The sequence below is a fragment of the Alphaproteobacteria bacterium LSUCC0684 genome, from assembly GCA_041228335.1.
Taxonomy (GTDB): domain Bacteria; phylum Pseudomonadota; class Alphaproteobacteria; order Puniceispirillales; family UBA1172.
Genome location: CP166130.1, coordinates 689592 through 745282, shown reverse-complemented (window position 1 = coordinate 745282; position 55691 = coordinate 689592). Strand labels below are relative to the sequence as shown.

General features: G+C 53.8%; 67 protein-coding genes and 1 tRNA gene (1 of these 68 only partly in view). 14 read left to right on the top strand and 54 right to left on the bottom strand.

Annotation, left to right across the window (positions count from 1 at the left end; all coding sequences use genetic code 11):
• Window positions 1-65: 65 nt before the first annotated feature.
• Both AB8880_03560 and eutB read right to left on the bottom strand, forming a co-directional pair.
• Window positions 66-1037: a cyclodeaminase gene (locus AB8880_03560; GenBank protein XDZ66483.1), complete on the bottom strand. Its 972-nt coding sequence runs from the start codon at window positions 1035-1037 to the stop codon at window positions 66-68.
• A complete protein-coding gene (gene eutB, locus AB8880_03555; protein XDZ66482.1) occupies window positions 1030-2046 on the bottom strand; it encodes a hydroxyectoine utilization dehydratase EutB in 1017 nt (338 codons plus the stop codon). Before eutB ends, AB8880_03560 begins: the two co-directional genes overlap by 8 nt.
• Before the next feature lie 163 nt (window positions 2047-2209).
• Here eutB and AB8880_03550 point away from each other — a divergent pair, with 163 nt between their 5' ends.
• Window positions 2210-3253, top strand: a complete 1044-nt coding sequence (locus AB8880_03550) for an asparaginase (protein XDZ66481.1) — start codon at window positions 2210-2212, stop codon at window positions 3251-3253.
• Between the two features lie 9 nt (window positions 3254-3262).
• Here the strand turns inward: AB8880_03550 and AB8880_03545 are convergent, their stop codons facing one another.
• From AB8880_03545 to AB8880_03515, 7 genes are all read right to left on the bottom strand, one after another.
• Window positions 3263-3634 carry a c-type cytochrome gene (locus AB8880_03545; GenBank protein XDZ66480.1) on the bottom strand — a complete coding sequence of 124 codons (372 nt, stop codon included), beginning with the start codon at window positions 3632-3634 and terminating at the stop codon, window positions 3263-3265.
• Between the two features lie 144 nt (window positions 3635-3778).
• Window positions 3779-5485 (bottom strand): hydantoinase B/oxoprolinase family protein, encoded by a 1707-nt coding sequence (locus tag AB8880_03540; GenBank protein XDZ66479.1) that lies wholly within the window; start codon window positions 5483-5485, stop codon window positions 3779-3781.
• Entirely contained in the window at window positions 5482-7563 is a 2082-nt protein-coding gene (locus AB8880_03535) for a hydantoinase/oxoprolinase family protein (protein ID XDZ66478.1), read from the bottom strand. Before AB8880_03535 ends, AB8880_03540 begins: the two co-directional genes overlap by 4 nt.
• Window positions 7564-7616: 53 nt before the next feature.
• Window positions 7617-8198: a peroxidase-related enzyme gene (locus AB8880_03530; GenBank protein ID XDZ66477.1), complete on the bottom strand. Its 582-nt coding sequence runs from the start codon at window positions 8196-8198 to the stop codon at window positions 7617-7619.
• Window positions 8199-8294: 96 nt separating this feature from the next.
• The gene (locus AB8880_03525; protein XDZ66476.1) at window positions 8295-9680 is read right to left on the bottom strand and encodes a multicopper oxidase family protein; all 1386 of its coding nucleotides are present in this window, start codon (window positions 9678-9680) and stop codon (window positions 8295-8297) included.
• A gap of 55 nt (window positions 9681-9735) precedes the next feature.
• Window positions 9736-10218: a cytochrome c gene (locus AB8880_03520; GenBank protein XDZ66475.1), complete on the bottom strand. Its 483-nt coding sequence runs from the start codon at window positions 10216-10218 to the stop codon at window positions 9736-9738.
• A gap of 17 nt (window positions 10219-10235) precedes the next feature.
• A complete protein-coding gene (locus tag AB8880_03515) occupies window positions 10236-10682 on the bottom strand; it encodes a DUF4396 domain-containing protein (protein ID XDZ66474.1) in 447 nt (148 codons plus the stop codon).
• A gap of 62 nt (window positions 10683-10744) precedes the next feature.
• Here AB8880_03515 and cueR point away from each other — a divergent pair, with 62 nt between their 5' ends.
• The gene (cueR, locus tag AB8880_03510; GenBank protein ID XDZ66473.1) at window positions 10745-11149 is read left to right on the top strand and encodes a Cu(I)-responsive transcriptional regulator; all 405 of its coding nucleotides are present in this window, start codon (window positions 10745-10747) and stop codon (window positions 11147-11149) included.
• A gap of 5 nt (window positions 11150-11154) precedes the next feature.
• On the opposite strand, the gene AB8880_03505 is transcribed toward cueR, so the two are convergent.
• The 12 genes from AB8880_03505 to AB8880_03450 all read right to left on the bottom strand — a co-directional run bounded on the left by AB8880_03505 (window position 11155) and on the right by AB8880_03450 (window position 22903).
• Window positions 11155-12825 (bottom strand): sulfatase-like hydrolase/transferase, encoded by a 1671-nt coding sequence (locus AB8880_03505; protein ID XDZ66472.1) that lies wholly within the window; start codon window positions 12823-12825, stop codon window positions 11155-11157.
• Between the two features lie 154 nt (window positions 12826-12979).
• Complete coding sequence (gene ureG / locus AB8880_03500) at window positions 12980-13594, bottom strand: urease accessory protein UreG (protein ID XDZ67011.1); 615 nt, start codon at window positions 13592-13594, stop codon at window positions 12980-12982.
• Between the two features lie 8 nt (window positions 13595-13602).
• Window positions 13603-14238 (bottom strand): urease accessory protein UreF, encoded by a 636-nt coding sequence (locus AB8880_03495; protein XDZ66471.1) that lies wholly within the window; start codon window positions 14236-14238, stop codon window positions 13603-13605.
• Window positions 14235-14693 carry an urease accessory protein UreE gene (locus tag AB8880_03490; protein ID XDZ66470.1) on the bottom strand — a complete coding sequence of 153 codons (459 nt, stop codon included), beginning with the start codon at window positions 14691-14693 and terminating at the stop codon, window positions 14235-14237. Before AB8880_03490 ends, AB8880_03495 begins: the two co-directional genes overlap by 4 nt.
• A 19-nt stretch (window positions 14694-14712) precedes the next feature.
• Entirely contained in the window at window positions 14713-16422 is a 1710-nt protein-coding gene (gene ureC, locus AB8880_03485) for an urease subunit alpha (protein XDZ66469.1), read from the bottom strand.
• A complete protein-coding gene (locus tag AB8880_03480) occupies window positions 16422-16727 on the bottom strand; it encodes an urease subunit beta (protein ID XDZ66468.1) in 306 nt (101 codons plus the stop codon). Before AB8880_03480 ends, ureC begins: the two co-directional genes overlap by 1 nt.
• A gap of 14 nt (window positions 16728-16741) precedes the next feature.
• Window positions 16742-17047, bottom strand: a complete 306-nt coding sequence (locus AB8880_03475; GenBank protein ID XDZ66467.1) for an urease subunit gamma — start codon at window positions 17045-17047, stop codon at window positions 16742-16744.
• Window positions 17048-17061: 14 nt separating this feature from the next.
• A complete protein-coding gene (locus tag AB8880_03470; GenBank protein XDZ66466.1) occupies window positions 17062-17892 on the bottom strand; it encodes an urease accessory protein UreD in 831 nt (276 codons plus the stop codon).
• 144 nt (window positions 17893-18036) lie between these two features.
• Window positions 18037-19917, bottom strand: a complete 1881-nt coding sequence (locus AB8880_03465) for a hypothetical protein (GenBank protein ID XDZ66465.1) — start codon at window positions 19915-19917, stop codon at window positions 18037-18039.
• A gap of 16 nt (window positions 19918-19933) precedes the next feature.
• Entirely contained in the window at window positions 19934-20596 is a 663-nt protein-coding gene (locus AB8880_03460) for a type IV pilin protein (GenBank protein ID XDZ66464.1), read from the bottom strand.
• 189 nt (window positions 20597-20785) lie between these two features.
• Complete coding sequence (locus AB8880_03455; protein XDZ66463.1) at window positions 20786-21655, bottom strand: SDR family NAD(P)-dependent oxidoreductase; 870 nt, start codon at window positions 21653-21655, stop codon at window positions 20786-20788.
• Between the two features lie 327 nt (window positions 21656-21982).
• On the bottom strand, window positions 21983-22903 hold the full coding sequence (locus AB8880_03450) for a DMT family transporter (GenBank protein XDZ66462.1): 921 nt from the start codon (window positions 22901-22903) through the stop codon (window positions 21983-21985).
• A 240-nt stretch (window positions 22904-23143) separates the two neighbouring features.
• Between AB8880_03450 and AB8880_03445 the strand changes: the two genes are divergently transcribed.
• The 11 genes from AB8880_03445 (at window position 23144) to AB8880_03395 (ending at window position 33409) form a co-directional block, all read left to right on the top strand.
• The gene (locus AB8880_03445) at window positions 23144-23602 is read left to right on the top strand and encodes a hypothetical protein (GenBank protein XDZ66461.1); all 459 of its coding nucleotides are present in this window, start codon (window positions 23144-23146) and stop codon (window positions 23600-23602) included.
• Window positions 23603-23740: 138 nt separating this feature from the next.
• A complete protein-coding gene (locus AB8880_03440) occupies window positions 23741-24616 on the top strand; it encodes a DMT family transporter (GenBank protein ID XDZ66460.1) in 876 nt (291 codons plus the stop codon).
• A 248-nt stretch (window positions 24617-24864) separates the two neighbouring features.
• The gene (locus AB8880_03435) at window positions 24865-26292 is read left to right on the top strand and encodes a hypothetical protein (protein ID XDZ66459.1); all 1428 of its coding nucleotides are present in this window, start codon (window positions 24865-24867) and stop codon (window positions 26290-26292) included.
• Window positions 26293-27074: 782 nt separating this feature from the next.
• Window positions 27075-27782 carry a hypothetical protein gene (locus AB8880_03430; protein ID XDZ66458.1) on the top strand — a complete coding sequence of 236 codons (708 nt, stop codon included), beginning with the start codon at window positions 27075-27077 and terminating at the stop codon, window positions 27780-27782.
• Between the two features lie 2 nt (window positions 27783-27784).
• Window positions 27785-28393 carry a DUF3800 domain-containing protein gene (locus tag AB8880_03425; protein XDZ66457.1) on the top strand — a complete coding sequence of 203 codons (609 nt, stop codon included), beginning with the start codon at window positions 27785-27787 and terminating at the stop codon, window positions 28391-28393.
• A gap of 357 nt (window positions 28394-28750) precedes the next feature.
• Window positions 28751-29401, top strand: coding sequence for an IS1595 family transposase (locus AB8880_03420; protein XDZ66456.1), 651 nt, complete (start codon window positions 28751-28753; stop codon window positions 29399-29401).
• A gap of 115 nt (window positions 29402-29516) precedes the next feature.
• Window positions 29517-30977 carry an alginate lyase family protein gene (locus AB8880_03415; protein ID XDZ66455.1) on the top strand — a complete coding sequence of 487 codons (1461 nt, stop codon included), beginning with the start codon at window positions 29517-29519 and terminating at the stop codon, window positions 30975-30977.
• A 401-nt stretch (window positions 30978-31378) separates the two neighbouring features.
• Entirely contained in the window at window positions 31379-31669 is a 291-nt protein-coding gene (locus AB8880_03410; GenBank protein XDZ66454.1) for a DUF1330 domain-containing protein, read from the top strand.
• Window positions 31670-31741: 72 nt separating this feature from the next.
• Window positions 31742-32392, top strand: a complete 651-nt coding sequence (locus tag AB8880_03405; protein ID XDZ66453.1) for an IS1595 family transposase — start codon at window positions 31742-31744, stop codon at window positions 32390-32392.
• 50 nt (window positions 32393-32442) lie between these two features.
• A complete protein-coding gene (locus AB8880_03400) occupies window positions 32443-32772 on the top strand; it encodes a nuclear transport factor 2 family protein (GenBank protein ID XDZ66452.1) in 330 nt (109 codons plus the stop codon).
• A 49-nt stretch (window positions 32773-32821) separates the two neighbouring features.
• Window positions 32822-33409, top strand: a complete 588-nt coding sequence (locus AB8880_03395; protein ID XDZ66451.1) for a hypothetical protein — start codon at window positions 32822-32824, stop codon at window positions 33407-33409.
• Between the two features lie 664 nt (window positions 33410-34073).
• Here AB8880_03395 and AB8880_03390 read toward each other — a convergent pair.
• Window positions 34074-34508 carry a GFA family protein gene (locus AB8880_03390; GenBank protein XDZ66450.1) on the bottom strand — a complete coding sequence of 145 codons (435 nt, stop codon included), beginning with the start codon at window positions 34506-34508 and terminating at the stop codon, window positions 34074-34076.
• Window positions 34509-34583: 75 nt separating this feature from the next.
• Window positions 34584-34670, bottom strand: a tRNA-Leu gene (locus AB8880_03385).
• A gap of 397 nt (window positions 34671-35067) precedes the next feature.
• Between AB8880_03385 and lipB the strand changes: the two genes are divergently transcribed.
• Window positions 35068-35754 (top strand): lipoyl(octanoyl) transferase LipB, encoded by a 687-nt coding sequence (gene lipB / locus AB8880_03380; protein XDZ66449.1) that lies wholly within the window; start codon window positions 35068-35070, stop codon window positions 35752-35754.
• 56 nt (window positions 35755-35810) lie between these two features.
• On the opposite strand, the gene AB8880_03375 is transcribed toward lipB, so the two are convergent.
• The 31 genes from AB8880_03375 to rplB form a co-directional block, all read right to left on the bottom strand.
• On the bottom strand, window positions 35811-36185 hold the full coding sequence (locus AB8880_03375) for a hypothetical protein (protein ID XDZ66448.1): 375 nt from the start codon (window positions 36183-36185) through the stop codon (window positions 35811-35813).
• Between the two features lie 5 nt (window positions 36186-36190).
• On the bottom strand, window positions 36191-38164 hold the full coding sequence (locus tag AB8880_03370) for an acetyl-CoA carboxylase biotin carboxylase subunit (protein ID XDZ67010.1): 1974 nt from the start codon (window positions 38162-38164) through the stop codon (window positions 36191-36193).
• A 12-nt stretch (window positions 38165-38176) separates the two neighbouring features.
• Window positions 38177-39709 (bottom strand): acyl-CoA carboxylase subunit beta, encoded by a 1533-nt coding sequence (locus tag AB8880_03365; GenBank protein ID XDZ66447.1) that lies wholly within the window; start codon window positions 39707-39709, stop codon window positions 38177-38179.
• An 18-nt stretch (window positions 39710-39727) separates the two neighbouring features.
• The gene (locus AB8880_03360; protein XDZ66446.1) at window positions 39728-40432 is read right to left on the bottom strand and encodes an ATP12 family chaperone protein; all 705 of its coding nucleotides are present in this window, start codon (window positions 40430-40432) and stop codon (window positions 39728-39730) included.
• Window positions 40433-41407: an RluA family pseudouridine synthase gene (locus AB8880_03355; GenBank protein XDZ66445.1), complete on the bottom strand. Its 975-nt coding sequence runs from the start codon at window positions 41405-41407 to the stop codon at window positions 40433-40435. It lies immediately after the preceding gene.
• 1 nt (window position 41408) lies between these two features.
• Window positions 41409-41801: a CrcB family protein gene (locus AB8880_03350; protein XDZ66444.1), complete on the bottom strand. Its 393-nt coding sequence runs from the start codon at window positions 41799-41801 to the stop codon at window positions 41409-41411.
• Window positions 41798-42727 carry a hypothetical protein gene (locus tag AB8880_03345; protein ID XDZ66443.1) on the bottom strand — a complete coding sequence of 310 codons (930 nt, stop codon included), beginning with the start codon at window positions 42725-42727 and terminating at the stop codon, window positions 41798-41800. The genes AB8880_03350 and AB8880_03345 overlap by 4 nt, the downstream gene beginning before the upstream one ends.
• Entirely contained in the window at window positions 42727-44049 is a 1323-nt protein-coding gene (locus AB8880_03340; GenBank protein ID XDZ66442.1) for a replication-associated recombination protein A, read from the bottom strand. Before AB8880_03340 ends, AB8880_03345 begins: the two co-directional genes overlap by 1 nt.
• A gap of 118 nt (window positions 44050-44167) precedes the next feature.
• Window positions 44168-44596 (bottom strand): 50S ribosomal protein L17, encoded by a 429-nt coding sequence (gene rplQ, locus AB8880_03335; GenBank protein XDZ66441.1) that lies wholly within the window; start codon window positions 44594-44596, stop codon window positions 44168-44170.
• Window positions 44597-44619: 23 nt separating this feature from the next.
• Complete coding sequence (locus tag AB8880_03330; GenBank protein XDZ66440.1) at window positions 44620-45636, bottom strand: DNA-directed RNA polymerase subunit alpha; 1017 nt, start codon at window positions 45634-45636, stop codon at window positions 44620-44622.
• Between the two features lie 74 nt (window positions 45637-45710).
• A complete protein-coding gene (gene rpsK / locus AB8880_03325) occupies window positions 45711-46106 on the bottom strand; it encodes a 30S ribosomal protein S11 (GenBank protein ID XDZ66439.1) in 396 nt (131 codons plus the stop codon).
• A gap of 24 nt (window positions 46107-46130) precedes the next feature.
• Window positions 46131-46499 (bottom strand): 30S ribosomal protein S13, encoded by a 369-nt coding sequence (rpsM, locus tag AB8880_03320; protein XDZ66438.1) that lies wholly within the window; start codon window positions 46497-46499, stop codon window positions 46131-46133.
• 106 nt (window positions 46500-46605) lie between these two features.
• Window positions 46606-47184: an adenylate kinase gene (locus tag AB8880_03315; protein XDZ66437.1), complete on the bottom strand. Its 579-nt coding sequence runs from the start codon at window positions 47182-47184 to the stop codon at window positions 46606-46608.
• Window positions 47181-48518, bottom strand: coding sequence for a preprotein translocase subunit SecY (secY, locus tag AB8880_03310; protein ID XDZ66436.1), 1338 nt, complete (start codon window positions 48516-48518; stop codon window positions 47181-47183). Before secY ends, AB8880_03315 begins: the two co-directional genes overlap by 4 nt.
• 2 nt (window positions 48519-48520) lie before the next feature.
• Complete coding sequence (gene rplO, locus AB8880_03305; protein ID XDZ66435.1) at window positions 48521-49009, bottom strand: 50S ribosomal protein L15; 489 nt, start codon at window positions 49007-49009, stop codon at window positions 48521-48523.
• An 18-nt stretch (window positions 49010-49027) separates the two neighbouring features.
• Window positions 49028-49219, bottom strand: coding sequence for a 50S ribosomal protein L30 (gene rpmD, locus AB8880_03300; protein ID XDZ66434.1), 192 nt, complete (start codon window positions 49217-49219; stop codon window positions 49028-49030).
• Between the two features lie 12 nt (window positions 49220-49231).
• Entirely contained in the window at window positions 49232-49813 is a 582-nt protein-coding gene (gene rpsE / locus AB8880_03295; GenBank protein XDZ66433.1) for a 30S ribosomal protein S5, read from the bottom strand.
• Window positions 49814-49822: 9 nt separating this feature from the next.
• Complete coding sequence (gene rplR / locus AB8880_03290; GenBank protein ID XDZ66432.1) at window positions 49823-50185, bottom strand: 50S ribosomal protein L18; 363 nt, start codon at window positions 50183-50185, stop codon at window positions 49823-49825.
• An 8-nt stretch (window positions 50186-50193) separates the two neighbouring features.
• Complete coding sequence (gene rplF / locus AB8880_03285) at window positions 50194-50727, bottom strand: 50S ribosomal protein L6 (GenBank protein XDZ66431.1); 534 nt, start codon at window positions 50725-50727, stop codon at window positions 50194-50196.
• Between the two features lie 10 nt (window positions 50728-50737).
• Entirely contained in the window at window positions 50738-51136 is a 399-nt protein-coding gene (gene rpsH / locus AB8880_03280; protein ID XDZ66430.1) for a 30S ribosomal protein S8, read from the bottom strand.
• Between the two features lie 15 nt (window positions 51137-51151).
• A complete protein-coding gene (gene rpsN / locus AB8880_03275; GenBank protein XDZ66429.1) occupies window positions 51152-51457 on the bottom strand; it encodes a 30S ribosomal protein S14 in 306 nt (101 codons plus the stop codon).
• Window positions 51458-51471: 14 nt separating this feature from the next.
• Complete coding sequence (rplE, locus tag AB8880_03270) at window positions 51472-52014, bottom strand: 50S ribosomal protein L5 (GenBank protein XDZ66428.1); 543 nt, start codon at window positions 52012-52014, stop codon at window positions 51472-51474.
• 16 nt (window positions 52015-52030) lie between these two features.
• The gene (gene rplX, locus AB8880_03265) at window positions 52031-52348 is read right to left on the bottom strand and encodes a 50S ribosomal protein L24 (GenBank protein ID XDZ66427.1); all 318 of its coding nucleotides are present in this window, start codon (window positions 52346-52348) and stop codon (window positions 52031-52033) included.
• Window positions 52348-52716 (bottom strand): 50S ribosomal protein L14, encoded by a 369-nt coding sequence (rplN, locus tag AB8880_03260; GenBank protein ID XDZ66426.1) that lies wholly within the window; start codon window positions 52714-52716, stop codon window positions 52348-52350. Before rplN ends, rplX begins: the two co-directional genes overlap by 1 nt.
• 19 nt (window positions 52717-52735) lie before the next feature.
• Window positions 52736-52990 carry a 30S ribosomal protein S17 gene (gene rpsQ, locus AB8880_03255; GenBank protein XDZ66425.1) on the bottom strand — a complete coding sequence of 85 codons (255 nt, stop codon included), beginning with the start codon at window positions 52988-52990 and terminating at the stop codon, window positions 52736-52738.
• An 11-nt stretch (window positions 52991-53001) separates the two neighbouring features.
• On the bottom strand, window positions 53002-53211 hold the full coding sequence (rpmC, locus tag AB8880_03250) for a 50S ribosomal protein L29 (GenBank protein XDZ66424.1): 210 nt from the start codon (window positions 53209-53211) through the stop codon (window positions 53002-53004).
• A 9-nt stretch (window positions 53212-53220) separates the two neighbouring features.
• Entirely contained in the window at window positions 53221-53634 is a 414-nt protein-coding gene (gene rplP / locus AB8880_03245) for a 50S ribosomal protein L16 (GenBank protein XDZ66423.1), read from the bottom strand.
• Window positions 53635-53649: 15 nt separating this feature from the next.
• Entirely contained in the window at window positions 53650-54345 is a 696-nt protein-coding gene (rpsC, locus tag AB8880_03240) for a 30S ribosomal protein S3 (protein XDZ66422.1), read from the bottom strand.
• Window positions 54345-54722 carry a 50S ribosomal protein L22 gene (gene rplV / locus AB8880_03235; protein ID XDZ66421.1) on the bottom strand — a complete coding sequence of 126 codons (378 nt, stop codon included), beginning with the start codon at window positions 54720-54722 and terminating at the stop codon, window positions 54345-54347. The genes rpsC and rplV overlap by 1 nt, the downstream gene beginning before the upstream one ends.
• 9 nt (window positions 54723-54731) lie before the next feature.
• Window positions 54732-55007 (bottom strand): 30S ribosomal protein S19, encoded by a 276-nt coding sequence (gene rpsS, locus AB8880_03230; protein XDZ66420.1) that lies wholly within the window; start codon window positions 55005-55007, stop codon window positions 54732-54734.
• A gap of 12 nt (window positions 55008-55019) precedes the next feature.
• On the bottom strand, window positions 55020-55691 hold the 3' portion of the coding sequence (rplB, locus tag AB8880_03225; protein ID XDZ66419.1) for a 50S ribosomal protein L2. 153 nt of this gene lie beyond the right edge of the window; the window shows 672 of its 825 coding nt (coding positions 154-825); the start codon falls outside the window, past its right edge; the stop codon is at window positions 55020-55022.

The window sequence follows — 55691 nt, the reverse complement described above, 5'->3', positions numbered from 1 at the left end:
GGAATTTAGCGAAATCAGTGCGGATTTTGTCCCAATTCTGAGAAAATTCCGACATCTTTGGCGCCTCAGCCATTGAAGAGGCGGAAGGCATGGGTGGCGATGGCCGTATCCTGGGCACCCGTGCCGGTCAGATCCGCCACCGTGATTGACGCATCATCCTTGCGGCCTGGTGCATCACCGGCGATCACGGCACCCAGTTCCACCGCAATGCTCTCATCACATATGCCGGCTTCAAGTGCCGGGCGCAACTCCCCGAGCAACCGGGCCTGGGCAATGACATCGCAGCAATAGCAATCCACCTGCCCCAAAATCATCGGGTCCAGTTCATTCTTCTCATGCTGATCTGATCCCATCGCCGTGATATGAAGCCCGGGGTGAAGCCATTCCGCCTTGATCAGCGGTGAAGATGATGGCGTGGTCGTGATGACAAACTGGCTTTCCCTGACCAGTTCTTCGGCCTCGTCGACCACCTTGACCTTGACGCCTTTATCCTTGAAGTCATCCGCCAAATCACTGGCGCAGGTTTCGGCCCGCTCACGTGATCTTCCATGGATGAGAAGATGGACAAAGGGACGTTCAAGAAAAGCTGCCCGGGCCTGGAGTCGTGCCTGAACGCCGGTGCCGATCACGCCAGCTGTTGTCACGGATGACGGCGCCAGATGACGCGCCGCCACTGCCCCGGCGGCCGCGGTGCGGATATCCGTCAGATAGCCATTATCCAGGATGACCGCCTTGACCAGCCCCGTATCTGCCGCGAAATAAACCACCAGCCCGTTCAGGCTGGGCAGACCAAGGGAGGGGTTGTTGAAAAACCCGGGCGAGATTTTGATGGCGAACCCGTCGAGCCCTGGGATATAGGCTGTCTTGACATCGACCTCGCCATTGACCTCGGGCAAGGCCATGGAAAGGATCGGTGGCTGGATAACCTTGCCGGCGGCGAGTTGCTCAAACGCGCCTTCGATGAGATCAACCATCTTGCGGTCAAGCGAGATCTTCCGGCGCAATTGCTCTTCACTGATGATCAGTACATCACGCATATGCTTTCCCCCTGATCACCTTCTCGCCGAGAACAACATCACGCCCCTCGATGATATCGGCAAAGATTTTCATGTTGAGATTGCGGCCCGTAATGATAGCTGCAGCAGGAGTTTTGAGCCCCGGGAGTTTGCCTGAAAGAAGCGCGGCAAGCCCCACAACACAGGCCCCTTCGGCCACGATCCGGTCTTCATAGAATAGCGCCTGCATGGCGTGATAGATTTCCTCTTCGCTTACCAGCAAGAGCTCATCCACATATCGCTGGCAGAGATCAAGCGTGTAGCGGTTGTCGGCCCCGATACCTCCACCCAGACTGTCCGCAAGGCTTGCGACTTCGTCCACATCCACCGGCTTTCCGGCAGCAAGACTTGCGTGCATGGCCGCCCCGCGATCCATGCTCACCCCGATGACGCTAATCGAAGGTTTGATGGTCTTGGCCGCAAGAGCAATGCCGCCGATGAGCCCGCCACCTGAAACCGGCACAATCAGTGTTTCCAGATCCGGCCGGCTTTCGAGAATTTCAAGCCCGATTGTTCCCTGCCCGGCTATGACATGCGGATCATCGAAAGGTGATATTTCAACGAGGCCCTCTTCTCTGGCAAGCTGTTCCGACAAGGCCCAGGCATCATCCTGGCTTTCCCCGATGATGCGGACATCCGCCCCAAGCGCTTTTATTCCTTCAACCTTGACTTCGGGCACCAGCGACGACATGCAGATCACTGCCGGCAGGCCGCGCATTCGGGCGGCATAGGCAACGCCGCGGCCATGATTGCCGGTTGAACAGCAGATCACGCCCCTGGCATCGGCTGGCAGAGCATTGACCGCGGTCATGGCACCCCTGATCTTGAACGCCCCTATGGGCTGCATATTTTCCAGCTTGAGAAGGAAATCCCCTCCGGCCCGGCCGGAAAAAAACGGCGACGGGATGAGCGGTGTCTGGTCAGCCACCCCGGAAATGGCCTTTCGAGCTTTCAGAATATCGCTCAGGTCCGGCTGATTGTTCAACGTCATGGCACTTCCCCTCCCATCGGGGATATCCTAGTTTGGTTAAGGCATGGGCACAACCCATCCCGGCTGGCACGATCGGGCAAGGCGCAAATCAATTTTCACCATGGACATGCGAGGCAGGCAGGTTACATACTCAGGCATTGAACAGCACCTCACCTGAACCATCATGCGCAATCCACGAATTGAACTCCCCCTGATTTCACCCGATCCGCTCCGAATTGTCGTGACCCGTGGCGATGCCGAAGAAAGCGTGCACGATGTCGATATCGCCCTTGTAGATGGCGATGGCCATGTTCTTCTCGGTCTCGGAGATATTGAACGTCCGGTTTTCCCGCGTTCGGCCATGAAACCGCTTCAGAGCATTGCTCTTGCCGAAACGGTGATGGAAAGCGCCGGCCATCATCATCTATCCGCGGAAGAGATAGCACTGATCACCGCAAGCCATAACGCCGAACCGCGCCACGTCGAGGCGGCAGCAAATCTGCTTGATCGGTTTGGCATCGACCCGGCCGCTCTTGTCTGCGGCGCCCACTGGTCACTGGATCAGCCCACGGCGATTGCCCAGGCAAGGATGATGGAGACCCCGACGAGGCTTCATAACAACTGCAGCGGCAAACATGCGGGCATGCTGGTGCTTGCCCGCATCATGGGTGCCTCGCTTGAAGGGTATAACGCGCTGAGCCACCCGGTGCAGCAGCGTATCCTAGGCATCCTTGAGGCCATGACCGGCACAGACCTTGCCGCCCATCCACATGGAATTGATGGCTGCGGTGCCCCTGCATTGAGCGGCCCGCTCGGTAACTGGGCCCGGGCCTTCGCTCTCTTTGCCGGTGGCGGCGTCATCCCTGAAAGACGGGAGAAGGCCTGCGCCCTTATCCGCGACAGCATCGCCGCTGCGCCTGAGATGATTGCCGGCACCGGACGCGCCTGCACGGCGATTTCCCGGAGCTATGGCGCAGCAATCACCGCCAAGACAGGTGCCGAAGGCGTGTTTGCGGCGGCGTTCCATGAACTTGGGCTGGGCCTGATGGTCAAGACAAGAGACGGAAACAAACGCGGGGCTGAAGTCGCCATCGGCGCGGTGATCCATGCCCTTGGCTATGATCACCCCGATGAGGTTAGGCCCTTCTTCCGTCCGGGCCTCAAGAACTGGGCCGGAGAAGACGTCGGCAGTATTTATGCAAAAGACCCGCTACGCCTTGACGCCTGAAGCCGCTATCTACTGGCTGAACTGCTTGAGATAGGCGATCACGTTGGCGCGATCTTCGTCCTTCTTCAGGCCGGCAAAAGCCATCCGCGTGCCCTTGATATATTTTTTCGGCGCCGCCAGATACGCATCCAGCGTGGTTTCATCCCAGACAATCCCGCTTTCCTTCATGGCGTCGGAATATTTCTTGTAGCCTTCGGCGGAACCCGCGGCTCGGCCCATGATATTGACCAGATGCGGGCCGGTCTTGTGTTTTTCACTATCAACCACATGGCAAGCCTTGCATTTCTTGAAAACTTTCTCGCCTGCGCCGGGATCTCCGGCGATGGCTGGCGCGGCAAAAACAACAAGAGACGCTGACAAGATCAGGGCAGAAATACGCATATCAAAAACTCCGGTCCGGTAAAAAATTAACCTGCGTATTCTTGCGGGCCATGGCCGCAACGTCAACCACCATGAGCAGAAAGATTTGCCTGAACGGTCTGATCAAAGACATTTTTCTGAAATTTCAGGTATTTAAGCCGATGCTCAAAAGATTTCGCCGTTGCGGGATCGCGCAAGCACTTTCTCGCATTCGGCCTCGGTCAGGCCATGATATCTTTGGGCATATTCAGGGGTGATATAGCCAAGTGCAAGGTCACGTTCCACCAGTTCCCGCGCACGTTCCCCCGGCTCGCCATAGCCTGCCCCGCCCGGGAAAGCCATTCGGACAATATGCCCATGGGGGACAAACTGCCTGCCCTTGCCCTTCATGACAAGACCATCGTTGCGGGTAATGCTCGTCGGCGCCCCGTTGCCGCCACCAGCGCGTCCACGGGCCGGGTGATCAATCCGGTCAAACATGGCCTGAAGGTCAAATTCATGACCTTCCCGGACGCCGACATCCATGAACTGTCCAAGTCCGCCGCGATACTTGCCCGCCCCGCCGCTGTCCTCCCGGAGCTCCTTGCGCCAGATCAGCACCGGCCCGACATTCTCGGTCGCCTCCACCGGCATCGTCATCACCCCCGATGGAAAAGCCGTCGCGTTCATCCCGTCGAGATCAGGCCTTGCGCCGGAGCCGCCTGAATTGAAGGTCAGCACCTCGGCCCGGATGGCATCTTGCGGGGGAGAGGTATCAGATCGTGGCCGGATCGATACCTGAAAATTGCACAGGCAGCCCGCCCCTTCGGCAGGAACCGTCCCGGGGATAAGCTGATCAAGCGCCGCATAGATGGCATCAGGGATCATATGGCCGATGATATGCCTCAAGGCCACCGGCGCCGGATGGACGGCATTGACAATCGATCCTTCCGGGGCGGTGATATGAAATGGCTCAAGCGATGCCGCATTATTCGGAATTTCAGGTGCAATCGCACATTTCAGGGCATAACAGGCATAGGCCTTGGTATAGACAAGCGGAACATTGATCCCCTTTTTATCCACCCCGGATGTGCCGGTAAAATCACAGGAGATATGGTCCCCCTCAAGACGGAGTCTGACCTTGAGATCGATCGGGGTGCTGTAGCCATCGATCCGCATGGCGCCTTCTGCCTCGGCCTTGCCAAGGGCTGCAATCCGCTCAAGCGTGGCTTTTCTTGAAGATGAGAAAATAAACTTCGCAACACCTTCAAGATCTTCAAGATCAAACTCATCCATCATGTCGACAAGCCGCCGATGGCCGATGACGTTGCAGGTCACCAGCGCGAAAATATCCCCGATCAGCTGATCCGGCAGACGCACATTGCCGCGGATGATATGGATCAGGGTGTCGTTGACCTCACCTTCGGCCATCAGTTTCATGATGGGGATATAGAGCCCTTCCTCAAAGACCGAATTTGCATCCGCCCCGAACCCGCGGCCGCCGATATCGACAATATGCGCCGTGCAGGCGAAGAAGCCGACAAACCGCCCCCGGTGAAACGATGGCGTCACCACGGTGATATCATGCAGATGCCCTGTGCCTTCCCAAGGATCGTTGGTGATATAGACATCACCTTCATGGATATTGCTGCGCCCGATCCGGCGGATGAAATGCGCCACCGCATCAGCCATGGCATTGACATGGCCCGGGGTGCCGGTCACGGCCTGGGCCAGCATCCTTCCGTTGCTGTCATAGACTCCGGCCGAAAGATCACCTGCCTCACGAACAGAGGTGGAAAACGCCGTACGGACAAGCGCCTGGGCCTGTTCTTCCACCACCGAGATCAGGCGGTTCCACATGACCTGGAAAGCTACCGTCGAACCCGGTTTCATGACTGCCCTCCTTCCACAAGACAAAGATCAAGGCAGCCATCCGTCAGCGCGCCTGCCATGCGGCTTGCGGGAACGACGATCGTGGTCTCCTCTTCGGTGATGACCGCAGGCCCGGAGACCAGACTGCCCGGCTCGAGCGCCGCCCTTTGATGTTCTGCTGCCACGAGCATCGCTCCGCTCGCGGCATCGAAAAGCTGGCGCTCACCTGAAGGCTCAGGCGTAATCCCATGCTTCGGCGGCAGGGCTGCCGATGGCGGCGGCACCTCGGTATGGGCATTGACGGACCAGACGGTGATTTCCACCTCCATCCCGGCAACCGGACGTCCGAAAAGCCTTGTATAGGCCTTCTCAAAAAGATCAAGGATAACCCGGCGGTCAGCCTCCATCGCCTGCGCGCGTGTCAGGGGAACGGGAATTTCCCAGCCCTGCCCTGCATATCTCATGAAAACCCGGAAATCTGCCAGTATTTCAGCTTCAGCATCGCAGGTCCGGACAAAGCCCATCGCTTCCGCTTCCATTTCAGCAAAAAGATTGCGGACAAGTTCAGGATCAAATCTCCCCGAGGTCATGAAAACACTGCGATTGGCTTCAAAACTGAACGGCGCCCGCAGGAAGCCGATCGCCGAGCCGACCCCGGCCCCGGCAGGGATAAGGCATCGTGATATGCCAAGTTTCTCGCACAGCCTTCCGGCGTGGAGCGGTGCCGCCCCGCCAAAGGCAATCATGGTATATTCGCTAAGGTCTTCGCCATTCTCGACCGCATGGACACGGGCGGCGTTGGCCATATTTTCATCCACCACCTCGACAAGCCCCCAGGCCGCCTCGACGGTATCCATCCCAAGCCTTGCGCCAAGCACATTTTCAAGTGCAGCAATGGATTTTTCCGGATAAAGGGTGATGTTCCCGCCGGCAAAACGATCCGGATCGAGCTTGCCGAGCATGAGATCGGCATCGGTTACCGCAGGTTTGTCTCCGCCTCTGCCATAGCAGGCGGGGCCGGGTTCGGACCCCGCGCTTTCCGGCCCGACACGGATCTGGTCCATGCTGTCCACATGGGCAAGAGATCCGCCGCCAGCCCCGATTTCCACCATGTCAATCACGGGAATGGAAATCGGCATGCCGGATCCTTTCTTGAACCGGTAGGTCCGGGCAACCTCAAAGACACGGGCGGTCTTCGGTGTCTGCGCCTTGATAAGGCAGATTTTTGCCGTCGTGCCGCCCATATCAAAGGAAAGCACTTTGTCCAGCCCGTGGCGGGCCGCTATATCCGCGGCAAAGACAGCCCCGCCCGCGGGGCCACTTTCCACCAGCCGAACAGGGAACATTGCCGCATTTTCAAGTGAAATGATTCCGCCACCAGAATGCATGAGAAAAACCGGGCAACCTGCGCCTTCGTCTTCAAGGCGTGCTTTCAGCCGGTCCAGATAGGATTTCATCAGCGGCTGGATATAGGCATTGGCGATGGTGGTGTTGAAACGCTCGTATTCACGCATCTGCGGGGAGACCTGGCTTGAAAGAGACACCAGCACCCCCGGCAGCCGCTCGGCCAGAATATCGGCAATCTGCCTTTCATGGGCATCATTGACATAGGCATGGAGAAGACCGACGGCGACGCTCTCATATCCGGCGTCTTTGATCTCATCGGCCAGTGCCTCGACCTCGCGCCGGTCAAGGGGGATCAGCACCTCTCCATCCGCGGCGAGGCGTTCACGAACAGTATATCGCCTGTTGCGGGGAAGTAGTGGTTCCGGCAGCACAAGGTTGAGATCATATTGCTCAAACCGGCTTTCGGTCCGCATTTCTATAACATCACGAAACCCCTGGGTGGTGATAAAGGCGGTGCTGGCGCCGCGGCGTTCGATCAACGCGTTTGTTGCCAGTGTCGTTCCATGGATGATCTGGCTGATCTCCTGCGGCGTGGTACCGGCCTTGGCCGTAACAGTCCTGATCCCTTCGATGATCGCATCTTCAGGCCGGCCATAGGTGGTGAGCACCTTGGTGGAAAACCGCCCCCCCGGACCTTCCAGCACCACATCGGTGAAGGTGCCACCTATATCAACGCCTAGCCGGATGCTCATAAAGAACTCTTCCTTTCACCTGCCAGCAACTCACCTGGCAAAAGCCATCAAATTTAGCGCCCCAGCGCATAGAATTCATCATTCGGACGAAGCGCCAGCATACTTGCAAGCCGGTTGCTCATGGCAAAGAAAGCTGAAATCGCCCCGATATCCCAGATATCCTCATCGGAAAATCCATGTTCACGCAAGATGCTGAAATCTGCTTCTGCCAGTTCCGATGATTTGTTGGCAACGGCGACGGCAAAATCAAGCATGGCCTTCTGCCGCGGTGAGATCTCCGCGTGCCGGTAATTGGTGGCAATCTGGTCGGCAATTCGGGGATTCTTCTCATAAACACGGAGAATGGCGCCATGGGCCACCACGCAGTAAAGGCAGTCGTTTTCCGCCGATGTCGCCACAACGATCATTTCCTTTTCAGCCTTTGTCAGGCCGGATTCGCGCCGCATCAGCACTTCATGATAGGCAAAAAAGGCCCGCAACTCATCGGGACGGTGCGCAAGCCCCAGAAAGACATTGGGCACGAAACCTGCCTTTTCCTGCACGGCCATGATCATCTCCCTCATGTCTTCGGGAAGAGACGTGATTTCAGGCACAGGATAGCGTGAAATATGGAGCTGATCAGGCGACGCGGTCATGGCAATATTTCCTTAGCTTCGGGATGACCGCATTGTTCCACAATGGCCAATCATCACGCAATGCCTTTTCCGATCTTCATCAATGAAAGGATGAAACTAGCTGATGCTGATCACGCCGCCCATGCCGGCGGCATGATGTTCAAGCATATGGCAGTGGAAAAGCCACAGGCCCGGATTATCGGCAATGAAGACAAGATCGGCTTCTTCACCTGGCGCCATCAGATAGGTATCGCGCAGAACATGCCGCTCCTGATCTCCGAATTCACGCGAGCGGACCCAGAAATGATGCCCGTGCAGATGCATGGCATGCTCCCATCTCGTATCGTTCCGGACACGCAGAACCGCGCGCTCACCAAGCGACAGATCAGCCAGGATATGATGATATCCCCCCACCACGCCATTGAAGGCCCAGAGTTTGGAATGCTCGGTCGCAAGTTCACGCAAGGGCAGCACCTCGCCCTCGAATTCGGCGGCGGCAAGGTTGCCCATGGCACCCCCCTGCATGTGGATCGGAATAATCGTTGCACCATCGATCAGGGGCATGGGGTAGAGCGGGGCCGGATCTGGAAGGAGACGTTTTCCGCTCCCGCCCGCCACCTCCTCGTTGCGGGTAAACCATGCCGCAGCAAAAGGTCGGCTGGAGCTGACCTCATAAAGAGCGTCGATTTCCGCATTTCCATCAAGAAGAAGATCAACACGCTGGGCTGGCGCCAGCCGGATCGTATCGGTGCGGAAGGGCGTGCAGGCAGCGCCGTCAAGGGCAATGATTTCAACAGGCAGTCCATCCCCGAAACGAAACGCAAGGGTCCGGGCATTGGCCGTATTCATCAGGCGGATGCGGGCGGTTGACCGGGGCAGATTCACCCGGGGTCTGCTCTCTCCATTGATGGTCAGCCAGTTGCCAAGCCGCCCCTGATGCGACCAGTCCATGAGTGAGCCAAAGCTCTGCTCATCAAGCTGATAGCCCTCATCCAGACGCCAGTCATCGGCAACGAGGAGAATGTCATGTGGATCAGCCCTGGGCGCATCTTCGCTGACAATCAGCGGACCATAAAGTCCGCGGGCCACCTGTTCCCAGGATTTGTTATGGGCGTGATACCAGAAACTCCCGGCATCGGGGAGAGGAAAGGTATAGGTAAAGGTCTCACCAGGTTCAACCGCAGGCTGGGTCAGTTCCGGCACACCATCCATGGCATTGATGTTGCGGATGCCGTGCCAGTGCACCGTCGTCGGCTGATCGAGTCTGTTGGTGAAATTCACCTTGAGGATATCTCCCTTGCGGGCACGGATCAGCGGCCCCGGCGAGGTGCCGTTGTAGAGCCAGAGACGGGTCGGATCACCTTCACTTCCGGCAAGCGGGAATTCGGCTGGCGCGGCTGTCAGATCATAAACCTGCTCTCCCGCCAGCCCCGGCACAGGGATCGCTGTGAAGGCGACTGATGCGGCGAGCGACTGGATCATCGAACGGCGAGTCAGCATCATGTATTTTCCTTCCCGGATATCAGCATAGAGAATTGAAACTCATCAAAAAACAGCATTATTGCCGAAACCGCTGGTGGCAGGCTTTGCAACTGCCCGCCAATTCCCCGAAAGCATCATCAAGCCCTGCAATATCGCCGCTTCGGGCAAGACGTGAAAGTGTATCCGCTGCCTGTTCATGACTTCTGGCGGCCTTTCGGAACCCTTCAACATCTTCCCAGATTGCGGCCGCAGCCTCGGAGGGCGCAGCGCCACTGCCTTCGGGAAAATATTCAGGTATCCGAACCGCCCAGTTGCGGATCTCATCTGCCAGCGGGACAATGGCTTCAGCCTCCCCATCCCGGATCAGCCGCCGGATGGATTTGAGGTTTTCCTGGCTTTTCTTGAAATTATCCATCCGCTCCTTGACGATGCCGGTTGCATCTTTATGGGCATGGGCCAACCCGCCAATCAGCACGCCAGACACCACCACGAAAGATCCCGCAAAAAGAGAGGTGATATAAAGTCGGCTTGCGGATTTGGCGTTGGTTTTCAGGATCATCTCCATTCCCAAATGTGTTAATGGCAGGCCTTGCCCAGCGCTTTCAGCCGCCAGTAATTATACGGCAGCGGCGTGATAAACCCGGCCGTCAGCATGATGGGCAATACCCACCAGGTGAGCCGCGCTCCACCGGTGAGCATCACGTCCACCGCATTCATCGCCACTTCCATGGAAATCATCGACAGGAGTGACATGCCAAGCGCGGTTTTAAGCGCCAGCGCCAGCGCCATCTGCCGGGAAAGAATAATGGTTTCAAGAATAATTGACGTCAAAAGACCGTTCATGATCGCCAGACTCATGATCGCCAGCGTCGGCCAGTCAATGCCGCTCACCTGGAAAAAAAGTATTGTTCCCATATCGCCGATGGAACAGCCGATAAGACACCACATCGTATTGATCGATGCCCGCCGCCAGGTGTGCCGACAGGTCCAGCTGATTCCTTCACTTGTTGCAATCGCGCTCATATTGACCTCCTGTTGATATCCTTATACGCTTTCCCCTAAGGGGAAGGTAAAGAGGAAAAAACATGAATATCAGCGAAGCTGCTCACCGCTCCGGCCTGACGGTAAAAACGGTCCGCTATTATGCGAATATCGGGATGATTGTGCCCGCCCGCCACAAGGCGACCGGATATCGCGCCTATGCGGATAGCGATATTGCAAAACTGCAACTTGTCGGCACAGCGCGAAAGTTTGATTTTTCGGTGGAGGAATGCCGGGAGTTGCTTGCGCTCTACGAGGACAAGAACAGGCCAAGCCGTGAAGTCAAGCAGATGACGCTCAATAAAATTGCCGAGATCGATCAGAAACTCTCCGAGCTTGCCTCGCTCAAGGCTCAACTCAGCCATCTTGCTTCTTCATGCGATGGAGACAACCGGTCTCACTGCCCCATACTCAATGCCTTTAGCAAGGGAGAAAAGGAAATCAGCTAAAAGGGCTATTTCCTGTCATGACGCTGGCGGGCAGGGCCGGTATAGTGGCGCATGAGTTCCGGGTCGACATCGCCAGAACGTTCCGCGCCGAGGATAATACCGGTATGGGCAGGGCGTTCCCGCCTTGCCATGAGTTCCGCCTTGCTCATCGTCGTTCGCTGTGCCGGGCGTCGCGCCCATTCAAAAAGCTTGTCGTAACACGCATCGATGACGTCAGCATAGGCCGGCTCACGCCCGAGATCGACCAGTTCATGCGGATCGTTTTCAAGATCAAAGAGCATTGGCGGCAGACCGCCTTCGGCATGGATGAACTTCCATTTTTTATCCGCCACCATGAAGAGCCGCGCATCATCCGGGGATAGATGGAGCTCATCGGCCATGGCGGAGGCCGAAAAGTCATATTCGCTGATCGCATATTTACGCCATCCTTGCGGTGTCTCACCATGAAGAAACGGCATCAGAGACCGGCCTTCCAGTATCTCGTCCGGTTGCGGGCTGCCAATGAAATCAAGAAACGTCGGGGCAAGATCGATACTTTCCACCAGCGCATCCGAGACGTTCCCGCGGGAAGCATCAGCCTTGCTTGAAGGGTCATGGATGATCAACGGCACCTTGACCGATGGCTCATGAAAAAGGTCCTTTTCCCCCAGCCAGTGATCACCCATGTAATCGCCATGATCCGAGGTGATCACGATCATGGTGTTATCCATCTGGCCGGATTCTTCGAGCCAGGAGAAGAGAACCCCCATCTGATCATCGATCTGTTTGATCAGCCCCATATAGGCACCAAGCGCCTTGGCGCGCACCGACTCCTTTCTGAAAGCCTGGCCGATGGCATTTCCGGCAAAGGCAGCATAGACAGGGTTGGGATTCTTGAGCTCATCCTCATGACGGTTCACGGGGAGGAAATGTTGAGCCCCGTAGATGTCATGATAAGGGGCCGGCACGATATAGGGCCAATGTGGCTTGATATAGGAAAGATGGCACAGCCACGGGGTTTCGGGGCTTGATTTACGTTCTTCAAGAAACCTGATGGCTTCACGGGTGAGCCAAGGCGTTTCCGAATCTTCCTCGCGGATATTTGCAGGCAGACCGGCATTTTCATAAAGCCATCCAGAGGCGATATTGCCATCATCATCCACCCCGGCATTGGCGTAGTCATGCCAGGGATTGCCGCCGTCATAGCCCCGCGACCTGAGATACGCCTGATAGGGTGAAGGCTTTTGGTCATAGGCACCGTCAGGCCCCTCCCCCCAAAGTCCGTCATCGCGAATAAAGGCATCAAACCCGCATTCGGCGACCCGGGCACCGATCACGCTATCCGGGGCAAGCCCCAGCCGTGCCATGCCTCTTGCATCCACCCGCATATGGGTTTTACCGATGAGGACAGCATCCATGCCGGCATTGCGCAGGTGATCACCAAGGGTGACTTCACCCACCTTGAGCGGCACATTATTCCACGCCGCCCCGTGCGAGCTGACATATCGGCCGGTATAGAAGGACATGCGCGAGGCCCCGCAAACCGGCGACTGGACATAGCATCGATTGAACCGGAGCGACTGTTGCGCCAGCCGATCGATATTCGGGGTATCAAGATGCGGGTGGCCCGTGCAGCCAAGATAATCAAACCTCAACTGATCAAACATGATGAAAAGGATGTTTCGTTGAGGGCTCATCTCAATGTCTCAAGAAGGGTCAGAGCATTTCCCGGAAATCGCCCGGGCTTACCATAGTATTATGGATGAGAGCCTCTTCGCCAACCCCCTGATCACGCATTCTTGAAACGGACAGAACCGAGGCGGGAAAACCTGCCCCATCTTTCTTGGGATATCACTTCAGGTGCAAGCCGCCCTGATCGACGAGAAAATCGACCAGTTCATCAATGCCCCTGCTTTTCCGCATCGAGCCGAAAATAAACGGCCGCCCGCCGCGATTTTCCCTGGTATCCCGCTGCATCTGTTCAAGATCAACATCGACATGCGGGGCAAGTTCAATCTTGTTGACCACCAGCATATCCGAACGCATCAGCGCCGGTCCTTTCTTGCGCGGAATATCCGCCCCCATGGCGACATCGATGACATAGATGGTCAGGTCTGCGAGTTCAGGGCTGAAATTTGCCGCCAGATTATCACCACCGGATTCAATCAGGATCAGATCAAGATCAGGAAAGCATCGCTTGAGATCCTCCACCATGGCCAGATTGACCGAGGCATCCTCACGAATGGCGGTATGCGGGCATCCGCCGGTTTCCACGCCGCGGATACGTTCTTCAGGAAGAGCCTGCGCCCGCACCAGATAATCGGCATCCTCACGGGTATAGATATCATTGGTGATCACGGCCATGGAAAGACGCGGCGCCAGCGCCCGGCACAAGGCTTCCGTAAGGCTTGTCTTGCCGGCCCCGACAGGCCCGCCTATTCCCACCCTTAATGGGCCATGCTTGATCTTTGCCGTCATGTCCGATACATCCTGACGTCATCATATTCGTGCTGCATGGATACGATATCAGCAATCAGCGCCGAGCCACCCAGATCATCAAGACTTGATACATCAACCTCATCTTTAAGTTTGTGAATACCCGGCATGAGACGGACTAGACAGGATTGCCCCGCCATCTGCCCGATGGGGATGTTCCGCACCCCGACTGAAATAAGGTTGCTGGCAAAAGCCTGCAGGTAGCTCTGGATTGTCAGGCCAGGATCAAGCCCGAGTTTTGATGCAGCGACCCCGACCGCGACCGGATAAGCCAGCCCATCAGGCAACGCCAGGCCATAACTTTCATTGACCACGTTGGTGAAGGCTCTACCCATTTCAACAGTTTCCTGATGCCGTTCCCTGCCAGCGGCAAGACCGAGACAGAGGTCGTTGCAATCCTCCCCCTTGAAGGCGGCTTGGATGAAAAGCGCATCGTTGCGCCCTGTTCCGTGGCTGATGATAGAGGCTATCCAGTCCTGCAGGCTTTCCGCATCTTTCACCAACCCCTGATTGATTGCGCGCTCAAGACCGTGGGAATAGCTGAAACCGCCTATTGGAAAGGCTGGAGAGAACCAGGATTGCAGAATGGAAATATTGTGCTCAATGCTTCTCATGGCAGATCATGATGGTGCTCATGCCCATGGGTCCGGCCATGGCCGTAGGCACCGCCTTCGGGTGAGAACGGTGCCTCAACAGCCTCAAGTCTTGCGCCAAGCTTTCTGAGCATTTCTTCAACCACATGATCCTGCCGGATCAAGAGATGATCGGACCGGATCTCACATGGCGTATGCCGGTTGCCGATATGCCAGGCAATCCGGGGGAGTTCGTCATGCCTCACCTCAACCAGCGGCTCCGGGGCGGAAACAACACGAAAGATGCGGCCATCATCGAGCAGAAACCCCTCGCCTTCTTCCAGCGATCGTGTTTCGGGCAACTCGACCAGAAAGGACTCGCCACCATCGCTGACAAGTTTTCGGCGGCGCAGGAAACGTGCCTCAAATGTCAGGGTAACCGTATCGTCATAATGGTCATGAGATTCGATTTTTTGGATATGATGGGCAACATGCATCTTTCGACCTGCCTTGCCGTCAATAAAGGAAGTACCGCTGCGCCATGGGCAGCACCTCTGCCGGGGCGCAGGTCAGCAACTCTCCATCGGCACGGACTTCATAGGTTTCGGGGTTAACCTCAATTCGTGGCAGGGCATCATTATGGATCATGCTGGCTTTGGAAATATTCCGCGTTTTTTCCACCGCCAGCGTCTGATTGGCAAGACCAAGGGATGCCCCGATGCCGGAAGACTGCGCCGCCGCACTCACAAAAGTCACGGCCGATGCCGACACCGCGCCTCCACAGGAGCCAAACATCGGCCTTGTATAGACAGGCTGGGGCGTTGGGATGGATGCATTCGGGTCCCCCATCTGCGCAACGACAATGCTCCCTCCAAGCAATACCATTTCCGGTTTGACGCCAAAGAATGCCGGATGCCATAACACAAGATCGGCACGCTTACCGACTTCGATGGATCCGATATGTCGGGATAACCCGTGGCAGATGGCCGGATTGATCGTGTATTTCGCAAGATAGCGTTTGACCCGGGCATTGTCATTATCGCCTGTCTCTTCCGCAAGCCTGCCCCGCTGGATTTTCATTTTATGGGCTGTCTGCCAGGTGCGGATAATCACTTCGCCGACACGCCCCATGGCCTGACTGTCCGACGCGATGATGGAAAATGCCCCCATGTCATGCAGAATGTCTTCCGCCGCGATGGTCTCTTTTCTGATGCGGCTTTCCGCAAAGGCCACATCCTCTGGGATCGACTTGTCGAGATGGTGGCAGACCATGAGCATATCAAGATGCTCTTCCAGCGTGTTGACGGTATAGGGCCGCGTCGGATTGGTCGATGACGGAATGACATTGGGCTCACCGCAAACCTTGATGATATCCGGTGCATGGCCGCCGCCTGCACCTTCGGTATGGAAAGCATGGATCACCCTGCCCCTGATCGCGGCAATGGTATTCTCGACAAACCCGCTTTCATTAAGCGTATCGGTATGGATCATCACCTGCACATCCATGGCATCTGCAACCGAAAGGCATGTATCGATGGCAGCCGGGGTGGTGCCCCAGTCTTCATGAAGCTTCAACGCCGATGCTCCGGCAGAAACCTGTTCTTCCAGCGCCCCGGGCAGACTGGCATTGCCTTTGCCCGCAAAGGCCAGATTCATGGCAAAGGCATCCGCCGATTGAAGCATTCTTGAGATATGCCATGGCCCCGGGGTGCAGGTTGTTGCCAGCGTGCCATGGGCAGGCCCGGTACCGCCACCCAGCATGGTGGTCAGGCCGGAATGAAGCGCATCATCAATCTGCTGCGGGCAGATGAAATGGATATGACTGTCAAACCCGCCAGCGGTGACAATATGCTTTTCCCCGGCGATGATCTCTGTTCCGGGGCCGATGACGATATCAACGCCGGATTGGGTATCCGGATTGCCGGCCTTGCCAATGGCATGGATCACGCCATCCTTGAGCCCGATATCTGCCTTGTAAATCCCCGTAACATCGACAATCAGCGCATTGGTGATGACGGTGTCAACGGCACCGTCCTGCCTGGTCAACTGCGACTGCCCCATGCCGTCGCGGATCACCTTGCCGCCACCGAACTTGACTTCCTCGCCATAGCTGGTGAGGTCTTTTTCCACTTCAATGAATAATTCGGTATCGGCAAGGCGGATTTTGTCACCCGTCGTCGGGCCATACATGTCGGCATAGATTTTACGCGAGATTGATACCGCCATCACAGCTCTCCCATGATCTGCTGATTGAACCCGAAAACCCGCCGCGCCCCGCCATAGGGGATGAGGCGCACAAGACGCTTCTGCCCCGGCTCGAACCTGACCGCCGTCCCGGCAGGAATATCAAGGCGCATCCCGCGACTGACCTCACGATCGAAGGCAAGCGCCGCGTTTGCTTCATGAAAATGATAATGGCTGCCAACCTGAACCGGCCTGTCGCCCGTATTGGCCACTTCAATCTCGATGGCCTCATGATCTGGGTTGAGCAGCAACTCTTCATCATTGACGATTACTTCACCTGGTATCATCTGCCTTGCTCCCTTTACGAACGAACGGGGTGATGGACGGTCACGAGTTTCGTGCCGTCGGGAAAAGTCGCCTCAACCTGAACATCATGGATCATCTCCGGCACCCCTTCCATGCAGTCACCACGGCGGACAACATGGGCGCCGGCTTCCATCAGCTCGGCCACGCTCTTGCCATCCCGCGCACCTTCAACGACGAAATCGGTGATCAGCGCCACCGCTTCCGGGTAATTGAGCTTGACACCCCGGGCCAGGCGGGACCGCGCCACCATGGCCGCCAGCGAAACCAGCAATTTGTCTTTTTCTCTCGGGGTCAGTTTCATGGCCTCTCCTTAATCTATAATGCCCAGGCTCTTGGCAGGGGTAATGACGTCATCCGTTCAAGTATTGTTGCGATGGTGGGTTTGATCGAAAAGAGTTCCGGCGCAACAAGCCGCACCACCAGTTTGCCATCCCAGGATGACACCCCAACCCATGCGCCATCGGTGGACTCAATATTGCGGAGAGTGGCAGCCAGCGGATGTAATTCCTCTGGCGCAATCATCAACAATGTTGCCATCACGCCAGCCTGATTTGCGCCTGCCGCATGTGCAAGAATTGCCCTGACATCACCCGCCAGCCGGAAAGCTTCGGCATGAACAAGCTGGCCATCACGATGCACCCGCCAGTGATCCTCAATATGACCCGCGGTCATCACTTCACCACTGGCTTTACGGCCAAACACAACAATTTCACCCAGCACTACCTTGCTGGAGGCATCAAGATGGACATCAATCCGGCGGCAAAACCGGCTCCTGTCATAGAGAATGGTTTCATGCGGCAACCAGAATACATCGCTCCTGCCCGTTGCCTTGATGGTCAGACGGGCCTCAGCCATGCCGCCCCCAAGCGCCTGATACACCCGCTCTGCTGCCTGCGTTGTTGCCGCGATGCGGCTGTTCGCCTCGGCGCAAATCTCATAGGAAAAGATATCACCATCAGCAAGCCCGCCAGCGGTATTGGCGAGCACAACTTCCGTCGCCTTCCCATATGTTACGGGCAGGAATGCCTTGGCTGATCCGGACTGGAACAACCGCTGCAATGCCGCATCCTTGAGGGTGAGATTTACCTTGCCATGAGCGCGTTCAAGGGCAATCTCTTCGTGATGCAAGTCGGCAGATCCGGGCATGATGGCTTTCCACCATAATCAATAGGTAAATTATATTTTACTAATATATATCAGCATAACGATCTGGCCAGTCGTCTTGCGACGCAGATGACAGATTAAAGGATTTCTTGCAGATATCGGTGACAGGTCTTTCGGCAGGTTTTCCTACTGATGGGCGCAGAATTCGCCCTCTCTTGCAATGTCATAGGTCTTGTTCACCGTGAGGATGAGAGAGGGATCACCGGGCATGCCGCCCCACTCGATCAGATACCCATGGATTGAGGTGCTGTTATTTGGAAAATCGTTCCAGGTGCCATCCCGATAGAAATGGAGATGGTTCTCCGCGATACCGGTCGAGCTGAGGGTATAATTGTTCGGCTCACATTGACGGAAATTCCGGTAGGGCTGATCCGAGCCCCGGTCATCGAAAGTGTTTCCTGACCTCGGATAGGATTTCGCCGCATTGCTGTTTCGTCTGAGGTTCGACAACTCGGCCACGGTGCAGTTACCGGTATCGCGGAACATGTAATCCAGCCTTTCCGGCCCCGTCACCCAGTACCAGTACCCCTCCCCTTCGCCATAGACATAGATTGCAGGATAGGTGGAGCTGAACGGCCGCTGGGCCAGTGAATTGACCTCCGCTGCCGTCACGCCACATAAACCCTGCACCGTGCTGTTTTCAAGACGATCACAGGCACCAAGCCAGCCGAAGCCATCAATCTTGGGTTCGATATAGGCCTGTTCCGCCGCGCTGGTGATGGTGGCCAGATATCCTTCAAGCCCGAACAGTCTTTTGGCATTGCTGCTGGCCTCGATACGGGCATCGTTGAAGGTGATGTCGTTTCGGTCAACATAATCATAGAAATGCACCCGGCCATCAGCATGGTTATAGGGTATCCGGTTTGACAGCGAGAAGATCAGTGATCTTGTGCCTGTCGAAGCGCTGCCGCTGCTGTCATAGATATATCCCACCTTGCGAAAGATATTGATCCAGTTGGCGAGCGTGGTTGTACCGCTGAACTCAAGCTCGCCTGAACTTTTGTCATAGACGGCAGTGATCCCGGCGACGCCAAATCCTCCATAGGTCACATCACCTGTCGCGGAATCGGTTGAAATCGAAGTCGCACCCCGGACAAAGAGCTTATCACTGGTGTTGTGATCTCCACTGATGGTGACCGTTGCACCTTCAATACTTCCCGCAGAACTGCCCGCGCTGAACTGGGTCTCCGAAATACCATTGTTGAGAATACATCCCCGCTCATTCGACACGGTAAGGGAAACATCTGTTGATGCGGAAAGCCCGTAGGTATCCGCGTTGCTGTCGGTCACCGTGACCGAAATCGTGTATCGCCCGGGGGAAAGATCTTCAACACTGACGCCACTTGCCAGCGTCAGGCTGCCGGATGGGTTGATATCAAACCGGCGGCTTGCCTGCGGGTCGTCATCATGGCTTGCGATCAGCGAATGGGTAACGCTCCCAACGCCGTTATCCAGCCTGTTGCCAAGCCCGTCAATCAGCCCCAGCGACTGGCTATGGCTTGTATCGGTGCCATCAAAACTGACCGATCTTCGCGTCACCTGCGGGGCCTGGACCGCGTACATGTTCCCCGCCGTGATCGCGGCCATTATCTTGGCTTCGGTGACCGGCATCGTAATCGCGCCGAGTTCCGCGGCATAGGCTTGCGCATAAAGACCATTGCCGGAGGTATCAACCCCGCTGATCGAGGATATTGCGGCCAGCCTGTCCACGAATTCCTGTGCGCTGATCGCCCCGTCATTATCGGCGTCAAAAAGGGCGAGATTGTCCGTGCCCGTATAGACGTAACTGCCGGTATTCGCAAAGCCGGTTGCCAGAGCCGCAATATCAGCGGGATCAATTGGCTGGGCGCCGTCAACACCGATGAGATTATCGAGAATGTCGCTCACCCTCGATCCATCAACATATTTTCCCTCGCCAAATTCGCTGGTGGTGAAACCTGCCATTGCCCCGGCCTGGGGCAGAACAGTGCCTAGAACAGCAATCGGCAAAAAGACTGAAGGTTTCATTTCCATTCTCCCTTGATCATCTGAACGCTCCCGGGGAGGCGCATTTATCGATATTTCCGGGATGGGTGGACCAGTTGAGCCTGCAGGCACTCTCGCTCCCATAGCCGAGATGCGGCGGCGCTGAACAATCCGTGCCGACATCGGTGGTCGCGCAACTGTCCTCCCCACTGCAGAAACAGGTGAATAACCTGTACTGGCTGCTTTCAATCGTCGCGATGCTGTTGACGCAGGCAACCATCAGGCTGCCGCGCGGGACATCGATGCTGGCCCCGCTGATCTGCACCGGGCATTGCGCAAAATAGTTGACGTTGTTCGAGGTATCGAGATAGTCCGCCTGCCTCCAGGCCCTGTTGCCGTTAAAGGCGAAAGGACAGGCATCATCATGGGTGTTTGTCTTGTTCTGTACCGTGTTGAGCTGAAAGACGATCTGATCCACCTGATCCCGGCACCAGGACGTCTTGCCGAGATTCTGGTTCAAGGCGGATCTGGAACTGATATCCGAGGTGATCGAGGCATGGTCATATTCCAGCAGATTGACCACCTCATCCGCGGTGGCGATGCCGGCATCATCTTTCGTGCTGGTAATATAGGTCTGATAAGCCACCAGCCCGACGGAAGCGAGAATACCGATAATCGCTATGACCACCAGCAGCTCAATGAGGGAAAATCCCTTTCCCACAACAGTTGCCCGAATGATCCTGCGCAAAAAAATAGTAACCGTGGCGCAACGCAAATGGCTCTCCTGTTTTCGGAAAAACCTAAGCGCAAGAAAGATATGTCAGCAATCACGCATTGGGATCAGCACATGACCCAAAGGGCAGCATTGCGAGGCAGGACAGGTGCTTTCAGGATGAAGAGCGCGGATGAATCATGCGGCTTTGTCCCTGACCCCACGAAGATTGACCAGCTGGGCGGCTTTTTCATAAAGCATCAGCCCAAGTTGATCATCCTGCATGTCAGGATGCGGGGAGGTCATCGGCCAGCCCCCGCTGCGGTGCTGTCTGGATCGATAGAAAACGCTGCCTTGGGAGAAATATTCCCCGGCATGATATTGGCTTTCCTCATCAAGCAGGCAATGAAGCGTGGTCTGAACCGATTGCCATGTCGTAATCAGTCCATCCGACCCTTTCAGGATCTTCAGCAGTTTCCTGTAAAGTGAGATATGGGGAAATTGCAAGGTTTTGGTTTGCGTGCACCCGATATGGACCCCAAAGGCAGATACGCCTGATCCTTCCAGCATTTTCGCCTGCGCGCGGGCATAGAGCGCTAACGCCAGTTTTGACTGGCACCAGGCTTCTCTTCCTGGATTTTTTCTGGTCCTGTAATCAAGATCCGTCAGATCAAGCTCACCACGTTCGTGAAAAACGCAGGATGTATGCACGATACGGGCAGGGGCGGAAATCTTCAGCAAGGGCATCAGCAATTCGGTCAGAAGAAACGGGCCAAGAAAGTTGACGCCGATTTGCCAATGATGCCCGTCATGGGTATTAACAGCTTTTGTCTTGTCCATGTCGCCGGTATTGATCAGGCCATCCAGCCAGGAATTGGTGTTCTTGAACTTGTCTGCAAAACGCCGCACCGAGTCCAGTGACGTCATATCAAGATGCTCACCGCGCACCGTTGGGTTGCCTGTTGATGCAGCAATTCTTTCCGCAAGGGCGTGCGTTGCGGCACGATCCTGACTGGCTATGACAACGGTCGCCGCTTGCGAGGCAAGCTGCCCTGCCAATGTTTTCATATGCCCTGATAATGTTCCTGTTATAAGATATGTTTTTCCACTTAGATCGCGGGCCAGGTTTTCATCTGAACACATGTGTAAAGCTGTCATTCGCAAACTCCTGTTCAAGGATACGCAGAATATTCAGCGCATAAGGATCATGTTTTTATTTCCAAAAAATTAAAATTATTATTGTTATTACAATAACTTAATAACATAGCATGCTGCCGGTGGCAAGGAAAACCCGGCCAACCTTCAGGCCTGGGCAGAAAGAAATCGTGCCGCCATAACAAGAACAGCAACCTTTCGATAAAGCCGGAACGAAATAACTGAGCCAGGCAGCTAGCTTCAACCTTTCACCTTGATCGGCAGATCGACCGAAGCTTTCCGGTTCTGCGCCCTTCGCTCCCGCACGATAATGATAAGCCCGGCACCAACGATGAAAAGCACCCCCGGGAAGAGCGTGGCAAAAGGTGCTTCATCAAAAAACATCCAGCCCAGCAGAAAGGAAATGGGAATTCCGAAATATTCAAACGGGGCGAGGATCGACGGCTCAACAAGCCGATACGCCACCACCAGCCCCATCACCCCTATTCCGCCAAAACATCCAAGCAATATAAAAAGCATGGCATCGGTACTTGAGGCAATCGGCACTGGCTCGCTGATGGTGAAAAGCAGCACCAGCCCGAAACAGAATGAGGCCCATTGCTGGCCCGTCTGAATTGCCGCGGAAGGAACATCATCGGGGAACAGCCTGACCAGCACGTTTGAAAGCCCGTAACCCAATGCCGCCAGCACCGGCAGCAGCATCCAGATCGTGAAAGCCTCGTCAAAAGGTTTAAGGATCGTCAGCACCCCGGCAAATCCTACCACGATTGCGGCGAACCTTACCCAGCCGACACGATGACCAAGAATGGGAATGGAAAGCGCCGAGATGAAAAACGGACTGGTGAAACCGAGCGCGGAAGCCGTGGCAAACTCGATCTTTGTCAGCGCGGTATAAAAACTCATCTGCGCCATCAGCACCGAAGCGCCGCGCAAGGCCAGTATCAGCAGATGCCGCGCCTTGAATATCTTGCGGATCTCGCCAAGCCCCGGGCCCATCATCAGAATGGCAATGACCGGGATGAGGCCGAAAAAATTACGCATGACCGATACCATCAGGATCGGGTAATCCCCGCCCAGCATGCGCACGATTACTCCCATGGAATCCAGCGCGGCAATGCCGACGAGGATGGCAATTATGGCCCGCAGAAGACTGGAACTCATGATCTGTTAACGCCTGAACATCATCACTCAAGGCCTATCAGTGATAAGAAGGGGTGTAAAGATATACCATTACAAGCCCCATAGAGCGCGGCTAACATTTTCCCGGCCATGTCGTTAATAGAAATATCCGAATTGTGATATCCTCCCTGACTTTGGACCGGCTTTGCCGGTCCATTTTTTTATGGCAGACTGGCAAATGCGGCAAAAGAGGAGAAATGCAATGGACCGGAAGAGACAGAAATGAAGAAACCGCTTCTGGCAGCGCTGGGTGCCTTGATGCTGGCAGGTCTTGGCAACTTGCCTCTTCTTGCCCCGCCTCTTCTTGCCCATGAGAAGAACAAAACCCCCTGCATGGTCGATGTCGTCTTCCAAGATGATGCGAACGGGGTTGCCACCTATTTCATGCTGCGGCTTCAGCTTAAAAACAGGTCTGGCCGGGGGGTTGAGGCTGTCTCGGTTCTCGTTCGGGATGAGTCAGGCGCATTGGTGCGCAACTCCGATGCGATCTGCGGCGAGCCCGGAAAAGGTATCGGCGCAGGCGATACCGGTCAATGCGAGAAAGCCATCCAGGTCATCACCGGCAAAATGTCACAGAAAGTCGGCTATGATGTCTGGGTGAAGATGATCGACGATCAGCGCACCCAGCTCCAGAACGCCCATATGTGTGAGATCCTTGGCGTCCGGTATCTCAAGGGTTGAGCCTCGCTTGTGAACCGACTCCTCGGGACCAGAAATGACGGGGCATCAACCTTGATGAAAAGCAATAAATTTTTTATTTCAAAACACCGCAATTAGGTTCACAGTCAATCCAGCGATTTACAACAAAAGTAGAATTCGATGAATTGGTCCGATAACGCAAAAGGGGTCACCTTCATGGTGGTCAGCATTTTCGGTTTCGTCGTCAACGATACTTTCATGAAATCTCTTTTCTATCATTACCCGCTTTTTGAAATCATATTTTTAAGGGGATTATTCTGCCTGCCCCTTCTTTTCATCGTGATGAAAACCAAAAAAATTCAAATCTTCAACCATGCAAGGACAGGTTGGAATTTCATGCTGATGCGGGGATTTGCCGAAGTCATGGCAACGATTTCATTTCTCAGCGCCTTAAAGTATCTTCCTCTTCCCAACGTCACCGCGATCATCCAGATCCTGCCCCTTACCGTGACGATGGCAGCGGCATTGTTTTTAAATGAACGCGTTGGCATAAGAAGATGGGCCGCGATCATTATCGGCTTTATCGGCGTGATCATTGTGATCAAGCCCGGGACTGAAGGTTTCTCGAACTACTCATTCTATGCCGTCCTTTCGGTTGTCTTTGTCACGTTGAGAGAGATCGTCACCCGCAAGGTTCCCGCCGAGGTTCCATCACTGATGGTAACCTTCGTCACCGCGCTGGCCGTGACCGTCATGTCCGGCGCAGCCTTGCCGTTCATTACCCTTGAAATGCCTGATGCGACCGCGTTGCTGCTGGTATTTTCGGCGGCGGTGGCGATTTTCTTCGGCTACCTTTTCAGCACCATGGCGATGCGTATAGGCGAGATCAGCCTGGTATCTCAATTCCGGTATACAGCCATGATCTGGGCGGTGATATTGGGCTATGTTGTCTTCAACGATATCCCGGCCCCAAACACCGTCATCGGCTCCGGCATCATTGTGGCATCCGGCATTTACGCCTTCCACCGGAAGAGAGTTAAAGAAGGAATTCAGTGACCGAAGGCAAGGTGATTGTCAAGGTGTCTTGCCCTCCTCCCGCAAGAACTTTCAAACAGGCCTGCCACTCCATGACGCCGCATCCCGAAAAGTGAAGATATCTCCATTCACCGCAGGTGTATGTTAAGGTCAAAACAACCCTTCGTGTTTTGCCTGCCGACCCCCGGAAGTTTACATCATTTAAAACTTGAAAAGTTCTTTTCCTGATTTAGGTCAAGAGCATGTAATTACGCTTAAAGTCGGGTGATATGATGAAAATTTACCATCTTTTTTGTTATTCCATTATATTTGCGTTTTTGACGATTGCAGACCTTGCCATCGCATCTGATGAAAAGACCATTTACTTCCATTGTCAGGGCAACGGGTGGAACTATCAGGTTTCTTTCAACCAACAGCCCGAACAGCAAAGCATATTACAGAAAATTCAGTATCTCGATAGTTACACTTCCGAAAATACCGAAACAGTTCTGACCGAATACAGCATCAGCGATGATGCGATCACATATATGAAACAGGGAAATCAATTTATCATCAACAGGCGTGATGGTTCTGTCACCCGAAATCAAGAATCTGTTCCCGTCAACTGCATCGAGATTGATTACGATATGATTGCCGCCGCAGCGGCAGCAATTGAAAACGCCAAAACCACCACAACAGAATTCTGGTCTCCCACCACAGGTTATGGTGATACCGGTTATGTTCAACTTGGCATGCTTGCGACCGCAGATGAAATTTGCCAAGTCTTCGAGCATCCTTTTTTCACCTATACAAGCGATGATTATCGCGCACTTGACACGATGAACTCAGATTTCGACTGGGAGGGAATTGAGGCGGCCAGTCTGTGGATAAGGAGGATGTTTGAAAAGAAAGGGGTTCAACTGCAACGGTTTGGTCTCATGGAAAATATCCATAATGCAGCCAACGCCAACCTTTCGTCATGCCTTTCCAAAAAAGAGCAAACCAGCCCCGGCTTTTACGACAAATTAACCCGGCATTTTCTCGGCAATCTTCGCTATAGTGGTATCCAGTGTCATGAGCAGGAATACCGAATTGAACAAGACGTTGATGACAATGGCAACCTGATTGAACGCAAGATACCCATTGGCTCCCAGAGTTGCATTGATTTCAATTACAACAGCGGCAGGCTGAATGATTGGAACACGTCAACGTTCACCCTGATGCTGATATGGAAAGAAGCGCATCCTGTTCTGGAAAAAGTCTTCGATAAGGGTGAAACCATCATGGTTGCCCGACTTGAGGAGATGGAGCGTGTTCGTCTTGCCGAAGAAGCGGCGGAACAAGAGCGGCAACAAAAGGCAGAGGCCGAACGGGCCGAATGGGAGCAATACTGGTCGAACTATCAATCCCGGCAAAAGACCCTCATGGAACAGGTCTATAACTTTGCCACGACAGGATACCCTGAAGGGCTCCAATATTCACACTGGGTTGAGATTGAGGAATGTGTGCTTTCAGATGGCAACCAGATGATTGATAACCGTGAACTGAACATGACCGCCTTTCGCATGTATCAGGAATTCATCGGCTCATCATGGTACATGGTTTCAACCGACATGAACATTCGCCTCATGACTTCCGCACCTATTCCGATGGACAGATTGCAAAATGCTTGGGGGCTGGCATTTCAGCAATGCCCGGGCAGACAATCCAATTTCTAAGAAGAAACTAGGTTTTGATTTTCTTCATCCATTGGTAAAGGTTCTAGATTTACGCGCATAAATTTTCACAGTTTGCTTTGCTTTTCTGGGTGGGCATGGGCCGCAGAGGATATGCACATATACACCCTATACAGCACTTAGTTGCGTTAAGAACAGCAACATAGCGTAATTGGAATCTGGGCCTTACTTTTGACATCATCTATGTCCAAAGTGAGAATGTGATGCTGTAAGTTGCTAAATGTTGGTGAAACTTTTTCAACTGCTTCATCCTGGCTTCGATCTTGGCCAGCGCAATTAGGGTTTCATCTTCTGATTGGTCCATCGAAGATGATGGCGCATCAGCCAAGGATGATCTGACTGCTCAGAATCTTTGTTTTCCGTTCCTATGTTACAGGAAAGAAGCGTTCCGGGCTCTGCCGCCCCCATGAAAAATCAACTGCCGCTTGCCATCATCGTGCCTCATGTTGAAGAGAGCGTAATCCTATCAATATTCAATCACCGTAATCAGGGTATCGAAACCATAGGATAATGAACCCATGTACCGGAAGGGGTATAAAGGGATTAACGGGGATATTTGCAACTCAAGGAATAGGAAAAACAACTTTTGCCCTGATTTCAGATGTAGCCACCTCTGATGGATAAATTTGATCTGTAAATATGCCGGAAGGGGCTAAAGCCCCTTTTTTGACATTCCTCACAAAAGACACTAAAGAATTAAGCTAGGATTAAGTTCGTGTTTTTCTTTTTGGGTTGCCTCAAAACAGAAAAAACAGGGGCCAAAAATGGCGCGAGACTTCAACGCCAATCCAATTCTCAATTCACCTTATGCGATTCCTAAATTCCATTGGCAGCTTGATGATAAAGGTGAGCCAAATGGTAGGCTCATAGAAGGACGGAGAGCTAGTCAGCATCTGTTGTGGAAAGTCAATGCACGAAAAGCAGCAGAACGCATCAAGAGAGCCTGCATTCCTGAAGATGCCGGAGAGGAAGTCATCATTCCTGTGATTGATAAATTCACGCAGGAGGGTTCAACATTCATCGTGAATTTCCAGACAAGGAAGACATTGCGCGTTGAAACAAGCGCCGCAAAATGCCATGTCAATCTTGCGGTTTGTGACAGCGAATGGGAGATGAGTTTCTGCCGGTTCCTTGAAGATGAGCCAGCTGTTGAAGCTTATATCCGCAATGAAGGACTCGGGGTTGAAATTCCCTACGAATATCAAAAACAGCATCACAAGTATTTGCCTGATTACATTGCTCTTATCAATGATGGGCACGGCCGTGGCGATTTGTTGAACCTGATTGTTGAAATCAAGGGGCAACGGGATGACCAGGACAGGGTGAAGGCAGATACGGCCATCCGCCAATGGGTGCCTGCCGTAAACAATGATGGCCGCTGGGGCCGTTGGGACTTTGTTGAAATCACCAATATGCATGAAGCGCGTGAAATCCTCTCGGACATTGCTACCGGTCGACGGGCGAGGGCATAGAAATGCTGGTCTTCATCGATGAGAGCGGGGATCCGGGTGTTGGAACAGGCAGCAAATACCTAGTGATAGCAATGGTGATTTTCCATTCAACGGCGGATGCAAAAGAGGTGGATATGGCCATAGAAACGCTACGCCAAACAGGCCATCACAAACGTGAGTTTAAATTTTCACAGGTAAGTTATAAAACACGCGATGCATTTTTTGATGCCATCATGCCACGGTCTTTTGAGGTTAAAGCTGTTATCCGGAATATGGACAAACTCAGCCATATTCCAAAGAATGTTCAGCTTTCACCCATGGTGGAATATCAAATTGCCCTGAACAATTTGTTTCATCTTTGGAAATTGACCGATGCCAGAATTCGTCTGGATGGTAAAATTAATAAGAAGCTTGAGCATTATTTAAAGCATCATAAAAACCATCTGAATGCAATAAATCCAGACACAGTCAAACAAATAGGAATGCGCGATTCCAAGAAGGATAATCTTATTCAACTGGCGGATATGGTGGCAGGGGCCATTGCTCGCTCATTGTATCAGGACAACAAGAATTCCAATCGCTGGAGGAACAAATTAAAACTGAAGAAAAGCGATTTGCATTATGACTGGTAAAAAAAACCGTCCCCCCTGCGCTAGCGCTAGGTACTCCAGAGGGAGCCCATGAGGAGGAACGGCAATGCAACGTAAATATAATCTCAAATTGAGATAAACGCAACAATTTTTGATTTCTGTTCATTTTTTGCTTTGCCTGTTGCGTTTGCACCATTGAGGAGTGTGAACAGAAATGGCAAGACGACGCATTGCGGTCAAGGCCATCAACCACTATGGCGACGAAGTCCTGCGTATTTTCGATGTGTGAGGGCAGAAATGGAAATATCAGGAGAAGTAAGAAAATATAATTAATTTCAATTAGTTATATAAACTTTAAGGGGCTGTACCAGATAACTAGTACAAGTTATAGGTATAGTGATGAGAAAGAGCAGATTAAGCCGATTGAAGCAGACTAAATTGATGGAGCATTATGTTGCGGGAACGACGGCGAGATGTGCCGCTGATTTGGTGGGTGTAAACTTCAAAACAGCAGCATATTACTTTCATCGTCTGCGGGAAATCATCGCCCTTGAGACGCAAAATAACGATGTGCTTTCAGGTGAATTTGAGGTGGATGAGAGTTACTTTGGAGGCACACGTAAAGGCAAACGCGGGCGAGGTTCTGCGGGCAAAGTTCCTGTGTTTGGTATCCTCAAACGTGGCGGTAAGGTTTACACACAGATCATTCCAGATGCGTCAGGTCAAACGCTTATACCTATCATAGAAGATCGTATTATGCCTGATAGCATCGTATATTCAGATTGCTGGCGTGGATACAATGTCCTTGATGTATCTGAATTTAAGCATTACCGCATTAATCATTCAGTATTGTTTGCAGATAAGAAAAACCACATTAACGGCATTGAGAACTTCTGGAACCAGGCGAAACGGCATATGCGTAAATTTAACGGTATTCCTGCCAAGCATTTTCCGATATTTTTAAAGGAGTGCGAGTGGCGATTCAACAACCCATCACCACAGACGCAATTAAAACAAGTCAAACAATGGGTTAACAAACATATGGGCTAGTTATCTGGTACAGCCCCAACTTTAATTAATTGATTTAAGAAATCCTTTAAGCCATTGAAGTGAATCCTAAATTCGTTAGGATATTACATCATTGACATTATTTTTTAGGTGATACATGCTCAGGTTTATCACTTTGAGTATTCTATTTATATTCATTTATGAAGCAATTGTATTAGCCTCTTCCTATGAAATCAGGGATTATGGAGATGCAAATTGCAGTATTAAGGAATTTAATCCATCTCAGCTTGAAATCGACCTCACGGCCAATATAACCGGGCAGATATTCGGACAATACAGCCTTGATGCAACAGCATTTGAAGAAAACATGTGGCAAGCAAGAGAAGCGCTCAGTCTAGCCGCAGGAAGTTGCCTCAAGGAAAATGAACATTCTAATGCGTCTTGCCATGGCATTATAAAGGCTGCCAAGAACTGGCAGCAAAAAACCTATCTTGTAGCCAAATCACCTTATGATAGCGAGAATTGGTGGGAAGAATCGTTTCAGTCAAACGAGTTTTTTGTTTCCTTTCTGGAAGCCCTTCTCATTGCAGATGAGAGACTTGATGCTCAACTCAACAAAGACCATGAATTGGCAGAATGGCTTCATAATGCTCTTCACAAGAATCGAAAATATGAAACCTCAAAAAACAATCATCGAACCGTATGGGTTGTCGCGGCCGTCAAGACGGCCCTTCTTACAGATAGAAAAGTTAAGGCTGGGTTTAACAAAAAATCCGCAGCAGAACTGATAAATTGGGAACTCAATTATCAATTTGGGAAAATGGATAAAGATGGCGCATTGCCGGATGAAGCAATTCGAGGCAGAAGAGCAGTTTTTTACACAGGGCGGGAACTTGGATATCTGCTTTCCCTTATCGAGATGGGTGAAAATATCGGCCTTAAAAGTTACGAAACATATGCAGACAAACTGCACAAAGCTGTATCTTACATGATTGATGCAATAGACGATGCCAACGTGATTTTTCCATATGCAAAGAAAATGAAATCATCCCCTAAAGGTGACCCGCTTAATCAGGATTATGGCAAAAATGATGGCGAGAGATGGGGGACATTTTCCTTTTTGAAAGTGTATGTATCCAGATTTCCTGAACATGAAAATTCAATACGCATAAAAAATCATCAACAATTGAGCGTGTTTCTAACAAAAGATTCCAAGCAAACAAAAGGGTTTGGAATTGATATAGGGTGTCTCAACCCGAACTCCGTTGATAAATTGTATCAAATAGAAACCACCGAACCGCAAATTCAGCAGATTAATTCCAACCAGATTGGTTTTGAGAAGCCAAAATTCGACAGAACAGTTTCTGGCCTAAAGCAACGCTTTGCTTGTTTTTTTGATTTTGCAAAAACAAACGGGTTGACCAACTTACCATCAGATGAAGATGTCTCGCTGTTCATCACCAATCTTGAAGGAAATAAATATTATCGCAACACCGGCCATCTCAAAAAACTGGGGCTTCCAGATGACGTTGTCGACACCAATAAAAAAGCATTGCTACGGTTGGTAAATTTTGAAGGAACAAACGAAGAATATTGCAACAAGCCCATGCTGGAATAGCATTATCCATTCTCCCACATGAGTGTGGAAGGCAACGGACAAGTGGTTACCATTGCTAACACCTGATCTGTGTAACAGCATATGTATATACACGCGCATACTCCTCTCTGGCCCATGCCAGGCGGCATTGAAGGTGACTTACATTTAAGTAAGCACTTCCTGTAAAACAAACTGTGAGAGATTTGTGCGTGTTGACAGGCTAAATGCATCACATAAACTGGCAGTATTACTGTAGTTCAATTGGTAAGTGGCGCACCGCAGTAGCGCAGACCTGCTCTCCACCAGCACCATTTCCTGTGTATCACCCGATATAACCAATTGAATTGCTTCACTTTGCGTGCCTGCATGGCGATTGGTGTGAAACAAAATTTCTCGAACATTTATAATTACAGGAGTGAACTATGCCAAAAGGTTACCTCGTGGCTAACATAAGAGTGAATGACAAAGACAAATTCCAAAACTTTTCAGGTATGGCAGGTCCTGTAATACAAAAGTTTGGCGGAAGGGTTCTAGCAAGGGGTCCAGGTGCCGACAGACACGAAGGCAGTCTATCAGGCGTGGTGATGATGATAGAATTTGAAAGCAAGGAAGTCGCAGAAAAATTTTATTTCAGTGATGAGTATCAAGCAGCAAAAGCCGTCCGGGATGAATGTGCTGATACAGACCTTATGATTATTGAAGGGGCTGAATAAGCCGGATTTATCATAATCATTAATAATTTTTGGGGCTGTACCAGATAACTAGTACAAGTTATAGGTATAGTGATGAGAAAGAGCAGATTAAGCCGATTGAAGCAGACTAAATTGATGGAGCATTATGTTGCGGGAACGACGGCGAGATGTGCCGCTGATTTGGTGGGTGTAAACTTCAAAACAGCAGCATATTACTTTCATCGTCTGCGGGAAATCATCGCCCTTGAGACGCAAAATAACGATGTGCTTTCAGGTGAATTTGAGGTGGATGAGAGTTACTTTGGAGGCACACGTAAAGGCAAACGCGGGCGAGGTTCTGCGGGCAAAGTTCCTGTGTTTGGTATCCTCAAACGTGGCGGTAAGGTTTACACACAGATCATTCCAGATGCGTCAGGTCAAACGCTTATACCTATCATAGAAGATCGTATTATGCCTGATAGCATCGTATATTCAGATTGCTGGCGTGGATACAATGTCCTTGATGTATCTGAATTTAAGCATTACCGCATTAATCATTCAGTATTGTTTGCAGATAAGAAAAACCACATTAACGGCATTGAGAACTTCTGGAACCAGGCGAAACGGCATATGCGTAAATTTAACGGTATTCCTGCCAAGCATTTTCCGATATTTTTAAAGGAGTGCGAGTGGCGATTCAACAACCCATCACCACAGACGCAATTAAAACAAGTCAAACAATGGGTTAACAAACATATGGGCTAGTTATCTGGTACAGCCCCTAATTTTTTTTAGGAAAAGTTTGGAGATTAAGGATGTTGTATCAAAGGTTCGTTGATGCTTGGGAAAATAAGGATGCGCAAGCAGAGTTGGATTTATACCATGAAGATTGGGAAATGAAATTTCATTCCACAGGTAAAATCCTAAAAAAACATGACATGTCTTTGGCTGATAGAGAAAAAATGATGGAAAATATCCGTCAGTATAACAGAAGATGTATTTATGAAAATGAAGACATCTTGGTCATGCATTCAATGACTGATTTTCCAAACGGCACCACTGATGCGGTGATGATGGTCATTACCAAGAAAGACGGACTCTTTTGGAGAACGGAAACAGGTTCAACACCAATCTCTAAAGACTAACGTGCCTTGAAAATAACCGGCATTAGTTCCAACAGGTATTTCTTCAAAGATGATGGACCTCCTTAACCCCAAAATTTTCCTGGCTATTCTTCTTCTTTTTCTGAGTTATCCAAGCTGGGCAGGTAATCACGCATCTTCTTTTGACATTGTGGAACCACCAATTTGCACAAACAGCAAAGGTGAGACTGTAATCTTCACAAACATCAATAATTCCAACGCACCCAGCGCGGCAGGCATGGCTAACAGGGACAAGGATGGGTTACCTGTCGTTTACAGGTTCAGTTATCAAAAATCCCCAGAGGCACTTCAGCGTTTCGTGGATTTGCATGAATGTGCTCATCACCAGACAGGCGACATTGATTTGCCACATCCACCGCGGAACAGTCCTGCACATATGATGAACGAGAGCATATCTGATTGCATAGCAACTCTTCGCATAAGAGACGAATATGAAGACGGGGAAAGCCTACTGAAATCTGCGATTGCTGAATTAAAGACAGCGATGAGTGAAATGGGTTTCCCAGCATCTACTGTGGGAAGCAGAATTTCAAACATCTCCAACTGCTTTGAAAAAGACCTAACATCAACGGAATTTATTGACGGCGTCCTTGAACATCGTGGATTGATAGTTCCTTAACCTGTTTTCTGGCCAAAATGTCCTACCGTTTGTCCTACCCTTTACAACTGCAGCAGGAAAACTCTAGGATATCTCTCGGGTTTTTGAGAAAAAAATGGTGCGGCTGAGGCAATATCTTAGTGGGTGCCGTTTGACCTTTTTAATATCAGTAGATCTATGGAAGGGTGGCCAAGAGGCTTGTGACACCTTTTGTGATCGCTATTAGCCTTATGGATAGTTGACGGCCTGCGGTACTATACCCATTTGTATTAATAACGCAGCACTGACCTTTTCCTGTTCGGCTCCGTTAATGTTTCTCGCCAAGATGTGCTGCTAACTTTCTTTTCAATGGAACAGGAGAAGCCACATGGCAGAAGAAACGAATGTGTTACAATACAGCCAAGAAAAGGTTGCATATGACCTACACACCTATATCTACCGACTCGTTTACCATAGCAACAACGAAAGGCTCTCCAAAGAACAACATTTAGAACTCTATAAGGAATGTTTGAGGGCTGTGCAGAACCCACACAAATAACTTTTTTAAAAAACTTACCGGTAATGGAATAGGGCTAGTCAGTATCAGGTCTGGCAGGCCATGGGATAGCATGGCCAAAACTCTACTCAAAATAATTTACATCAAGTTGCTTGATGAAAAGGTTTTTTGGCAATTAAACTGTGTTTTTCACACCTTCTTGGGTTTGTATCGCGGCGACGTTTCCAGGGAAACGGCAGTGTTGACATGAACAAAATCAGCTTTGCTTCTGCAAAATATTTCTCTATCTATCTTGCACCAAGAAAGATCATTATCAAAGCATCCACCGGCCACGCCAATAAGCCCAGCATTCAACGCCCCTGTCAGAAATAGTGATGTCCCGCATTCTTTGCAGAAATGGGATTGCATGGCATTTCCAGACTCTGCTCTATATTGAAACAGGCTCAAAAGATGTTGGGGGAAAGAAAGCTGGCCTCTTTTGAAATAAATCATAAGGCCAAATACAGACCCTGTGCGAAGCTGACATGATTTACAGTGGCAAATAATTGATTTTTCGTGCGGAAGCCTCGCTTCGAACACAACTTTACCGCAAGCGCATCGCCCTGTTTTATACTGGTTTGCCATGAAAAGCCTCCATCAGTTTCAAACCCTGCTGGCGGAAACTAACAGATGCCAAAAACAATCATAAATCAGGAAAAATGGTGCGGCTGAGAAGACTCGAACTTCCACGGGTTTTATCCCACAGCGACCTCAACGCTGCGCGTCTACCAATTCCGCCACAGCCGCACGGGATGGCAGGCAATGCCATCGTGATCGACAAGTGATAACGAATACCGATGCGTAAAGCAAGCCTGATATGCAGGTCTTTCACGGGAATTTTGCCCCCGAACCATAATGGACCCGACCTCAACCACGGCGGCTCCATCTTCAACCATGATCACCTTTCCCTTTCCCTTTCCCTCTCCCTCTCCCTCTCCCTCTCCCTCTCCCTCTCCTTCTTCCGCTATCATACAGCCAACTGATCACGGGACATCCCTTCCCCGTGCCGGCGCACCGCCCCAATATCCATTGCCGAAACAGAATGGGGAGAAAATCTCCCCCCGCCTCTCATCTCCTGCTAGAGTGGCAAGGTCAGGATCAACCCTGGGGGTACAGGCGATACCTCACGGATGAAAAGAGCCATATGGACGCGATGCATATCAGGAAAGAAAACACCGATAACAGCCTCAATACCCCGCTTTCCCTGCCGCTGGAATGGCGCATCTCGCCCGTGCCCGTGGCTTATGATGAGGCGGTTTCCCTGATGCAGGAACGGGCGGCGGCAATCCGCGAAGGCACGGCGGGCGAGCTCATCTGGCTGCTTGAACATGAGCCGGTCTATACCGCCGGCACTTCGGCCAAGAGGGAGGATCTGCTTGACCCCGGCGATGCGCTGATCCGTGAGACCGGCCGTGGCGGCGAATGGACCTATCACGGACCTGGCCAGCGCGTTGTCTATATTCTTCTCGATGTTTCCGCCCGCGGCCATGATCTGCGGAGATTTGTTCATCAGATCGAGGCCTGGTCCATAGCCGCCCTGGCGAGGCTTGATATCACGGCGACACGGCGGCAGGGTTTTCCCGGTGTCTGGGTTGAGCGGCAGGACGGCATGGCAAAAGACAAGATTACGGCCATCGGCATCCGGCTTTCCAAATGGGTGAGCTGGCATGGCATGGCGATCAATCGCGATCCTGACCTCAAGGCCTTTGCGGGCATTGTGCCTTGCGGGATACATGATGGCGGGGTGACATCGATCAAGGCGCTGGGCAGAGATGCTGATCCGGAGAGGCTCGATACCGCGCTCAGAGAGACGTTCAATTCCGTCTTCTGACTCATTTCGGCAACCTGCCCCACCCGATATCAAGCAATGGAAGAAGATTTGACCTTTCAGGGCATCAGCAGATCAAGCGCCTCGGCCAACACTTTCATGGCCCGGATGGCATCAAGCTTGAGCGCGGCCTCCTCATCCCCCATCAGGCCGCCGCGGCCGCCTTCAAAATGGACAATGCCATTGCGTCGCTCCCTTAGCCAGAAAGCGTCACGGCTGTCACGGGCAGCGGCAAGATCAATTCCATCCGCGCCAGCCGGATATCCCGACGGCTCCCTCAAGGCCACATCCAGCACCGCCACCGCAAGGATGATCACCGTTGCATCTAGCCCGGCGCGCTGGGCGGCAAGCATCTCTCCCATCAGTCGCCCGGCATGGGGGCCGAGATCAGGAATATACCCTTCAAGCCGGGTGATGGTGCTCCTCTGGTCCATCCCCGCTACTCATCACCGGAAGCAAACCGCAGGATAGGCTGATCAACAGCCAGGCTTTCGCCCTCGCTGGCCATGACTTCGGCAACCACGCCGCCCCGGTCGGCTTTCAGCAGATTTTCCATCTTCATGGCTTCGATCACCGCCACATCATCACCAGCGGCAACCGTATCGCCTTCCTTGATCAGAAGTCGGCTGAGCAAGCCAGGCATGGGCGCAACAATCGTCGCCGCGCCGGAGGCATTTTCCTTGACCGGCATCAGCGCCTGGGCGTCTTTTGCCCGGGCCGGAAGTACCAGCACCCTGAGACGGCAGGCACCGGCCATGAGATGCACCTCTTCTGCCAGCCGCCGGTATTGCAGGGTTTTCGGCTTGCCGTTGATCTCCCCCTTGAAAAGCCGCCGCGCCATGTCAGGCAGATGACTGAAGCTGAAATTCTTGCCCGCCACGGTCACGACAAGCGGATGATCAGGATTCACCGAGGCCGAGGTCTCCCCCCCCTCGTCAAGAAGATGAAATTCTGTTTCACCCGCGCCGTTTCCACAATCTGCCATGCGCCGCATCCGATCCGCGATGATCAGCACCGCCAATGCGCGCAGGCAGCCAAGATCATCTTCACCCGGGACACCCGGAGTGTATCCTTCGGGATATTCCTCGGCGATGAAGGCCGTGGTCATGTCACCTTTACGGAATCTTGGATGGTCCGTCACATGGCGCAGGAACTGCCGGTTATGCCCCGGCCCGTCAATAACATAGCCATCAAGCGCCAGCGCCAGCCGGTCCAATGCCTGATCCCTTGTCTTTCCCCAGGCAACCAGTTTGGCAATCATCGGGTCATAGAACATGGAGATATCGCCGCCCTCGGCAATGCCGCTGTCGACGCGCACGCCTTCGCCTTCGGGCTCGACATAGCGCTGCAAGCGGCCTATGGCAGGAAGAAAATTCCGCGACGGGTCTTCCGCATAGACACGCGCCTCCACCGACCAGCCATCAGGCTTCACCTCCTTCTGGGCAAGGGCAAGTTTCTCCCCGGCCGCAATGCGGATCATCCATTCCACGAGATCAAGCCCATAGACCATCTCGGTCACCGGATGTTCCACCTGGAGACGCGTGTTCATCTCAAGAAAATAGAAATCCTGATCCGCGCCGACAATGAACTCCACCGTGCCGGCCGAACGATAGCCGACAGCCCTGGCAAGCTCGACAGCCTGGCTGCCCATGGCTTCGCGTGTTTTTGCGCTGATGAACGGGGACGGCGCCTCCTCAAAAACCTTCTGATGTCGGCGCTGAAGCGAGCATTCCCGCTCCCCGAGATGGATCACATGGCCATGGGTATCCGCGAGCACCTGTATTTCGATATGGCGCGGGCTTGTGACGAATTTTTCAATGAAAACCCGTGAATCCCCGAAGGAAGATGCCGCCTCGTTCTGTGCCTGGGGCATGCTGACGCGAAGCTCCGCCTCATCATGGGCGATCCGCATGCCTTTGCCGCCGCCGCCAGCCGAAGCCTTGATCATCACGGGATACCCGATCTCTTTGGCGCATACCGCAGCCTCATCCAGATCTTCAACAGCATCAGGCGTGCCAGGCACCGTTGAGACGCCGGCCTTCTCGGCGATGGTTTTGGAGGTGATCTTGTCGCCCATTGCGGCAATCGCCTTCGGATCAGGGCCGATAAAGACGATGCCCGCCGCTTCCACGGCCTCAACAAAACCGGCATTTTCGGAAAGAAAGCCAAATCCGGGATGGATGGCTTCGGCCCCGGTTTTTTTTGCCGCCTCAATGATCACATCACCTTTAAGATAGCTCTCTGCCGAAGGCGCCGGGCCAATCCGGACAGCCTCATCCGCCATCGCCACATGTTCGCCATTGGCATCAGCATCCGAATAGACAGCGACGGTCTTGATACCCATCCGCTTTGCTGTTTTCATGATGCGGCAGGCGATTTCACCACGGTTTGCCACCAGAATCTTGCTGAACATCATCGGATCTCCCTAAAGTGGCAGGTTGTCGTGTTTGCGCCATGGATTTTCGAGCTCTTTATCCTCGAGCATGGCGAAGGCACGGGCAATTCTGCGGCGCGTGTTGCGCGGCATGATCACGTCATCGATAAAGCCGCGGCCAGCAGCGATGAAGGGATTGGCGAATTTCTCGCGATATTCCGCTGTTCTGGCCTTGAGCTGTTCGGGATCTTTGGCATCTTCACGGAAAATGATACGGGCCGCGCCTTCCGGCCCCATCACGGCGATCTCTGCCGTCGGCCAGGCGTAATTGACATCCCCCCTGAGATGCTTGGATGCCATGACATCATAAGCCCCGCCATAAGCCTTGCGCGTAATGACCGTGACTTTGGGCACGGTCGCCTCGGCATAGGCATAGAGAAGCTTTGCCCCATGATTGATGATGCCGCCGTTTTCCTGCGCGGTTCCGGGCATGAAGCCGGGCACGTCCACGAGCGTCAGGATCGGAATATTGAAGGCATCCGCAAAACGGACAAACCGTGCCGCCTTGCGTGAGGAATTGATATCAAGACACCCTGCCAGCACCATCGGCTGATTGGCGATGATCGCAACAGACCTGCCATCGATATGGGCAAAGCCGGTGATGATATTAGCCGCAAAATCCGGGTGAATTTCAAAAAAACTGTCTTCATCGACAATATGGCTGATGATGTCCTTCATGTCATAGGGTGCGTTGGGATTGGCTGGAATGATGCGGTCAAGCGCCGGCGCGGGCCGGTCCGCGACATCACGGGTCGCAAGCCTAGGCGCCCGGTCACGATTTGACTGCGGCAGATACGCCATGAGCGCCCGCACCCCCATGATCGCCGCCACATCATTGGGGTAGGATTTATGCGCCACACCCGACGTGCCTGTATGCGTGCCCGCCCCGCCCAGGTCTTCGTGGGAGACGGTTTCGTGCGTCACGGTTTTCACCACATCAGGTCCGGTCACGTACATATAGGAAGACCCTTCCACCATGAAGATGAAATCGGTAATTGCCGGCGAGTAGACAGCCCCGCCCGCGCATGGCCCCATGACCAGCGAGATCTGCGGCACCACGCCGGATGCAAGCGCGTTGCGCTGAAACACTTCGGCATACCCCCCGAGCGATGCCACCCCTTCCTGAATACGCGCGCCGCCACTATCGTTAAGGCCGATCACCGGAACGCCTGTCTTCATCGCCTGATCCATGATCTTGCAGATCTTCTCTGCGTGGGTTTCCGAAAGAGACCCGCCCAGCACCGTGAAATCCTGACTGAAGACAAAAACCGATCTGCCATTGATCCGGCCAAACCCCGTGACGACACCATCACCGGGAATCGTGTTCTTTTCCATGCCGAAATCATGGCAGCGATGCTCAACGAACATGTCCCATTCTTCAAAACTGCCGTCGTCGAGAAGCAGGTCAATCCGTTCACGCGAGGTAAGCTTGCCCTTGGAATGCTGGGTTTCTATCCGGCGTTCGCCTCCCCCCATCCGGGCCCGCTGGCGCCGCTCTTCAAGCTGTTCGATAATGCCGGTCATCCCGTTTCCTCCACCTCGTTAGGTGAGCAGTTTCAAATACCGCTCAGCATCTTCTATCAGGGCCTGGTGCGTTTTGATTCGCCCATCGGCTTCCGCATCATAACCCCATTTTTCCTGTTGCCACAAATCATCAAGAAATGCCGCACCGGAAACCTCCTTCGCGCTCGTCATGCCGTCGGCAACGGCCAACCCCAGGACCAGCGATCCGCTCACCGTGACAAGGCAATGCAGGCCCGAAAGCGCGAAGTCATCCTTATCCGCGACAAGAGCCCGCATCCGCTCCCTTGCAGATGGTGACTGGGCTTGCGGCATGATGCCGTGAGCCACCACAAGCTCAATTCCCCTTGTTGCGGCAAACCAGTTGAGAAAGGGCTGCCAGATTTCATCCTGGCGCGCCCTTAAAACAGCGTCGCTTGCCTCGCGGTAGCACAGAAGATCGCTTGCCCCATACCCGCTGATTTCATCGACCACCGCCTGCCGTTGCGGCGTGACACGATCAATGGCCGTGACCGCGAATTTGAACATCGGCATCGTATCAGGAGCAATCACCTCATCCTGCGCGTCCCATTCCTTTGAAATTTCTTCCGCCAGTTCCTGCCGCGGTATCAGAAATGCCGCACCCGAAGGGGTTTTGACCGGCCGGTTATCCAGCAGGACCGCATATCCTCCGGCGCCTGAACTGATATCAACCTCTTTCCAGAAACGTCTGGCTGCCGCTTTCATTTATCTCATCTCCTCAAAAAGGGACGGATCGGCAGCCGCATGGAGCGCCGAGGCCGTACCCAGCCCGAAAACCCTGAACGCCTTGGCCAGATCACCGGGGATGGGTGCGGAGACGGTCTCCCCGCTTTCAAGCACGAGATGGGCGGCGTGCAGGCAAAGACGCCTGATATCTTCGTTGGGGAAAGCCTCGCTGCCGCCATATTTCCCATCACCGAGGATCGGATGGCCAAGATAGGCCATATGCGCCCGCAGCTGATGCGTCCGCCCCGTCAAGGGCTGCATGGCGACAAGGCTTGCCGCCCGCCCCATGGTTTCCAGCACCCGGTAAATCGTCCGGGCGGATTTGCCCTTCGCCTCGTCCACCGCCATTTTTTCATGCCCTGGCCCGCCAAGCTTTGCCAGCGGTGCATCGATCAGACCTGCACGAATCTTCGGCACACCAAGCACCAGCGCAAGATAGGTTTTCTGATGCCGATGCTGCTGGAAACCCATGGCCAGTGCCCGGGATGCGGGAAGCGTTGTCGCCACCAGGAGAATACCTGATGTATCCCGGTCAAGCCGGTGCACCAGCCTCGGCCGTTCGCCGCCCGGAAAGGCGTCCTCAAGCACCCCATCCACATGGCGATGGGTGCCAGCCCCGCCTTGTGTTGCAAGACCAGAGGGCTTGTTGATGGCAATCCAGCCTTCGCCCCGGCCAATCTCAGCCTCGCGGATCTCTCTTGCGAGTGCCGGATCATTAGACTTGGCCGCCTTCGGCCTGCTTTCCTCTACCATAATCTGATCCGGCATGATGACTGTCTGTCCTTCAGCAATCCGGGTGGAAGATTTCGCTTTGGCGCCATCGACCCGGATCGCCCCGTTGCGAAGAAGCTTTTCAATCCGCCCCTGATTGATGCCCGCATGATGGCGGCGGATAAACCGATCCAGCCTTGTGCCGTCGTCATCACCTGAAATGATATAGTTGCGCGTCTTCACCTTACTGCCCCCCGGCCATCAGGCGCACAGCTCCCGCTGCCATCGCAAATGCAGCAACCGACAACAGCACCGAGCCGATCAGATAGAATCCGGCCATACTCACCTGCCCGCGGTCAATCATGACCGCAATATCAAGCGAGAAGGAAGAAAACGTTGTCAGCGCACCAAGAAAACCGATCAGAATCATCCCGCGCAAAGGTTCACTCAGATAAAGCATGCCTGCGCTGATCATGCCATAGGCAAGGCCCATCAACCCGGACCCGACGACGTTGACCATCAGGGTTGCCAGCGGCTGCCAGTATGCCCCCAGCATCGCGACAACCACAAGAGATATGGCGTAGCGGCTGACCGCCCCCAATGCACCACCTGCAGCAATGAACAGCACCGTTATCATTGGTCCTGTCTAGCGTAGCCAACGCCGAATATCCAGCCTTCTTGAGCGGCGCTCGCGCGCGCCGGCGCTTCAATCGGGAAGATCTGATCCGGGCAGTGTCGGTCACGCAATGCCGCGGCTGAAATCATCGCGTCGCTGTCGTCCTGATCCGGCAGTTTTTCGGCAAGTGACCTTGCAGGTTCGGCCTGATAGAAGGCAAGTGCCCTGTTCAACGCAGAAAGCGGGGCATCACGCTTCATCCTGTCGGTAATGCCGGCCATGGAAAAATAAAGCGACGGGAAGATTTCAACCACCGCCAGCTGCCCGGCACCATCTTTTTGCACTGCCGGCAGGATTGGCCAGATCCACGCCTGCCGCTTGAGCCGGTGCAGCAACCTCATGCCAGCAAGCGAGCCGGTACCAACACCTGCCGGGCCGACGCAATTGAACGTCGGGGATGGCGATCTGCCATTCACCCGTGCCGCCATGATCTCGGTCATCCGGCGGCGGGATGAAAACAACTCGCCACGTCCGCCTCGTCCATCCCGGCGCCTTGGCGCATTATAGAACCGGCGCAGCTCCGGATGCCCCCAGATCCCCCCGCCATAGAGATGAGCTTCATCCGCCGACGCGTGCTCCACCACCTGCCACAGCTCTTCAGGTGTTTTCGGTGAAGCCGGATATGCCGGGAAATACCCTCCATCCTCCGACATCGGATGGACAAAAGCAAAGTCAATACCGGCAAGAACCGATCTGCCCTCCTTCTTGAAATCGAGCAGCAGCGTCAGGATATCGGCCCGGGACCAGCCAGTTCGTGCAGGCGGCGACAGAATCTCGGGGCAGGCATGGCCAGGTGCTGCCAGCGCCACCTGTATCCCGCGATGATATTCCCCCCGGGCACCAGACCAGTCTATCCCGAGAAAAGTATCGAAACCCGGTGTCGCCATCAGCTTTCCTGCCGGGTCTTTTCTTCACGTTTTTTCTGCCACCAGTCGAGCCGTTTCTGGATTTCCCGTTCAAATCCACGCTCCACCGGATGATAGAAACGGGTACGCGGAAGATCATCGGGGAAACAGTTCTGCCCTGAGAATCCGTCTTCGGTATCGTGGTCATAGACATACCCGCTGCCATAGCCGAGCTCTTTCATCAGCCCGGTAGGTGCATTCAGAATATGTTGAGGCGGCATGAGCGAGCCTGTTTCCCGGGCCTTCCGCATGGCTTCCTTGAACGCAACATAGACCGCGTTTGATTTCGGGGCCGTGGCGAGATAGAGCACCAGCGACGCCACCGCAAGCTCACCTTCCGGCGACCCCAGCCGTTCATAGGATTGCCATGCCGAAATCGCATGGCTGAGCGCTTCGGGTTCGGCAAGACCGATATCTTCGGATGCAAACCGGGTCAGCCGCCTCAGGATATATCGGGCATCCTCCCCCCCGATCAGCATCCTTGCAAGCCAGTAAAGCGCCGCATCGGCATCGGATGACCGGAGGGATTTATGCAGCGCCGACATGAGGTTGTAATGATGGTCACCGGCCCGGTCAAACGCCATGGAACGTCGTGACAGGACTCCAGCCAGCGCTTCGGGGTCAAGAGGTGCGGCATTTTCATCCTGAACATTGAAGATCGTCTCGATCATATTGAGCATATACCGGCCATCACCGTCCGCCATGGCCTTGAGCGCTTCGCGTGCATCGTCGGTCAGGCCAAGCTTACGTCCTGTTGCGGTTTCCGCACGCCCGATCAGCTGGCCGAGCGCCGCATCATCAAGCCGGTTGAGCACCAGCACCTGGCACCGCGACAGCAACGCCCCATTGAGGGCAAAGCTCGGGTTTTCGGTTGTCGCCCCGACCAGCACCACCCTGCCATCCTCAACATGGGGCAGAAGGCCGTCTTGCTGGGCTTTATTGAACCGGTGGACTTCATCGACAAAGAGCAGCGTTCCCTGCCCCAGTGCGCCGCGTTCATCCGCCCGGGCAAAGACCTTGCGCAATTCAGCCACCCCATCAAACACCGCCGAGACCGGTTCAAAAGCCAGTTGCGCCCGATCCGCCAGCAACCGCGCGATTGTGGTCTTTCCCGTGCCGGGCGGCCCCCAGAAAATAAGCGATGGCATTGTCCGGCCACTGGCGGCAGCATCCAGCATCCGGGTCAGCCTGCCTTCAGGTCCGATAAGATGATCCTGTCCTGCCACCTCATCAAGCCGCATCGGCCGAAGTGTCTCGGCCAGTGGCTTCTGGCGGCTGTCCTCGAATAGTGTTGATCCACTCATGCCGTATTATTCCATGGTTCCGGCCGCAATGCCATGATGCGATACCGCCCGCAAGCCCTGCTGCCAAGAAAAAAGGCCGGCAAGCCGGCCTCGTTTCAATTGATATCTTCTTTCAGCCTCAGGCAACAGCTTCAGCAGCGGTATCCTCGTCAACCATGACCGGGCCTGAATCCTGTCCCCGTGCATCTTCATCACGATCGACGAATTCGATCACCGCCATGGCCGCGCTGTCACCGTAACGGTAGCCAGCCTTGATTATTCTGATATAGCCGCCCTGACGCTCTTCATAACGTGGGCCAAGCACATCAAAAAGCTTGGTAACCATGGCATTGTCACGCAAGCGGGCAAAAGCCAGACGGCGAGCGTGGAGATCACCACGCTTGGCCAGGGTAATAAGACGTTCGACAACCGGACGCAGCTCTTTTGCTTTCGGCAGCGTTGTCACAATCTGTTCATGCTTGATCAGAGCCTGTGACATGTTGCGGAACAGCATCTGGCGATGCTGGGAGGTGCGGTTAAGTTTGCGACCTGACATACGATGACGCATTTTTCTCTCCTTCTGGTCCGGCCTTAGAAAGGCTCATCCAGACGCTTGGCCATTTCTTCAATATTTTCAGGTGGCCAGTTAGGGACATCCATGCCGAGTTCGAGACTCATCGTTCTCAGCACTTCCTTGATTTCATTCAGCGACTTGCGGCCAAAATTCGGAGTCCGGAGCATTTCCGGCTCGGTTTTCTGCACAAGATCACCGATATAGACAATGTTGTCGTTCTTCAGGCAGTTTGCCGAGCGGACGGAAAGCTCCAGCTCATCCACCTTTTTCAAGAGGTTGCGATTGAACGGAATGTCATCCGCATCATCGGCCGCAGTCGTTACTGAAGGCTCTTCGAAATTGATCATCGGCTGGAGCTGATCCTGAAGAATACGGGCCGCAAAGGCAACCGCATCTTCGGGAAGAACCGACCCGTCCGTCTCAAGGGTGAGGATCAATTTGTCGAAATCAGTCCGCTGGCCGACACGGGTATTTTCCACCTTATAGGCAACCTGGCGGATCGGCGAGTAAATCGCATCAACCGGAATAAGCCCGATGGGCGAGTCTTCAGTCCGGGCTGAACTTGCCGGCACATAGCCGCTGCCGGTTTCCACGGTCAACTCGACATTAAGGGTAGCGCCCTGATCAAGGGTACAGATCACATGATCCGGGTTCATGATTTCAACACCATTGACCAGATTGATCATCCCGGCGGTAACCGTGCATGGGCCTTCGGCTGAGAGACGCAGGCGCTTCGGGCCTTCAACGGTCATCTTCACCGCAACACCCTTGATATTCAGCACCATATCGGTGACATCTTCGCGAACACCCGGAATAGATGAGAATTCATGCAAGACGCCCTGGATCTGCACCGATGTGATCGCTGCACCCTGAAGCGACGACAAAAGGACACGACGCAGCGCGTTGCCAACGGTAACGCCAAAGCCACGCTCGAACGGTTCAACCGTGATCGAGGCCTTGTTTGGGTTTTCATCCGAAGATTTGACCGTTTTGTTTTCAGGCTTTTTCAGTTCCTGCCAATTCTTTTCAATCATGGCGATGTATCCTTCAATAATATATCCGCCCATTCAAGGGCAGTGGCCGGACAAACCGGTAATAGCAAATCCGATCAGACCCGGCGGCGCTTGCGCGGACGACAGCCGTTATGCGGGATTGGCGTAACGTCACGGATCGAGGTGATGTTGAACCCGACCGACTGGAGCGCACGCAATGCACTTTCACGACCCGTACCAGGTCCACGCACCTGAACATCAAGGGTTTTCATGCCATGCTCGATCGCCTTCCGGCCCGCATCTTCAGCGGCCAGCTGTGCGGCATAGGGGGTGGATTTCCGTGACCCCTTGAATCCCATCCCACCTGCGGAAGACCAGGAAATTGCGTTACCCTGAACATCGGTGATCGTGATCTTGGTGTTGTTGAACGACGCGTTGACATGCGCAACACCGTTGCTGATGTTCTTTTTCTCGCGGCGGCGGACACGTGCTTGTGAGGGCTGTTTTGCCATAAATACTCTCCTGGACGATCCGGATTATTTCTTCTTACCAGCAATGGCCTTGGCCGGGCCTTTGCGGGTGCGGGCATTGGTGTGGGTGCGCTGGCCGCGAACCGGCAGATTGCGGCGATGGCGAAGACCACGCAGACAGCCGAGATCAAGATATCGCTTGATGGCCATCGAGTTCTTCCGGCGCAGATCACCTTCGACAAGATAGTCGGCATCGATGATATCCCGGATCTTTGTCAGTTCATCCTCGGTGAGATCGTTGACGCGACGCTCATCGGTCAGGCCTGCACGTTCACAGATCTTGCTGGCCGACGTCGGGCCAATGCCATGAATATAGGTCAGGGCAATTTTCACCCTTTTCTTGGTCGGTATGTTGACACCAGCGATACGAGCCACTGCCCTCTCCTCTTTCACTACGACTTTTCCGAGTGCCCGCTTGAAGAATATTCCACTCCACAATGGGAAAGCGAATTATAATGCGCGCATTCGTCCAGTCAACCGGTCAGTTCTGCTGACCTCCCAGAATTTCACCAATAGCTGACGCCACGCGTTCAATCGGTTGCATGCCGTCAACAACACTCATATTCCCGTATTCACGATAATACGGCAGAATCGGTGCCGTGCTTTCGTGATAAACCTTCAGTCTTTTGGCAAGCACTTCGGCACTGTCATCGCTGCGTGCGCCGCCGCTTTCCTGAGCCCGGGTCTCGATCCGCTTGACCAGCGCATCTTCATCCACCCTGATCTCAATCACATGATCAATTTTAAGGCCCATCTCGCCAAGCATCGCATCCAGACCTTCGGCCTGGGCAATGGTGCGCGGGAAACCATCAAGGATTACACCCTTTGAACAATCCGGGCTTTCAAGCCGCTCCCTGATCATGCCAAGGATGATATCATCGGCGACAAGATCACCTGCGTCCATGATCGCCTTTGCCTTGAGCCCGAGTTCCGTGCCGTCGGCAATAGCCTGACGGAGCATGTCACCCGTGGAAAGCTGCACAAAACCATGTTCGGCAACCAGCCGTTCGGACTGGGTGCCCTTGCCTGCACCTGGAGGTCCAAGAAGGATGATATTCAACGCTTCCTCCCCCGCAGGTTGGATTTTTTCACCAGCCCTTCATATTGGTGAGCCATGAGATGTGACTGGACCTGCGTTACCGTATCCAGCGTCACCGTCACCACGATCAGAAGGCTGGTACCACCGAAATAAAATGGCACGCTGTACTGGCTGATCAGCAGCTCCGGCAGGATACAGACCGCTGAAAGATATGCCGCGCCAAGCACCGTAAGCCGGGTCAGCACATAATCGAGGTAATCGGCCGTCGCCTGACCTGGCCGGATACCGGGGATATAGCCGCCGTAGCGGCGCAGATTTTCTGATGTATCCTGCGGATTGAATACAATTGCGGTGTAGAAAAACGCAAAGAAGACAATCAGGCCGATATAGACCGCCAGATAGAGCGGCTGGCCGCGACCAAGCATGGCGTTCAGCGTCACCAGCCATCCCGCACCCCCATCCGAGCCAGAGGTCAGATTGATGATGGATACCGGCATCAGCAGAAGAGATGAGGCAAAGATCGGCGGAATAACGCCGGGCACATTGATCTTCAGCGGCAGATGCGATGCCTCGCCACCGAACATTTTATTGCCCATCTGGCGCTTCGGATACTGGATAAGAATCCGGCGAAGCGAACGTTCAATGAAGACGATGAGCGCAATCACCCCGATCGCCATGACCATGAAGAACAGGATCAGCAGCGGCGACAACGCTCCGGTGCGGCCAAGCTCAAACGTACCGGCAATCGCGACGGGCAGATTGGCAACAATACCGGAGAAGATGATAAGCGAAATTCCGTTCCCGACACCGCGGGCGGTTATCTGCTCACCAAGCCACATGAGAAAGAGCGTGCCACCAACAAGCGTGACCACCGTTGTGATACGGAAGAAAAGCCCCGGGTCAATCACGACACCGGATGCGGATTCAAGGCCGACGGCAATACCATAGCCCTGCACCGTCGCCAGCACCACCGTGAGATATCGCGTATACTGGTTGATGGTCTTGCGCCCAGCCTCCCCTTCTTTCTTGAGGGTTTCGAGCGATGGCACGATAGCGGTCATCAACTGCATGATGATCGAAGCCGTAATATACGGCATGATGGTCAGCGCAAAGATCGTCATCCGCCCAAGCGATCCACCTGAGAACATGTCGAACATGCCCAGAATACCGCTCGAATTACGGGAAAAGATTTGGGCAAGGGCGGTCGGATCAATCCCCGGAACAGGAATATATGTCCCGAGGCGATAGATAATGAGCGCACCTAAGGTGAAAAGAATACGCTGTTTCAGGTCCGAGGCCTTTGCAAAAGCCTCGAGCCCCATACCAGGCGCCATTCTTTCCGGGGAACGAGCCATGTTTATTCAGCGTCCTTGTTTGTATCAGCCTTGGCGGCAACCACCGTTACCGATCCGCCAGCCTTTTCTACCGCCGCAATGGCAGCAGCAGATGCGCCCGCAACCTCAAGGGTGACCTTTGCCTTGATCTCACCATTGGCAAGAAGACGGATCCCGTCTTTGGCCTTGCTGACAATACCTGCAGACTTGAGCGCGTCGGCATTGATCATTTTCTTGGCATCGATACGCCCGGCATCGATCGCCCCTTGTATCAGGCCGACATTGACCACTACATACTGCTTGCGGAATACGTTGTTGAAACCGCGCTTTGGCAGACGGCGGTGAATGGGCATCTGCCCGCCTTCAAAGCCGTTAATGGAAACACCGGAACGTGCCTTCTGGCCTTTATGACCGGAACCGGACGTTTTGCCTGTGCCTGAACCGATACCACGTCCAACACGCTTACGGTTGGCGCGAGCGCCATTGTTATCTCTGATTTCGTTGAGTTTCATCTTTTATCTCCGGGGCACTTATTCGCTGTCTTCGACACGCACAAGGTGAGCTACCTTGTTGATCATGCCACGAACCGACGGGGTGTCCTCGAGTTCCCGGGTACGACCGATCTTGTTGAGACCAAGACCGATAAGGGTTGCCCGCTGATCTGCCTTGCGGCCGATCGGGCTTCCGGTTTGGGTCACTCGCACTGTTGCTTTCGCTGCCATCCCTGTTCCCTCTTAGTTTGCTACGGCTTCTTCAGCCTGGGTTTCTTCAGTGTTCTGGCCACCTTTACGGCTGCCAAGGATATCACCGACACGCTTGCCTCTTTTCGCGGCGACCTGACGCGGAGCCTGGATACGGGAAAGAGCCGCAAAGGTTGCCTTGATCATGTTATGCGGGTTTGATGAACCAATGGATTTGGCAACAATGTCCTGAATGCCAAGGGTTTCAAAAACGGCACGCATCGGACCACCGGCAATGATACCCGTACCCGAAGGCGCTGCCCGCAGGATGACATGCCCGGCGCCATAATGCCCCGATACGTCATGATGCAGCGTGCGACCATCGCGAAGAGGAACCCGGATCATGTTGCGCTTGGCGCTTTCGGTTGCCTTGCGGATGGCTTCGGGCACTTCACGTGCCTTGCCTGAACCAAAGCCGACACGGCCCTTTGCATCACCGACCACGACCAGCGCGGCAAAGCCGAAGCGGCGACCACCCTTGACCACCTTGGCCACACGGTTGATGCCGACGAGCTTGTCGATCAGTTCCGGTTCTTCACGCGTGGTGTCGCGATTTTGTCTGTCCTGACGTGCCATGAAGATCTCCTAGAATTTCAGCCCGGCTTCGCGCGCGGCTTCCGCCAGCGCCCGGACCCGGCCATGGTAAATAAAGCCACCACGATCAAAAACGACATCGGAAATGCCCTGTTTCATCGCGCGTTCAGCAACCAGTTTGCCGATTGTTGATGCGGCATCCATATTCGCACCGGACTTGATCGTTGAACGAAGATCCTTGTCCAGGCTTGATGCGGAAGCGATCGTGGCGCCGCTTTTATCATCAATGATCTGGGCATAGATGTTCTTGGATGACCGATGCACCGAAAGACGCGGCTTGCCCCCGCCAAGTTTGGCGATGCTGGCGCGGTTGCGGCGACGGCGGCGGATAAATAGTTCTCGTGAAGTAAACATCAGTGCCTCTACTTCTTCTTGCCTTCTTTGCGCAGAATCTGCTCGTTCTCATACCGAACACCCTTGCCCTTATAGGGTTCAGGTGGCCGCTTTGCCCGGACTTCGGAAGCAAACTGGCCGAGGATCTGCTTGTCGTGGCTCGACAATTTGACCTGGGTGTTGTTTTCAACACTGCATTTGATCTCAGATGGTACTTCCATCTCAACCGGATGGCTGTAACCAAGATTGAGCACAAGTTTCGTCCCCTGCATCTGGGCGCGATACCCAACGCCATGGATGGTCAGGTTCTTGGTGAACCCTTCGGAAACACCCTGGACCATATTGCTGACCAGCGCCCGCGCGGTTCCCCAGAGGGCGCGTGACTTGTTGCTGTTCTGCATCGGCTTGACCACGGCTTCCTCTTCACCAATCGAAAGCTCGACCAATGGCGGCAGAGCCATGGCCAACTCGCCATTGCTGCCCTTGGCCGAGACCATGCCATCAGCGAGAGACAGGCTGACACCTTGTGGAATTTTAATGGGGCTTCCGCCAACTCGTGACATCAAGACCTCCCTAGAATACGTGGCAGAGAATTTCTCCGCCAACCTTGGCTTCGCGAGCTTCAATGTCAGACATCACCCCGCGAGGTGTTGAAAGAATGGCAATACCAAGGCCATTATAGACACGGCTCAGATCCTTGATCTTCGAATATACCCGGCGACCTGGACGCGATACACGCTTGATCTCGGAGATCACAGGCAGGCCGTCATGATATTTCAGCTGAATCTGCAGCTCATGAATACCCGGGCGCTTTTCAACGCTCGAATAATCACGGATATATCCCTCACGTTTCAGCACATCGAGTACATTTGAACGAAAGCGGGAGGCCGGGCTGACCACGGTATCCTTGCGGGCGCTCTGGCCGTTACGGATGCGTGTCAGCATATCACCAAGAGGATCACTCATTGTCATCTTTTTATTCCTCTCTTACCAGCTGGACTTGACAACACCGGGCACCTGACCAAATGAGGCCAGATCACGGAGTGCGATACGGGACATACCCAGTTTACGGTAATAGCCGCGTGGACGGCCGGTTACCTGACACCGGTTACGCAGACGGGTCTTGGCGCCGTTACGTGGCATCTGGGCAAGTTTCAGATTGGCATCAAACCGCTCTTCAATGGGAAGGGAGCGATCCATCACCAGGGCCTTCAGACGCGCACGCCGGGAGGCGTTGCTGCTGACTTTCTTGGCACGTTTCAGGTTCTTATCGATTGCGCTTTTCTTAGCCATCGTATTCCCTCGCCTTAGCTGGTGAACGGAAACTGGAAGTTACGAAGCAGTTCGCGGGCTTCGTCATCCGTTTTCGCTGTTGTTACAACAATGATATCCATGCCGCGGATGCTTTCGACCTTGTCGTAATCGACTTCCTGAAAGACGATCTGCTCCTTGAGCCCCATGGAATAATTCCCGCGACCATCAAAGCTCTTCGGGTTCAACCCACGGAAGTCACGAACACGCGGCAGCGCAATGTTCACCAGGCGATCCATGAATTCATACATCTTTTCGCGGCGCAGGGTGACCTTGCAGCCAACCGGCATGCCTTCGCGCAGCTTGAAGGATGCAACAGCCTTCTTGGCGCGGGTGATAACAGGCTTCTGACCGGTAATGGCGGAAAGTTCCTGGGCAGCGCTATCAACTTTCTTTGAGTCGCGGACACCTTCGCCGACACCCATGTTGATCACGATTTTCACCAGTTTCGGCACTTCCATTGAATTCTTGTAGCCGAACTTTTCCATCATAGCTGGTCGAACAGCCGTCGTATAATGTTCTTCTAGACGCGTTTTCATCTCAGCTTCCTTGCACTTAGCCGATTGCCTTGCCGGAACGGCGGGCAATACGGGTTTTCTTCCCATCCTTGATCTCATAGCCGACACGTGTTGGCTTGCTGTTATCGGGATCAATATGAGAGACGTTGGAAATATGAAGCGGGGCTTCACGCTTTTCGATCCCGCCCGGTCCTGCCTGCGAGGCACGAACATGCTTGGTCACCATGTTGACGCCCTGGACAAGAACCCGGTTTTCAGACCGAAGAACTTCAACCACCTCACCGGTCTTGCCTTTTTCGCGACCGGTGATGACGACCACCTGATCGCCTTTCTTGATTTTGAATTTCTGGGCCATTACAGCACCTCCGGCGCGAGGGAAATGATCTTCATGAACCGGCGTGACCGCAATTCGCGTGTTACCGGGCCGAAGATACGTGTTCCGATCGGCTCATTCGAATTGTTGATAAGCACCGCCGCGTTACGGTCAAAACGGATGACCGTTCCATCGGGACGCTTGATCTCGCTTGCGGTGCGAACGATCACGGCACGATGCACGTCACCTTTCTTCACACGCCCCCGCGGAATAGCTTCCTTGATGGAGACGACGATGATATCGCCCACGGCAGCCACTTTACGGCCGCTTCCCCCAAGTACCTTGATGCACTGGACCCGACGCGCGCCGGAATTATCAGCAACATCAAGATTAGTTTGCATCTGAATCATGATAAACTCCCGCTATCGGCTAGTTGGCACCGGCGACTTCAGCGTCGTCATAGATAACCGTGTAGGTTTTAGACTTTGAAATCGGAGGGCATTCCTCGATCCGGACCCGATCACCGATCTTGAAACGGTTTTCAGCATCATGGGCGGCAAACTTCTTCGATTTCGAGATAAACTTCTTGTAAAGAGGATGCATCAGTCGCCGTTCGACCTTGACGACAACTGTCTTGTCGCCCTTGTCGCTGACAACCACACCCTGAAGAATACGCTTTGGCATAATTAAACTCCTTATGCGCCGGTTGCCGCGGCCATTTCAGCCAGCACGGTTTTGACCCGGGCGATCTCGCGGCGGACCAGCCGCATGCGTGCCGGATTTTCCAGCTGACCTGTTGCCCCCTGAAACCGCAGGTTATAGGCCTCTTTCTTGAGATCCGTCAGTTGCGCTTTCAGCTCATCCGATGTCTTGGCGCGAAGATCCTGTGCTTTTACCACTGCCATCTTGTTCTCCTATTCACCCAGACGCTTAACGATACGGGTATCGAGCGGCAGTTTTGCCGATGCCAGCGCCAGCGCTTCACTGGCGAGATCCCCGCTGACCCCGTCGACTTCAAACATGATCCGGCCGGGTTTCACTCTGGCTACCCAGTATTCCGGGTTACCCTTACCTTTACCCATCCGGACTTCGGCTGGCTTGCTGGATACAGGCACATCAGGAAAGATGCGGATCCAGACACGGCCGGCACGACGAAGGTGACGGGTAATGGCACGGCGGGCCGCTTCGATCTGGCGAGCGGTGACCCGGGCCGGGGTTGTAGCCTTCAGCCCATAGGCGCCGAAATTCAGCTGTGTTCCGCCTTTGGCATTGCCGTGGATACGGCCCTTATGCGCCTTGCGGAATTTGGTACGTTTTGGTTGCAGCATGCCTCAGCCTCCTGCTTACGATGCGTTGCGCGGGGCTGGCGCAGATTGCTGCTCAGCCAGGCGCTTGTCCTGTGCCATGGGATCATGGGCCATGACTTCACCCTTGAAGACCCAGACCTTGACACCGCATGCACCGTAGGTTGTATGGGCGGTAGCTTCGCCATAATCCACCTCGGCACGAAGTGTATGAAGCGGCACCCGGCCTTCACGGTACCATTCGGTACGGGCGATCTCCGCGCCGCCAAGACGGCCGGCGCAGTTGATACGAACCCCAAGGGCACCAAGCCGCATCGCGGACTGAACCGAACGCTTCATGGCGCGGCGGAAGGCAACCCGGCGCTCCAGCTGCTGGGCGATCGACTCGGCCACCAGTTTGGCGTCAATTTCAGGCTTGCGGACTTCAACAATATTGAGGCTGACTTCACTGCCAACACGCTTGGTCAGGTCAGCACGCAGGCTTTCGATATCTGCGCCCTTCTTGCCGATGATGAGCCCCGGACGACCTGCATAGATCGTGATCCGTGCGCGACCCGCCGGACGCTCGATGACGACGCGGCTAATTGCAGCGGCCTTGAGGCGATCCATCAGGTGTTCGCGCAATTCACGGTCCTGGTGCAGGAGCGATGCGTAATTGCGATCAGCGTACCAGCGGGAATCCCAGGTGCGGTTAATGCCGAGCCTCAGCCCGATTGGTTTGATTTTCTGTCCCATCAGGCGTCCTCTTTCTCGGATACAATAATGGTGAGGTGTGAAAACGGCTTCAAAACACGTGCGCCACGGCCACGGGCGCGGGCACGGAACCTTTTCATCACCAGCCCCTTGCCAACATGCGCTTCCTGAACAACCAGGCGATCCACATCAAGCGAATGGTTGTTTTCAGCATTGGCGATAGCCGACTGAAGCGCTTTCTTCACATCAATAGCGATACGGCGGCGTGAAAAGCTCAGCAGAGCCAATGCCTTATCCGCATTCTTGCCCCTGATCAACCCGGCCACTTCGTTCAGCTTCTGCGGGCTGACACGAAGATTGCGTACAACAGCGCGAGCCTGATTGTCAGCCAGAGGGCGTGGTTTCGATTGCTTACCCATAACTTACCTCTAACGCTTCGATTTCTTGTCGGCCGCGTGCCCGTAATAGGTACGGGTCGGGGCGAATTCACCGAATTTGTGACCAACCATATCCTCGGAAACGAGAACCGGAATGAACTTGTTGCCGTTATGTACACCAAAGGTCAGTCCGACAAACTGCGGCATGATGGTGGACCGGCGAGACCAGGTTTTGATCACTTCCTTGCGGCCGCTTTCGCGCGAGGCATCCGCTTTTTTCAGCAGATAGCCATCAACAAAAGGACCTTTCCAAACAGAACGTGCCATCTCGTCTATCCCTTATGCCTTGCGACGGCGCACAATCAGGCGATCCGTCTTCTTGTTATTGCGTGTCCGCTTGCCTTTGGTCGGCTTGCCCCATGGTGTCACCGGATGACGACCACCTGAGGTCTTGCCCTCACCGCCACCATGCGGGTGATCGATCGGGTTCATGGCCACACCACGAACGCTCGGGCGACGACCCAGCCAGCGGCTGCGTCCTGCCTTTCCAAGCTTGATATTCTGCTGATCCGAGTTGGAGACAGCACCGATGGTGGCCATGCATTCGGAACGCACCATCCGGACTTCACCGGAAGCCAGGCGAAGAATTGAATAGGACTGGTCACGGCCGATCAGCTGCACATATGTACCGGCAGAACGTGCCAGCTGCCCACCCTTGCCGGCTTTGAGCTCGACGTTGTGGATGATCGTACCCACCGGAATTGAAGAAAGCGGCAGGGCATTGCCAGGCTTGATGTCCGCCTTTGCCGAAGAAATCACCGTATCACCAGCAGCCAACCGCTGGGGCGCCAGAATATAGGACTGCTCCCCATCGGCATAGGTGATCAGCGCGATAAAGGCTGTCCGGTTCGGATCATATTCGATACGCTCAACCGTTGCCGCCACATCCATCTTGCGACGCTTGAAATCGACCAGACGGTATCTCCGCTTGTGACCACCACCCTTCTGCCA

Coding starts and splice junctions, on each gene's coding strand:
- secY (XDZ66436.1), bottom strand. CDS start 48,518: ATGGCTCGTTCCCCGGAAAGAATGGCGCCTGGTATGGGGCTCGAGGCT.
- cueR (XDZ66473.1), top strand. CDS start 10,745: ATGAATATCAGCGAAGCTGCTCACCGCTCCGGCCTGACGGTAAAAACG.
- AB8880_03470 (XDZ66466.1), bottom strand. CDS start 17,892: ATGCCCGGATCTGCCGACTTGCATCACGAAGAGATTGCCCTTGAACGC.
- AB8880_03340 (XDZ66442.1), bottom strand. CDS start 44,049: ATGAGTGGATCAACACTATTCGAGGACAGCCGCCAGAAGCCACTGGCC.
- AB8880_03425 (XDZ66457.1), top strand. CDS start 27,785: ATGCTGGTCTTCATCGATGAGAGCGGGGATCCGGGTGTTGGAACAGGC.
- AB8880_03420 (XDZ66456.1), top strand. CDS start 28,751: ATGAGAAAGAGCAGATTAAGCCGATTGAAGCAGACTAAATTGATGGAG.
- AB8880_03445 (XDZ66461.1), top strand. CDS start 23,144: ATGAAGAAACCGCTTCTGGCAGCGCTGGGTGCCTTGATGCTGGCAGGT.
- rplR (XDZ66432.1), bottom strand. CDS start 50,185: ATGTTTACTTCACGAGAACTATTTATCCGCCGCCGTCGCCGCAACCGC.
- AB8880_03450 (XDZ66462.1), bottom strand. CDS start 22,903: ATGAGTTCCAGTCTTCTGCGGGCCATAATTGCCATCCTCGTCGGCATT.
- rplQ (XDZ66441.1), bottom strand. CDS start 44,596: ATGCGTCATCGTATGTCAGGTCGCAAACTTAACCGCACCTCCCAGCAT.
- AB8880_03400 (XDZ66452.1), top strand. CDS start 32,443: ATGTTGTATCAAAGGTTCGTTGATGCTTGGGAAAATAAGGATGCGCAA.
- AB8880_03345 (XDZ66443.1), bottom strand. CDS start 42,727: ATGGCGACACCGGGTTTCGATACTTTTCTCGGGATAGACTGGTCTGGT.
- rplP (XDZ66423.1), bottom strand. CDS start 53,634: ATGCTGCAACCAAAACGTACCAAATTCCGCAAGGCGCATAAGGGCCGT.
- AB8880_03530 (XDZ66477.1), bottom strand. CDS start 8,198: ATGACCGCGTCGCCTGATCAGCTCCATATTTCACGCTATCCTGTGCCT.
- AB8880_03525 (XDZ66476.1), bottom strand. CDS start 9,680: ATGATGCTGACTCGCCGTTCGATGATCCAGTCGCTCGCCGCATCAGTC.
- AB8880_03415 (XDZ66455.1), top strand. CDS start 29,517: ATGCTCAGGTTTATCACTTTGAGTATTCTATTTATATTCATTTATGAA.
- AB8880_03490 (XDZ66470.1), bottom strand. CDS start 14,693: ATGCATGTTGCCCATCATATCCAAAAAATCGAATCTCATGACCATTAT.
- AB8880_03465 (XDZ66465.1), bottom strand. CDS start 19,917: ATGAAACCTTCAGTCTTTTTGCCGATTGCTGTTCTAGGCACTGTTCTG.
- rpsQ (XDZ66425.1), bottom strand. CDS start 52,990: ATGCCAAAGCGTATTCTTCAGGGTGTGGTTGTCAGCGACAAGGGCGAC.
- AB8880_03360 (XDZ66446.1), bottom strand. CDS start 40,432: ATGAAAGCGGCAGCCAGACGTTTCTGGAAAGAGGTTGATATCAGTTCA.
- rpmC (XDZ66424.1), bottom strand. CDS start 53,211: ATGGCAGTGGTAAAAGCACAGGATCTTCGCGCCAAGACATCGGATGAG.
- ureC (XDZ66469.1), bottom strand. CDS start 16,422: ATGGCGGTATCAATCTCGCGTAAAATCTATGCCGACATGTATGGCCCG.
- eutB (XDZ66482.1), bottom strand. CDS start 2,046: ATGACGTTGAACAATCAGCCGGACCTGAGCGATATTCTGAAAGCTCGA.
- AB8880_03515 (XDZ66474.1), bottom strand. CDS start 10,682: ATGAGCGCGATTGCAACAAGTGAAGGAATCAGCTGGACCTGTCGGCAC.
- rpsK (XDZ66439.1), bottom strand. CDS start 46,106: ATGGCAAAACAGCCCTCACAAGCACGTGTCCGCCGCCGCGAGAAAAAG.
- AB8880_03505 (XDZ66472.1), bottom strand. CDS start 12,825: ATGAGCCCTCAACGAAACATCCTTTTCATCATGTTTGATCAGTTGAGG.
- rplN (XDZ66426.1), bottom strand. CDS start 52,716: ATGATTCAGATGCAAACTAATCTTGATGTTGCTGATAATTCCGGCGCG.
- AB8880_03560 (XDZ66483.1), bottom strand. CDS start 1,037: ATGCGTGATGTACTGATCATCAGTGAAGAGCAATTGCGCCGGAAGATC.
- AB8880_03390 (XDZ66450.1), bottom strand. CDS start 34,508: ATGGCAAACCAGTATAAAACAGGGCGATGCGCTTGCGGTAAAGTTGTG.
- AB8880_03375 (XDZ66448.1), bottom strand. CDS start 36,185: ATGGACCAGAGGAGCACCATCACCCGGCTTGAAGGGTATATTCCTGAT.
- rplO (XDZ66435.1), bottom strand. CDS start 49,009: ATGAAACTCAACGAAATCAGAGATAACAATGGCGCTCGCGCCAACCGT.
- AB8880_03540 (XDZ66479.1), bottom strand. CDS start 5,485: ATGAAACCGGGTTCGACGGTAGCTTTCCAGGTCATGTGGAACCGCCTG.
- lipB (XDZ66449.1), top strand. CDS start 35,068: ATGGACGCGATGCATATCAGGAAAGAAAACACCGATAACAGCCTCAAT.
- AB8880_03455 (XDZ66463.1), bottom strand. CDS start 21,655: ATGAAAACATTGGCAGGGCAGCTTGCCTCGCAAGCGGCGACCGTTGTC.
- AB8880_03535 (XDZ66478.1), bottom strand. CDS start 7,563: ATGAGCATCCGGCTAGGCGTTGATATAGGTGGCACCTTCACCGATGTG.
- AB8880_03545 (XDZ66480.1), bottom strand. CDS start 3,634: ATGCGTATTTCTGCCCTGATCTTGTCAGCGTCTCTTGTTGTTTTTGCC.
- rpsH (XDZ66430.1), bottom strand. CDS start 51,136: ATGACAATGAGTGATCCTCTTGGTGATATGCTGACACGCATCCGTAAC.
- rplF (XDZ66431.1), bottom strand. CDS start 50,727: ATGTCACGAGTTGGCGGAAGCCCCATTAAAATTCCACAAGGTGTCAGC.
- rpsS (XDZ66420.1), bottom strand. CDS start 55,007: ATGGCACGTTCTGTTTGGAAAGGTCCTTTTGTTGATGGCTATCTGCTG.
- AB8880_03475 (XDZ66467.1), bottom strand. CDS start 17,047: ATGAAACTGACCCCGAGAGAAAAAGACAAATTGCTGGTTTCGCTGGCG.
- rplX (XDZ66427.1), bottom strand. CDS start 52,348: ATGGCCCAGAAATTCAAAATCAAGAAAGGCGATCAGGTGGTCGTCATC.
- rplV (XDZ66421.1), bottom strand. CDS start 54,722: ATGGGTAAGCAATCGAAACCACGCCCTCTGGCTGACAATCAGGCTCGC.
- AB8880_03395 (XDZ66451.1), top strand. CDS start 32,822: ATGATGGACCTCCTTAACCCCAAAATTTTCCTGGCTATTCTTCTTCTT.
- AB8880_03370 (XDZ67010.1), bottom strand. CDS start 38,164: ATGTTCAGCAAGATTCTGGTGGCAAACCGTGGTGAAATCGCCTGCCGC.
- rpsC (XDZ66422.1), bottom strand. CDS start 54,345: ATGGGACAGAAAATCAAACCAATCGGGCTGAGGCTCGGCATTAACCGC.
- AB8880_03550 (XDZ66481.1), top strand. CDS start 2,210: ATGCGCAATCCACGAATTGAACTCCCCCTGATTTCACCCGATCCGCTC.
- AB8880_03365 (XDZ66447.1), bottom strand. CDS start 39,709: ATGACCGGCATTATCGAACAGCTTGAAGAGCGGCGCCAGCGGGCCCGG.
- rplE (XDZ66428.1), bottom strand. CDS start 52,014: ATGAAAACGCGTCTAGAAGAACATTATACGACGGCTGTTCGACCAGCT.
- rpsE (XDZ66433.1), bottom strand. CDS start 49,813: ATGGCACGTCAGGACAGACAAAATCGCGACACCACGCGTGAAGAACCG.
- rpmD (XDZ66434.1), bottom strand. CDS start 49,219: ATGGCAGCGAAAGCAACAGTGCGAGTGACCCAAACCGGAAGCCCGATC.
- AB8880_03520 (XDZ66475.1), bottom strand. CDS start 10,218: ATGATCCTGAAAACCAACGCCAAATCCGCAAGCCGACTTTATATCACC.
- rpsN (XDZ66429.1), bottom strand. CDS start 51,457: ATGGCTAAGAAAAGCGCAATCGATAAGAACCTGAAACGTGCCAAGAAA.
- AB8880_03350 (XDZ66444.1), bottom strand. CDS start 41,801: ATGATAACGGTGCTGTTCATTGCTGCAGGTGGTGCATTGGGGGCGGTC.
- AB8880_03430 (XDZ66458.1), top strand. CDS start 27,075: ATGGCGCGAGACTTCAACGCCAATCCAATTCTCAATTCACCTTATGCG.
- AB8880_03410 (XDZ66454.1), top strand. CDS start 31,379: ATGCCAAAAGGTTACCTCGTGGCTAACATAAGAGTGAATGACAAAGAC.
- AB8880_03405 (XDZ66453.1), top strand. CDS start 31,742: ATGAGAAAGAGCAGATTAAGCCGATTGAAGCAGACTAAATTGATGGAG.
- AB8880_03435 (XDZ66459.1), top strand. CDS start 24,865: ATGATGAAAATTTACCATCTTTTTTGTTATTCCATTATATTTGCGTTT.
- AB8880_03440 (XDZ66460.1), top strand. CDS start 23,741: ATGAATTGGTCCGATAACGCAAAAGGGGTCACCTTCATGGTGGTCAGC.
- AB8880_03330 (XDZ66440.1), bottom strand. CDS start 45,636: ATGATTGAAAAGAATTGGCAGGAACTGAAAAAGCCTGAAAACAAAACG.
- AB8880_03495 (XDZ66471.1), bottom strand. CDS start 14,238: ATGAGAAGCATTGAGCACAATATTTCCATTCTGCAATCCTGGTTCTCT.
- AB8880_03480 (XDZ66468.1), bottom strand. CDS start 16,727: ATGATACCAGGTGAAGTAATCGTCAATGATGAAGAGTTGCTGCTCAAC.